At 50.9% G+C, this 57,671-nt stretch carries 48 protein-coding genes (1 of these 48 running past the window's edge); 6 read left to right on the top strand and 42 right to left on the bottom strand.

Annotated features, from left to right (window positions below; all coding sequences use genetic code 11):
- From QJ48_RS00605 to QJ48_RS00590, 4 genes are all read right to left on the bottom strand, one after another.
- Nucleotides 1–32 carry the 5' end (the start) of a DUF3238 domain-containing protein gene (locus QJ48_RS00605; protein ID WP_054971732.1) on the bottom strand. It extends 550 nt beyond the left edge of the window, so only the first 32 of its 582 coding nucleotides appear in the window; the start codon lies at nt 30–32; its stop codon lies off the left edge, out of view.
- Between the two features lie 165 nt (nt 33–197).
- Nucleotides 198–431 (bottom strand): hypothetical protein, encoded by a 234-nt coding sequence (locus QJ48_RS36535; protein ID WP_054971731.1) that lies wholly within the window; start codon nt 429–431, stop codon nt 198–200.
- 68 nt (nt 432–499) lie between these two features.
- Nucleotides 500–1,756 (bottom strand): acyl-CoA thioesterase/BAAT N-terminal domain-containing protein, encoded by a 1,257-nt coding sequence (locus QJ48_RS00595; protein ID WP_082420270.1) that lies wholly within the window; start codon nt 1,754–1,756, stop codon nt 500–502.
- Nucleotides 1,753–2,283 (bottom strand): PadR family transcriptional regulator, encoded by a 531-nt coding sequence (locus QJ48_RS00590; protein WP_237762765.1) that lies wholly within the window; start codon nt 2,281–2,283, stop codon nt 1,753–1,755. The genes QJ48_RS00595 and QJ48_RS00590 overlap by 4 nt, the downstream gene beginning before the upstream one ends.
- A 199-nt stretch (nt 2,284–2,482) precedes the next feature.
- Here QJ48_RS00590 and QJ48_RS00585 point away from each other — a divergent pair, with 199 nt between their 5' ends.
- The gene (locus QJ48_RS00585; RefSeq protein ID WP_054971728.1) at nt 2,483–3,067 is read left to right on the top strand and encodes a LysE family transporter; all 585 of its coding nucleotides are present in this window, start codon (nt 2,483–2,485) and stop codon (nt 3,065–3,067) included.
- A gap of 35 nt (nt 3,068–3,102) precedes the next feature.
- Here QJ48_RS00585 and cyoE (QJ48_RS00580) read toward each other — a convergent pair whose 3' ends face one another.
- The 4 genes from cyoE (QJ48_RS00580) to QJ48_RS00565 form a co-directional block, all read right to left on the bottom strand.
- Nucleotides 3,103–3,960: a heme o synthase gene (gene cyoE, locus QJ48_RS00580; protein ID WP_054971779.1), complete on the bottom strand. Its 858-nt coding sequence runs from the start codon at nt 3,958–3,960 to the stop codon at nt 3,103–3,105.
- A gap of 42 nt (nt 3,961–4,002) precedes the next feature.
- Complete coding sequence (locus tag QJ48_RS00575) at nt 4,003–4,686, bottom strand: MOSC domain-containing protein (protein WP_054971727.1); 684 nt, start codon at nt 4,684–4,686, stop codon at nt 4,003–4,005.
- 99 nt (nt 4,687–4,785) lie between these two features.
- Nucleotides 4,786–6,855, bottom strand: coding sequence for a UvrD-helicase domain-containing protein (locus QJ48_RS00570; RefSeq protein WP_054971726.1), 2,070 nt, complete (start codon nt 6,853–6,855; stop codon nt 4,786–4,788).
- A gap of 248 nt (nt 6,856–7,103) precedes the next feature.
- Nucleotides 7,104–7,997 (bottom strand): LysR family transcriptional regulator, encoded by an 894-nt coding sequence (locus QJ48_RS00565; protein ID WP_054971778.1) that lies wholly within the window; start codon nt 7,995–7,997, stop codon nt 7,104–7,106.
- Nucleotides 7,998–8,127: 130 nt separating this feature from the next.
- Between QJ48_RS00565 and QJ48_RS00560 the strand changes: the two genes are divergently transcribed.
- The gene (locus tag QJ48_RS00560; protein ID WP_054971725.1) at nt 8,128–8,460 is read left to right on the top strand and encodes an antibiotic biosynthesis monooxygenase; all 333 of its coding nucleotides are present in this window, start codon (nt 8,128–8,130) and stop codon (nt 8,458–8,460) included.
- Nucleotides 8,461–8,537: 77 nt separating this feature from the next.
- On the opposite strand, the gene QJ48_RS00555 is transcribed toward QJ48_RS00560, so the two are convergent.
- The 7 genes from QJ48_RS00555 to QJ48_RS00525 form a co-directional block, all read right to left on the bottom strand.
- On the bottom strand, nt 8,538–8,942 hold the full coding sequence (locus QJ48_RS00555) for a RidA family protein (RefSeq protein ID WP_054971724.1): 405 nt from the start codon (nt 8,940–8,942) through the stop codon (nt 8,538–8,540).
- A 4-nt stretch (nt 8,943–8,946) separates the two neighbouring features.
- The gene (locus QJ48_RS00550) at nt 8,947–9,435 is read right to left on the bottom strand and encodes a cysteine hydrolase family protein (RefSeq protein WP_054971723.1); all 489 of its coding nucleotides are present in this window, start codon (nt 9,433–9,435) and stop codon (nt 8,947–8,949) included.
- A gap of 41 nt (nt 9,436–9,476) precedes the next feature.
- Complete coding sequence (locus tag QJ48_RS00545) at nt 9,477–9,812, bottom strand: hypothetical protein (protein ID WP_054971722.1); 336 nt, start codon at nt 9,810–9,812, stop codon at nt 9,477–9,479.
- A 45-nt stretch (nt 9,813–9,857) separates the two neighbouring features.
- Nucleotides 9,858–10,403 carry a hypothetical protein gene (locus QJ48_RS00540; RefSeq protein ID WP_054971721.1) on the bottom strand — a complete coding sequence of 182 codons (546 nt, stop codon included), beginning with the start codon at nt 10,401–10,403 and terminating at the stop codon, nt 9,858–9,860.
- Between the two features lie 35 nt (nt 10,404–10,438).
- Complete coding sequence (locus QJ48_RS00535; RefSeq protein ID WP_157261454.1) at nt 10,439–11,962, bottom strand: hypothetical protein; 1,524 nt, start codon at nt 11,960–11,962, stop codon at nt 10,439–10,441.
- 194 nt (nt 11,963–12,156) lie between these two features.
- Complete coding sequence (locus QJ48_RS00530; protein ID WP_054971719.1) at nt 12,157–12,486, bottom strand: hypothetical protein; 330 nt, start codon at nt 12,484–12,486, stop codon at nt 12,157–12,159.
- A 64-nt stretch (nt 12,487–12,550) separates the two neighbouring features.
- Nucleotides 12,551–12,952 carry a hypothetical protein gene (locus QJ48_RS00525; RefSeq protein WP_193394373.1) on the bottom strand — a complete coding sequence of 134 codons (402 nt, stop codon included), beginning with the start codon at nt 12,950–12,952 and terminating at the stop codon, nt 12,551–12,553.
- Between the two features lie 209 nt (nt 12,953–13,161).
- On the opposite strand from QJ48_RS00525, the gene QJ48_RS00520 reads away from it, so the two are divergent.
- Nucleotides 13,162–13,758 (top strand): pentapeptide repeat-containing protein, encoded by a 597-nt coding sequence (locus QJ48_RS00520; protein WP_054971717.1) that lies wholly within the window; start codon nt 13,162–13,164, stop codon nt 13,756–13,758.
- Between the two features lie 27 nt (nt 13,759–13,785).
- Here the strand turns inward: QJ48_RS00520 and QJ48_RS35460 are convergent, their stop codons facing one another.
- The 12 genes from QJ48_RS35460 to QJ48_RS00470 all read right to left on the bottom strand — a co-directional run bounded on the left by QJ48_RS35460 (nt 13,786) and on the right by QJ48_RS00470 (nt 23,359).
- A complete protein-coding gene (locus tag QJ48_RS35460; RefSeq protein WP_157261453.1) occupies nt 13,786–14,322 on the bottom strand; it encodes a hypothetical protein in 537 nt (178 codons plus the stop codon).
- A gap of 36 nt (nt 14,323–14,358) precedes the next feature.
- On the bottom strand, nt 14,359–14,916 hold the full coding sequence (locus tag QJ48_RS00515; protein WP_054971716.1) for an O-acetyl-ADP-ribose deacetylase: 558 nt from the start codon (nt 14,914–14,916) through the stop codon (nt 14,359–14,361).
- Between the two features lie 118 nt (nt 14,917–15,034).
- A complete protein-coding gene (locus QJ48_RS00510; RefSeq protein ID WP_054971715.1) occupies nt 15,035–15,619 on the bottom strand; it encodes a hypothetical protein in 585 nt (194 codons plus the stop codon).
- A gap of 36 nt (nt 15,620–15,655) precedes the next feature.
- The gene (nudK, locus tag QJ48_RS00505) at nt 15,656–16,618 is read right to left on the bottom strand and encodes a GDP-mannose pyrophosphatase NudK (protein WP_054971714.1); all 963 of its coding nucleotides are present in this window, start codon (nt 16,616–16,618) and stop codon (nt 15,656–15,658) included.
- Nucleotides 16,615–17,817 (bottom strand): methyltransferase domain-containing protein, encoded by a 1,203-nt coding sequence (locus QJ48_RS00500; RefSeq protein WP_054971713.1) that lies wholly within the window; start codon nt 17,815–17,817, stop codon nt 16,615–16,617. Before QJ48_RS00500 ends, nudK begins: the two co-directional genes overlap by 4 nt.
- A gap of 65 nt (nt 17,818–17,882) precedes the next feature.
- Entirely contained in the window at nt 17,883–18,470 is a 588-nt protein-coding gene (locus QJ48_RS00495; RefSeq protein ID WP_054971712.1) for a DUF4375 domain-containing protein, read from the bottom strand.
- A gap of 42 nt (nt 18,471–18,512) precedes the next feature.
- Nucleotides 18,513–18,779 (bottom strand): hypothetical protein, encoded by a 267-nt coding sequence (locus tag QJ48_RS00490; RefSeq protein ID WP_054971711.1) that lies wholly within the window; start codon nt 18,777–18,779, stop codon nt 18,513–18,515.
- A 202-nt stretch (nt 18,780–18,981) separates the two neighbouring features.
- Nucleotides 18,982–20,193, bottom strand: coding sequence for an MFS transporter (locus tag QJ48_RS00485; protein ID WP_054971710.1), 1,212 nt, complete (start codon nt 20,191–20,193; stop codon nt 18,982–18,984).
- 446 nt (nt 20,194–20,639) lie between these two features.
- Nucleotides 20,640–20,918: a hypothetical protein gene (locus QJ48_RS00480; RefSeq protein ID WP_082420278.1), complete on the bottom strand. Its 279-nt coding sequence runs from the start codon at nt 20,916–20,918 to the stop codon at nt 20,640–20,642.
- A gap of 32 nt (nt 20,919–20,950) precedes the next feature.
- Nucleotides 20,951–21,811, bottom strand: a complete 861-nt coding sequence (locus tag QJ48_RS00475; protein ID WP_054971708.1) for a copper amine oxidase N-terminal domain-containing protein — start codon at nt 21,809–21,811, stop codon at nt 20,951–20,953.
- Between the two features lie 257 nt (nt 21,812–22,068).
- Nucleotides 22,069–22,440 (bottom strand): hypothetical protein, encoded by a 372-nt coding sequence (locus QJ48_RS36530; RefSeq protein WP_157261452.1) that lies wholly within the window; start codon nt 22,438–22,440, stop codon nt 22,069–22,071.
- Entirely contained in the window at nt 22,385–23,359 is a 975-nt protein-coding gene (locus QJ48_RS00470) for a hypothetical protein (RefSeq protein WP_054971707.1), read from the bottom strand. The genes QJ48_RS36530 and QJ48_RS00470 overlap by 56 nt, the downstream gene beginning before the upstream one ends.
- A gap of 470 nt (nt 23,360–23,829) precedes the next feature.
- On the opposite strand from QJ48_RS00470, the gene QJ48_RS00465 reads away from it, so the two are divergent.
- On the top strand, nt 23,830–25,275 hold the full coding sequence (locus QJ48_RS00465) for a PLP-dependent aminotransferase family protein (protein ID WP_054971706.1): 1,446 nt from the start codon (nt 23,830–23,832) through the stop codon (nt 25,273–25,275).
- Nucleotides 25,276–25,375: 100 nt separating this feature from the next.
- Here the strand turns inward: QJ48_RS00465 and QJ48_RS00460 are convergent, their stop codons facing one another.
- From QJ48_RS00460 to QJ48_RS00405, 12 genes are all read right to left on the bottom strand, one after another.
- Nucleotides 25,376–26,800, bottom strand: a complete 1,425-nt coding sequence (locus QJ48_RS00460) for an NAD-dependent malic enzyme (protein ID WP_054971705.1) — start codon at nt 26,798–26,800, stop codon at nt 25,376–25,378.
- A gap of 43 nt (nt 26,801–26,843) precedes the next feature.
- Nucleotides 26,844–27,380, bottom strand: a complete 537-nt coding sequence (resA, locus tag QJ48_RS00455) for a thiol-disulfide oxidoreductase ResA (RefSeq protein ID WP_054971704.1) — start codon at nt 27,378–27,380, stop codon at nt 26,844–26,846.
- A gap of 30 nt (nt 27,381–27,410) precedes the next feature.
- The gene (locus QJ48_RS00450) at nt 27,411–27,986 is read right to left on the bottom strand and encodes an SCO family protein (protein WP_054971703.1); all 576 of its coding nucleotides are present in this window, start codon (nt 27,984–27,986) and stop codon (nt 27,411–27,413) included.
- A gap of 16 nt (nt 27,987–28,002) precedes the next feature.
- A complete protein-coding gene (locus QJ48_RS00445) occupies nt 28,003–28,326 on the bottom strand; it encodes a cytochrome c (RefSeq protein WP_237762764.1) in 324 nt (107 codons plus the stop codon).
- Nucleotides 28,327–28,352: 26 nt separating this feature from the next.
- Entirely contained in the window at nt 28,353–29,267 is a 915-nt protein-coding gene (gene cyoE, locus QJ48_RS00440) for a heme o synthase (protein ID WP_054971702.1), read from the bottom strand.
- Nucleotides 29,264–29,593: a cytochrome o ubiquinol oxidase subunit IV gene (gene cyoD / locus QJ48_RS00435; RefSeq protein ID WP_054971701.1), complete on the bottom strand. Its 330-nt coding sequence runs from the start codon at nt 29,591–29,593 to the stop codon at nt 29,264–29,266. The genes cyoE (QJ48_RS00440) and cyoD overlap by 4 nt, the downstream gene beginning before the upstream one ends.
- Nucleotides 29,594–30,208 carry a cytochrome o ubiquinol oxidase subunit III gene (gene cyoC, locus QJ48_RS00430; protein WP_054971700.1) on the bottom strand — a complete coding sequence of 205 codons (615 nt, stop codon included), beginning with the start codon at nt 30,206–30,208 and terminating at the stop codon, nt 29,594–29,596.
- Between the two features lie 6 nt (nt 30,209–30,214).
- A complete protein-coding gene (locus QJ48_RS00425; RefSeq protein ID WP_054971699.1) occupies nt 30,215–32,179 on the bottom strand; it encodes a cbb3-type cytochrome c oxidase subunit I in 1,965 nt (654 codons plus the stop codon).
- 41 nt (nt 32,180–32,220) lie between these two features.
- Nucleotides 32,221–33,129 carry a ubiquinol oxidase subunit II gene (gene cyoA, locus QJ48_RS00420; RefSeq protein ID WP_054971698.1) on the bottom strand — a complete coding sequence of 303 codons (909 nt, stop codon included), beginning with the start codon at nt 33,127–33,129 and terminating at the stop codon, nt 32,221–32,223.
- A gap of 178 nt (nt 33,130–33,307) precedes the next feature.
- On the bottom strand, nt 33,308–34,228 hold the full coding sequence (locus tag QJ48_RS00415) for a heme A synthase (RefSeq protein ID WP_054971697.1): 921 nt from the start codon (nt 34,226–34,228) through the stop codon (nt 33,308–33,310).
- A gap of 299 nt (nt 34,229–34,527) precedes the next feature.
- Nucleotides 34,528–35,517, bottom strand: a complete 990-nt coding sequence (locus QJ48_RS00410; RefSeq protein ID WP_054971696.1) for a carbon-nitrogen hydrolase family protein — start codon at nt 35,515–35,517, stop codon at nt 34,528–34,530.
- A 52-nt stretch (nt 35,518–35,569) separates the two neighbouring features.
- A complete protein-coding gene (locus tag QJ48_RS00405) occupies nt 35,570–37,084 on the bottom strand; it encodes an aminotransferase class I/II-fold pyridoxal phosphate-dependent enzyme (protein WP_054971695.1) in 1,515 nt (504 codons plus the stop codon).
- A gap of 223 nt (nt 37,085–37,307) precedes the next feature.
- On the opposite strand from QJ48_RS00405, the gene QJ48_RS00400 reads away from it, so the two are divergent.
- On the top strand, nt 37,308–38,162 hold the full coding sequence (locus QJ48_RS00400) for a dihydrodipicolinate synthase family protein (RefSeq protein ID WP_054971694.1): 855 nt from the start codon (nt 37,308–37,310) through the stop codon (nt 38,160–38,162).
- 6 nt (nt 38,163–38,168) lie between these two features.
- Nucleotides 38,169–38,831: a histidine phosphatase family protein gene (locus QJ48_RS00395; protein ID WP_237762763.1), complete on the top strand. Its 663-nt coding sequence runs from the start codon at nt 38,169–38,171 to the stop codon at nt 38,829–38,831.
- A 98-nt stretch (nt 38,832–38,929) separates the two neighbouring features.
- Here QJ48_RS00395 and QJ48_RS00390 read toward each other — a convergent pair whose 3' ends face one another.
- The 3 genes from QJ48_RS00390 to QJ48_RS00380 all read right to left on the bottom strand — a co-directional run bounded on the left by QJ48_RS00390 (nt 38,930) and on the right by QJ48_RS00380 (nt 57,668).
- On the bottom strand, nt 38,930–39,412 hold the full coding sequence (locus QJ48_RS00390; RefSeq protein WP_054971692.1) for an NUDIX hydrolase: 483 nt from the start codon (nt 39,410–39,412) through the stop codon (nt 38,930–38,932).
- A gap of 44 nt (nt 39,413–39,456) precedes the next feature.
- Nucleotides 39,457–39,852, bottom strand: coding sequence for a hypothetical protein (locus QJ48_RS00385; protein ID WP_054971691.1), 396 nt, complete (start codon nt 39,850–39,852; stop codon nt 39,457–39,459).
- A 761-nt stretch (nt 39,853–40,613) separates the two neighbouring features.
- Complete coding sequence (locus tag QJ48_RS00380; RefSeq protein WP_237762767.1) at nt 40,614–57,668, bottom strand: non-ribosomal peptide synthase/polyketide synthase; 17,055 nt, start codon at nt 57,666–57,668, stop codon at nt 40,614–40,616.
- Nucleotides 57,669–57,671 lie beyond the last annotated feature (3 nt).

The raw sequence follows: 57,671 nt of genomic DNA, 5'->3' as shown, positions 1-57,671 counted from the left end.
ACACTGCCTCTAATTTTGATTAATTCTGCCATTGTAAAAACTCCTCGCCTATTTAATCATCCCGCACTTTCAACTATAAATATTCATATGGAAAGTTTCTCCTTATGATTCAGATTTCCTGCCTAATGGAATCAAAAAGAAAACCGCTCCTCGACGCATCATGCCATCGATTTACGGTTTTTCCCCGTTCAAAAAAATTACTTTTCCATGATCCGCTTTAACGTTCGCAAGTCGCTCTCGATCATCGCCGTGTCGTTCGCGAAGCTTTCATCCGATACCCCGGGCTGACGGAACGCCGTGAAGACTATCTCGCAGCCCGAGCCGTTGGGAACGACCCGCATCGGATTCAGGATCGTTTGGCCGGTGGCGACGGTTACCCAATGATCCGCGACGCCGTAATATACGACACCCTTTCCGAATCGAAGGAGCATATTGCGAGTCTGCTGGAACGCGCCAATCAACTGGGACGGGAGTACGAATAATAAATAACCTTGCCTGATCAGGCAAGGTTCCTTCGCAAAAAGGTCAGCGCATCCCGCCACGCTTCGCGGGCCGCAGCAGCCGCAGCTTCGGCCCGGACTCCATGCTCTGCGGTCACCGGCAGATTCGGAATGTCAATGAGATGGCCCGCCTCCGGAAAATGCTCGTGACGCGCTTCCCAGCGGTATCCGCACTTCTTCAGCGTTTGCAGCACTCCCTCCGCCATTTCGGCGGCCGGCCATGTCGCATCATACGCGCCCGTAATCAGCAGCGCCGGAGCGCGCATCGCTTCCGCAGGGATACGGGCCGCTTCCAGCTCCTCGTCCGTCGAAATCTCCAGCGCCTGCTCGTGGAGCTTCCGCAACTGCGCAAGCTCGGCAGGGGTCCAGCTCTTCGGCCCTCCGGGGTACGGAAGATACGGAAGCGGCCGGCCTTCGTGCGTCCAGGAGGATCGGCGGCTGACAGGCGCGATACTGATGCCTTCAAATACATGAGACGCAGGCGAATAGCCGACGACGGCCCGGACAGCCTGCGGGTATAGGGAAGCGTGGAGCAGCGCCAGCTCGCTTCCTTTGGAAAGACCCATGACTCCGGCTCTGGCTGCGTCGACTCCCGGCTGCGCCTGCAGCCAGCGCATCGCGCGGTCCACAGCCTCAAGCGGCACCTCCGCTAGCTGGTTCGGCAGGCCCGAGCGGCCCTGCCAGTCGAAATAGGCCAGCGCCAACGCCGCGAAGCCATGCGCGCTCAAGAGAGCGGCCATCTGCTCGGACCATAGCAAGCCGCCGGCCGATCCTCCCAGCACCAGCACGGCAGGAAGCGGTCCGCGTTCTGAAGCCTCGGGGCAAAAATATTTGCCCGCGAACGGCTCCGTAATTTCCGTTACCCGAACATCGGCGGATACAAGATGAAGGTCGACGGTGCGTTCACCAAGCAAGACGCCGTCGGAGGACAACCGGAAGGTAACCGCATGCGGCGCACTGCTGCTTTTCATAAAGTAAGCACCGTCCGAACGCAAAACCGGACGCATCGACCAAAGCAATCCGTTCGCATCGATTCCGTCGTAGGTACCCTCTTCAGGAGCCGTCCTCGCCATATCCACCGTCCCCTGATCTTCGGCCCGATATGTGCCGAAGGAACGCCACACCTGCCCCAGATCGTCTTGCGCGAATGCTTCCAACATGATCTTTTGCCCAGGGGTTAAATACCCGATCCCCAGCTCCAAAGTTCCGTCGATCCTGTTCGTCGCCTGCCCGATGCTCCATACCGGTTCCATCATGACTCCTCCAAGTCCTGTTTAATTTGCTTCAACAACTGCAAGTCCAGCTCCATATGGGCGATGCCATTGGCAAACACCTGCCGCACAAGCCGAGGGTTACCGGATAGCTCCGCTTTACCCGGCTCACCCTTGTTCCAAAGCGCAATTTTGTGCTCCAGCCCTGCCATCTGCTGATCGAGGCACCGGATCACTTCCTTCTTCGGCAGCCGGCCCATCATGAACAGAGCCGCGTAGAAAGCCGAAGGGAATTCGGTGGACGGGACGCTCATCGCTTCTGCGATTAAGCTCAGCAGCAGCTCGCTGCCTTGCGGCGTGATTTCGTACACCGCTCTCGTCTTATTGCCGCTTCTCTCCGTATCCCGGATTTGCACGCAGCCTTCCTTGGCCAGCTGCCGCAGCGCATGATAGATCGACCCGGGCAGCACGTTCGACCATAAGTCGACCCGGTCTTTCTCCAACTGCTGAATCAGGTCGTAGCCGTGCATCGATTGTCTCGCAAGCATGCCCAGCACGATTAAGCGGATCACCGCAGTCACCTCAATTTTATTCAAATTTGAATAAATAAATTTAACTAAAAAATAGCATGTGCCGCGAAAAAACGCAAGCAAACAAACTCCCTTGAAATGACGGTTGTGCAACATCGCATTCTCGTTGTATAATCATAACGCACGTAAATATGTCATAACGTACAATTCATTTACTATAACATACATAGAGGTGCGAACGATGCTTATCCTTCCTTTCCTGTCGTACATCATTGCGACGAGCTTCACGCCCGGCCCCAATAACATCATGGCGATGTCCAACGCGAATAAACACGGGCTAAGAAAGACATTTCGGTTTATTTTTGGCGTCACCGTCGGATTTTTTGCCATTATGCTGTTGTCCAGCTTTTTCAATCTGATTTTATACAATTATATCCCGAGGATTAAGTTCGTGATGAACCTGTTGGGGAGTCTGTATATGGCCTACCTCGCCTTCAAAATTATGAAAACGAGTAAAACGCAAAATAAAGAACAAGCTAACGACACGTTAAACTCGTTCTTTACGGGATTTATTTTGCAATTTATTAACCCCAAGGGGATTCTGTACGGGATTACGGCCATCTCCACCTTCGTCATTCCGTTCTACAAGTCCGGCCTGAGCTTGCTGCTCTTTTCCGTGCTGCTTGCGTTTGTAGGGTTCTTGTCCACGTTCATGTGGGCGGTGTTCGGCTCGTTGTTTCAAAAGTTTTTGTCCAACTACGAACGGCCATTTCATATCGCCATGGGATTGTTGCTGCTGTACAGCGCAATCTCGATCTTCTTATAGGCTGCGCGATCAAGCGTTCGGAGCTCCTCCGGGGGCTATCGCCAAGCTGTTTCGACGATAATGATCAAAAACGACAAAGTTAAATAGTACAGAGAAAACTTGAAGCTGGCTTTCGCCCAACCCCGGTCGTCCTTCGTAAATAAGCCGCTGAGGCATTGCAAAAACCAAATGCCGAGCAGAACGATAGAGATCAGCAAATAAGCGACACTGACCCAGTCGTGAGCATACAGCAAATAAGTCACCGGAAATAAAGCCGCGACATAGGGCAGCATTTGCCATTTGGTACGGCGGACGCCTTTTACGACAGGGAGCAGCGGGTAGCCCGCCGCCCGGTACTCGTCCTTCTTCAAGATCCCAAGCGCCCAAAAATGCGGCGGCTGCCATAAGAACATGACGAGAAATAAAAGCCATGCTCCCAGATTCAACTCATTGGAAAAACCGCAGTAGCCGATCATGGGCGGCATCGCCCCGGAAATCCCTCCGACGGATGTGCTCCATGTCGACGTCGGCTTCAGCCATACCGTATAGATCACTACGTAAACAAAGATGCCGACGAAGCCCAGCGCCATGCTTAACGGATTCACGAATACGTACAGAACGGCCAAGCCGGCCAAGCCCGCTGCCATTCCGGCCCCCGCTACGATCCGGGGGTTCAGCCGTCCGCCGGGCAGCGGCCGGTTTCTTGTCCGCTCCATGTGGACATCCCGGAACCGGTCCAAGTAATTATTCCCGATCGAGGCCGCCGCAATGGTTAATGCCGCCCCCATCAGCATGAAGGCCAAGCCGGGCCATTCGAACTCCCACCGCGATGCAAGACAATACCCGGCAAACGCGCCAAACAGGTTGGAGGTCATAATTCTCGGCTTTACTACAGAAATCCAGTCTTTCCACACGCTCGCCAATCCCGCTAGCGCCTCCTTTTCAAGAGTATTATATTATTTATTGCCGGTCAGTCTTTCCGTGGTATCCCCTTCGATCCCGTCCAGGCGCTTCTGAAATGTCCTTCTCCAGTTGACGGACAATTCATCGACTTCCAGTATTTTCTTGATGCCCTCGATATGGTCCTTCTCACAGTGCATGATCCGGTTGGCATAGGCCACGGAAACGGCTTTCGGATGGGGAAAAATGCGTGTCAGCCCGTCACGCCGGGATACGACCCCTTCTTTCAGCACGCGGAAATAAAAGCCGGTGTACCCCGTATCCTGAACCTTCAGCGGCATGTCGGGCAATCCGTACCGCACGGACAGCTTGTAGCATGGCTGCCTCGGTTGACTAACCTGAACGATCGCTTCGCCAAGCTTAAACCTATCGCCGATGCAAACATCCTCCTCCAGCATTCCCCGGACCGTCAGATTTTCCCCGAATGCGCCGTATTCCAACGTTCTTTGCAATTCCTTCTCCCAGAACGGATAGTGCTCGTAAGGATAGACGCATACCGCCTTCTCCCTGCCTCCGTGATGCACAAGATCCGCCTGTCCGTCTCCCTCGAAATTCACCCACGATAAAAACAACTCCCCGTCAACCGGTGTCTTGAAAATGCCGGTGGAGACGTCTTTATTGTTAAACTGCACTTCTACCGGTTTGCTCGTATTGATCGAAAGGATTTCCACAGGCTTCATTGTAACCACCCCGACTTTCACCTTGCTGCATGACTAGAGTATAATCCCGTCCCTTTCATCAATCAATTCAATTGTTATAATAAAAACCATAGGCCTCACCTATGGTTTTAGAAAAGGAGTGATCTCTCCGGCGCAAGTCACGATCAATTTGTGCATGGCCCGGGAGCAGGCGATATAGAGCAGGCTTTTATCCAGCTCCGTCCGATACGTCGATGCGTCAGCAAACGGTACGATGACTTGATCGAACTCCAAGCCTTTCGCCAAATGCGCATAGGTGATGACGATGCCTTCGTGGAATTGCTCGCTGTTGAAATCCAGCAAATGAATCATATGCCCCATATCCTTCAGCTTCGCGTACACGTCTTCGGCTTGGGCGTGCGTCTTGCAGATGATCCCGAGCGAATGATGTCCCGACGCCAAGAAATCGCCGGTCAGTCTCCCTACCGTATCCATTTCATCCCTTGGACTGTGACACGGTAGGATGAGCGGCTCCTCGCCATGCCGTTCGATCGGGATCAGTTTGCTGTTAGGCTTTAACCTCTGGGCAAACGTTGTAATTTCAACGGTCGAACGGTAGCTTTTTAACAGCTCGACCGTGTCCGCCTCGGGGAACACCTTCTTAATTTCGGCTAACGAAGACGAAGAATAAGGATTCACGGATTGGCTGCTGTCGCCCAGAATCGTTTTCTTGCATTTGAATAGCTTCGATAAAACCGCGTATTGGATCGGCGTATAATCCTGCATCTCATCCACCAGCAAATGCTTGACGAGATCGAACGGCGCCGCTCCCTCATAATAAATTTTCAAATAAATGAGCGGAAACACATCCGAATATTCCAGCTTCTTGCCCTGCTTTAGCTTGTACATGTCAGGCCTGCCCAAATATCGGTAAAATTCCTTATACAAGGAGAGGACGTCTTGGCATTTGAACATTTTTTTGACGGCCGTCTTGATCTTTTTGGAAGCCGATGCGGAGACCCGATTTCCGTCTTCGTCTTTGCAGTTGGCCATAACATGGGCTGCGGTCTTCTCCAACCTCGCTTTAACGGGCAACCTTCCGGAAGCCAGATAACTGCCGAGTAGAGCCTCCTTAGAAATCGTCACCTTATCGATGGTCATCTCCTCAGGCGAGAAGTACTGCTCATCCGCATATTGAATAAAAGCATCCATTTGACCGACAAACTCGGCGGCAGCTTTATACTTGATCCGTTCGATCACGGTGTTATCCGTTTCATCGTCAGTACCTCCCAGCAGCTCGGATACCTGCTCGTAAAACGTCTGAAACTTGCCGATTCCCGACAGCTCCTTGGCAGCCAGCTCCTCCAGGCTCACTTCCATGATCTTTTCTTCACCCAGCTCGGGCAGCACGTTCGAGATATAATCGGAGAACACTTTGTTGGGAGAAATGATCAAGACATTCCTGGAGCTCAATGTTTCCTTGTACCGATACAACAAAAAGGCAACCCTGTGCAAAGCGACCGATGTTTTTCCCGAACCCGCAACGCCTTGAATGATCAGTTCGTGAGCCGCTTCATTCCGGATGATGGCGTTCTGTTCTTTTTGGATCGTCGCCACGATATTTTTCATTCGCTCGTTCGAAGGGCCGCTGAGCTCTTTTTGGAGGACATCGTCATGGATGGTCATCGAGCTTTCGATCATATATTCCATCGCGCCTTGATTGATCTTGTACTGCCGCTTTAAGCCGATCTCGCCACGCACCTCTCCGACGGGCGCCGAATAGAACGCTTGGCCTACCTCAAAATCATAAAACATGCTGGCTACAGGAGAGCGCCAATCGTAGATTAAATTATCGTGGCCGTTGTCTTCGGTGAAGGAATGTACCCCGATATAGAACGAATCCGGTTTCGTTTGCTGTCCCTCCTTAAAGTCCACTCTCCCAAAGTAGGGGGATTGCAGCAATTTCTGAACCCGCCTGCGCTTGGCGATCGCTTTCTCCCCCAAGTCAATGGTTAGCGACACGTCCACCCGGTTCGCCGCCCGCTCCGCCGGGTCCAATACAGCCGCATTGTCCCAAAGGTATTTCTTGGCTTCAATGACGGCTTCGTAAGTGGACGATACTTTATCGTCCATCTCCTTCAGGGCTTGATGAAGCTTGCCAACGATGACCTCAAGATATCGTCTTTCTTCCGCTTCCGTACCGTTAAACATCCGTGCAGCCTCCTTCTGAATCGTTAGCCTAAGCAGAGCTTGCATTGCATCCCCTGCAAAAGCGGTATATAGAATATAAAAGATCGTGCAAAAAAAGAATAGACTTTTTCTTTCCGATGAGTTATTCTGATGATAGAGTGCGCCCCACGGATGTATTACTAAAAATTACCAATTTAAACGATCTAAAATAAAGCAAACCGCCCTTAAAGGCGGTTTTTTCGCATCAAATTCAGGATCATATTTTATCGTTATTTCTTGTGTTCCTCCGCTTCCGCTGGTTTTACCCAAGATTGGACACAATCTATAAACTTTTTAGCCGCAGGGGAGATGTTTTTTCTGGAAGCCATAGCGATACCTATCGAGCGATAATAGTCGCCTTCCAATTCAAGAACTTTCACATTGCCCGGGATATGCGACAAAATCATTTCAGGAAGCAGGCTTACCCCAATACCGCTGTTCACCATCGCAATAATCGCATGGTCATCCTCTAATTCATATTTCACCTTTGGTGTAATATTGTTTTCTGAAAATATCCTCTTCACATCCAAGTCACACCCTTTCTTGGGCATGATAAACGGCTCTTCTCTTAATTGCTCAATATTGATTTTATCCTCTTTCTGAAGAACATGGTCTTTAGGCACAATACAAAATATTTTATCTCTTTTTAAAGGCATCACTTCTAACGATCCCGAGACGGGTAATGCCATAAAACCAAAATCGACCGAACCCTTCAGAACCCATTGTTCAATATCGTTGTAATTTCCTTCTAGCAATTCGATTTCAATCAATGGATATTTTTGTTGAAACTCTTTGAGAATCGCGGGCAGCCATTGGATGGAAACACTTGAGAACGTCCCGATGCATACCGTGCCTGTTACAAGACCACGGATGGAAGCAAACTCTTGCTTCAATTTTTCATTCAAACGGACAATCTCGCGCATAGGTTCCAGTATTCGTTCGCCATTACTGGTTAAACTGATACCGGAACGGTTTCTAATCAGCAAAGGAAATCCTATTTCTTGCTCCAGACTGGAAACCGCGTGACTTACTGCCGGCTGTGTCAAGTTTAGTTTCTCCCCCGCTTTTGTCAAACTCTGAAATTCGACCACCGTACAAAATATTTCATATTTCGTCAAATTTATAGAAAGCGCCTCCCTCTTACATAAAAAACTCTTATGCAATACATAAATCAGATTCATTTTATTTATTTTAACGCCAAATGTATACTTTTCACGAATGAAACTTTTTATGTTAGAAAAGGAGAACGTGAAAATGACACCATTTGCAAAAACACCACAGCCGCCGTACTACGCCGTTATCTTTTCAAGTCAGCGTTCGGAAGGGGATCGCGGTTACGGGAACATGGCAGAAAAAATGGTAGCCTTGGCATCCAACCAACCAGGCTTTTTGGGAGTCGAAAGCGTTCGGGACGGTCATGGTTTCGGGATAACCGTTTCATACTGGGAGTCCTTGGATGCCATTCGAAATTGGAAAGCAAACGAAGAGCATTTGGCGGCACAGGATAAGGGGAAAACGATTTGGTACGAAAATTATATAACAAGAATCTGTCGAGTTGAAAAAGAATACGGCCTAAAGGAAGTATGATTGGAACGCTGCGCAAAGCGTCAAATAGCCCTCATCTTGTCCAAGATGAGGGCTATCACGCTCGGTTTGTTGAAAGACTATTCGCCTACGGCTATGGCTTCAATTTCAATCAAGAACTGATCATTCACCAGTTTGCTCACTTCAACGGCTGAACTGGCAGGCGGATTTTTCGTATTGACATAGCTATCCCGAATGTCGCGAACAATCTGCATTTGGGCGATGTCCGTCACAAAGAAGGTCAATTTTACAACATCATTGAAGCTTACGCCGGAAGACTCCAACGCAGCTTTGATGTTTTCGAACACCTGCCTGGTTTGTGCAGCCAGATCTCCCGGCCCTACCAATTCCCCGTTTTGGTTCATAGCAACCTGCCCGGAAACATAGATCGTTCTTCCGTTTCGCACTTCCACAACTTGTGTATAGCCATTGGCAGGCGGCATCAACTGCGGATTCCTGAAAATTGTTTGCTTTTCGTTTTGCATGGCTTTAGCTCCCTATGAAAGATTCGATGACTGGATAGGAGATGATATTTCGATCCTGGTACGCTGCTTCAACTGCGGCATCCCGCTCACCGACGATTCCGTTTTGCAGGATGACCGTCTTAAAGCCTCTCTCCCTCGCCCCATTGTACGTGAACAGCACGCAGTGCTCTGCTGCAAATCCCGACACGATCACTAGACCGACTTCGTTATCCAATAAGAGCTGTTCCAGATCTGTTTTCCAAAAGGCATTGGAGAATACCTTAGTGACTCTCGTCTCATGCTCTTCTATTTTGATTTCGGGTATGATTTCGAATAGCTCCTTATTCGATTCTTGCCGTCCCTCAATGTCTTGAATATGGACAATAAGATGCCCCTTTGACCGAAGCAGGTCTGCCGTGTAATTGATGTATTCGCATGCTTTTTCGATATTCGATTGTTCTTTATCCTTCAGAAAGACGGTTTGCATATCCACGATTAATAGGGCTATTTTCATAGTTTTTCGGCTCTCCTCCTCTGGAACGATAGATAAGTCCTCTAATTCTGGTTTTTTCCACTATCGGAAGCAAGTATGCTTTTACCTTCAAACGGTTTCAAATTTTGAAATGTTTCAAGCTCTTCTTCTTCATTCGTAACGTATAACCGCCCGCAATTAGTGCATTGATAAATCAATTTTGTCAAATGCACAGCCAGTCGGCGTATGCTCATTGCCGCTCTTTCCTTATCTTTATCCGTCGGTCCCGATTTCTCGATAGCTCGATCTATCGCATCTAAAAAATCAAACCAATCTTGATCCGATATCAAATGTCCCTTATAAGGCAAACTATCGGTTTGATCGACAATGATACCGCCGCACTCACATCGGATTTTCACTGGTATGCCTCCGTTACACTATTCTTGAATCTTCTTTGCGCTACACTACTCGTAAAAATGACGGCTACGATCTGTAAAATCTTGAATGATGCTCAGCAGTTCGCTCTTGCCGATCTCTAAGTGCCCTTCTCCCTTAAGTTCAATATTTACTTCTTGACCCCGGTAGTAAATCAATCTATGACCTTCATGCTCTAAATCCACATAGGTAAGGATAGAATGAAACTCCTTACTCAGATGAATAAACCATCGGCGGATCGAATATGAATCCCTAAACAGCAAACTCATGTTGGTCGTAGCCGCTGTAAAAGATACGGATACTTCTCCGCTCGCATTAGGCAATTTGTGTTCTTTGATATAAATACAGCCGATTCTGGCTTTTCCGTCATTCCCGATATATTTTTCGATTTCCGATCTATCTTGATGCGGAGTCCAATCGTAGCCTCCTTCCAAATATTTCATGACATAAGAATCTACCTCAAATCGAATACATGCGCAATCGCCGGATAGTTCGCCATGTTCTTTTAGATAATCTCTTAGCGGATCAACATCCTTCTCGTCAATAACAATGGTATAGCTATAATCTAGTCCCATATCAATGCCTCCATGAGCCCGGTTATAACTCCAACTTATTGAAGGATACATCGCTCCTTCTGTTTATTAAGCGTTGGCGTTTTGTATCGAACCCCTTGACCAACCAACTCCTCGTAGAAGCTCCAACAATCTTCCGCCCAAGATTCCCATGTTCCTGTCTTCGGACTGCCGTTAATACCACGCAGTTCAAAAACGGGTGCATATTTTTCTAGCTCTTCCGTATTATCGACGGACTCCTCTGCAAGTACATCTCCTTTACCGGAAAAAACACCCATCCCCTTAAGCTTAGGATTGTTTCGTTCCGTTAAAAGATCGTCCGTTGGCAGGTTTCGCAGCCACTCCGAACGTTTTAAATCAATCCTGTACGCTTCTTCTCCCGGTTCTCCAAATTTTTGCGGCAGCATCGGGCCGTTAAAGATATCTTCCCGTACTTTCTCTCGGTCTTCATCGTTCTTCGCTTTGGTAACATATTCCCCCAACGCTCCATCCAGAAACCACTCCATCCATGCAGGCTTCATCTGGCCGTTCATGTCCCGTATAGCTTGAAGCTCATGATCAGGAATCAGTTCGAACATTCGATGAAAAGGTGTCTTGGCCAACACAGGGAACAGCGCCTTAGGAAATTGGCGTTTCTGGTTTCTCGGAAGTCCCATCGGCACGAAACTGCTGCGCAGGTAGTAAGCAATCATGGCGGAAAGCCCCTCAAGCTGAGGACTCATCTTCTCTTCAACGCTAAATCCAAGCTCCGTACGTCTTTCCTGAAACGTGCTTTTCATGAGTTCGAATCTTGCCAATAGCTTCCTGACAGGATCTTCATAGGAGGAAATATCCAGCTTCTTAACAGGGGCTTTATTGTTAGATGTCTCCAACTCCAGCTTCTCGACAGCGTCTTCGCCGCTGGGTTCCTCTAGCTTCTCTTGTTTGTTCGCCAACTTATAGAACAAGGATGTGATTTTTCCAAGCGGAACGCCCATTGTAACTTGGACCGAAGGTAAGAGGGTTTCCCGAGGAGTGATATGCGCCTGATTCTTCAGCTTATACGGCGATGTCGTTTCCGATTCGCCTGCCTTCTTCAACAAGTCGCTTAGCACGATAGGGTTCTCTTGGTGCTGTTGTTCCAAGTGCCCAGCTAACTTGTCCATACTCCCTACGGATCTGAGAAAATCATCTTTGTCAGCGTGCGCATCGGACACAAATTCCAGGTTCGAGCTTTTTCCAGTAGGCATCAAGTATTCATCCGAAGATAGCGTGAAACCGTTTTCGTCATCGCGAACCAGCGGAGCATATTTCTTAAATGGCTTTCCTTTTGGAGTTGTCACTTCCCAATCAGGAGCCTCCAGTTCAACCCCAATGGCCCGCTGAATGACGCTGCTTTGCCCCTGAGAAGGTTGTTTTCTCGAAAAGCCGGAAATCAGATACCGTTGAAGAGCCTGATTCCCTACGGTCTTCGACATGTTGAAAAACCAATCCGGGCCAGCCGCTCGGGGGCTCATCGTGGTACGTTTCGATGACGCAGCTATGGAAGCAGGAACCCGCTGCAATATTTTGCTCTCTCTCATGAACGGCCTCCCTATATATATTCTTTCCTTGAATTGAGCAGCCCTGGGCGGCCGCGCTGTAGCAAAAATCAAGACAATTCCCGCAGCCCGGACCCCTTCCAAGGCATCTAAATTTCGAAGCCTCTTGCCTTCTTTCACTCTTCTGATTGTCCAAAGCTCTTCCATGTTTACCGTGTTTTGTTCCGACACCGGCATCACCCTTCTACTGGCATTGTTAATTCAGGCTCCAATAAAAAATCTTTGGCAATCACTTCTAAGAAGGCGTCATCATTGTCTTTCCAATTGGCAAAAATAAACTTCCTGTACGGTGCCGGATACTTGTATTCACTTATCGCGTATAGCATCATGCCTTCCGCTTTATGCATATTTATTGTTAAAACATCCCTTAAATAAAGGGTCAAACTTTCGCCTTCCATGCCATGTAATGTTATGACAAGCTCCTGCCCATTATCCAGAATTTTGCCAATCGTGCTGTCATGAACTCTATAATCGCCTGCATATGAGATAAAATCGGATTCTTCCATAATTCCTCCATTAAGTTAGTTGCAAATGTGAGTACGGTGGTAGCTGTACATTTCATCTTTGAATCTACCGTTTTACAATGCCAAATGTAATTTTCATATTTGGAGCATAGGTTAGGTAAGAGTCTATTTCGAATTGCTTTGAAAAAAACAGTTCAGCTTCAACCTGACTTCGAGCTTCGTCGAGAGTTAATCCACGATTGACTAACTTAGTCATCAATCCCTGTAATTCGTCAGGGTTTGCTCCTAGGCCCTCTTCATTTAAAGCGTTATAGAGTCTTTCTTTGCTTTGTAAATCCATGTTTGGATCTAGAAAATTAACCTTATCGCTTACCCTGCATTCAACCTCTTTCAGACCAAGTCGACTTAACATTATTGGCAGCTTAATTCCGATATTGCCATCCTTCCCCGTCCGGTACAAATCTTTCTCATACAGCTTCAGCTTCTGTAAACTCCCTAGCGTGATCATTTGGGACTGCTGGAGGCATATAACCAACGAGTATTTCTCAGATATTCAATCTTACGATCTCAATAATATTCCGACATCATTTTCTCCTCTTAGGGCAATTCAGTTAAAGGTATACTCATTCGAAAAGCCCGTCTGCTCCAGATGGACTAAAGTGTGATATACTGGGGAAGAATTATGCCCCAATCCTCTCTAAAGGAACGTGATGCGTTTTGTTTATAGAAGAAGAATATTATGACGAGCACTTTTTGGAGGCCCAGTACTCGCAGCAGGAAGTAACCTCGGTCCGGTTCTACGATTGCAAATTCACGAAATGCGATTTCAGCGAGACGGTCTTTAAGGATTGCAAATTTTCGGGATGCACCTTTGAAAACTGTAATTTAAGTTTAATTCAAGTGCTCGACTGCGACTTCTCCCAGGTTTCCTTCAACCATTCCAAATTGATCGGCATCAACTGGTCCGAGATGGCTCCCCCCCGAAAAGTCGGGTCCGGTTTGCTGCGGTTTGAAGAATGTACCCTAAGTCATTCCACTTTCATCGGACTGACACTGCCGAGGAGCGTAATCACAAAATGCACGGCAAAGAACGTAGATTTCAGGGAAGCCGACCTTACGGAAGCGGACATGAGCTCTACGGATTTCTCCGAAAGTTTGTTTGAGCGCACGAACTTGACGGCCGCGGACTTCTCCTCTGCAACCAACTACATGATTGACCCGGGGCTCAATCCAATCCGGAAAGCCAAATTTACGCTGCCCGAAGCCATATCCTTACTCTATTGCATGGATATCCAATTAATTGACGGCGACTAACTTACATATAGCCCATTACAAACATTACTAAAATAATACTTCTAATTGTCTGTACTCTTTAAGCGGAGATCGGGTTACGAATAATTTCGAATTTGTTTCTGTGGTGTGAAAAGCATTTAAAATATGCAACTCGTAGTACCATTCTCCCGTATCCGTAGCGATATGCCGTCCATTATAAAGTATTCTGCCATATTCATTAGGCGATAGCTCGAATGCTTTTTCCATTAATAAATGATATTTTTTATCATATCTAGCAGGCTTTCCGCAATAATGAGAGTACTTAAAGGTAAATTCATACTTGGCTTCCTTCAGGACGATTTCAATACAACCAATCTTAAAGTCGGCTTCACTCGCTTCGAGAAACCAACTTTGATTACTTAGATTTCGGAAACCGGATTTATCCTGGACAATCAAAAGACTATGGTATGGAATTCCGCGCGATGACTCGTGATTTACTATGGATTCCGGAAGACGGAACGCTTTGCTGTATCGATTTCTTAATGAGGAATAAGGGGCGCCTCTCACGTCTTTGCCCCATCTTATGGTTATCGCTTGTATAATCAAGTTTCCACCCTTTTCAAGAAAAGCTCTAGATCCTTTTTATATCCCAAAGCCCTCGAGCAAACGCTCCCGATAAATCCGGTAATTTTCCTCATCGAAGCAGACAAACAAAATCTGCTCCAGATTCGACTCGTGATGACCGCGGATGAAATCGGACACTGCCTCTAAGGCAATTTTAGCCGCCAAAGCCTTCGGAAATCGATAAATGCCCGTACTAATATTAGGAAAAGCGATACTGCGGGCATGATTTTTGCAGGCTAACTTCAATGTGTTTACATAGCAGTTCGTCAACTTCTGTTCCTCGCCGCTCTTTCCGCCGTTCCAGACCGGACCTACGGTGTGAATTACAAAGGACGCCGGTAAATTTCCCGCTGTCGTCACAACGGCTTCGCCGACTTGGCAGCCGCCTTGCTGATCTCTGATTTTCCTGCATTCCTCCAAAATCTGCATGCCGCCCGCTCTGTGGATCGCCCCGTCAACCCCGCCCCCGCCGAGCAAACTTGTATTGGCGGCATTCACGATGATATCCGCGGCTATTTTGGTAATATCTCCTTGAAGTGCCTTTACGGTAATCGTTTGCAGCTTTATCTCTTCCATGATTGAACCTCCATGCAATAAAAAACATCATGGAAGCACTCGTGTTCGAGATCCTGATGTTTTTTGAATGAACTTTCTATGCTTATGGCTATGTGCTAGTTTCTGTCATTATTATAGCTTACGGTGTTAAATATTTCTTCCTTTTTACCTCTCTGGCATACATGTACCACCCGATCAATAGAAATGGAATCGCCATGGACACAACGATCCCTGCTTGCTTAAAGATGCCATACAGACTGTTTGCCAAATCCCCCACGATACTAAACGTAATCGCCTTCGGCAATTCGATCGTAGGACTGATTTCAACCCTGTAATCTCCTTCTTCGACGACCTCGAAGCTGTAAAGCGATTCGCCTCTAGTATCGTTAAATGTAAAATTCATGGAAGAATCCTTTGCCAGCACAATTTCCCTATGGTCCGACATCTTAACTATCTTTACCGCGAGCAGATTCGATACATTATTGAATTTCTCTTCTTTTTTTAGCTGAAGCACTCCCAAATTAAGCTGTTTCGAATCAAATTCGTAAAACAAATGATGTTTCCCTGCTTTTAAAAATACTTCCTTTGTACCGGGAGCGCTAATCATGACTCTATCGTTCACGGGATTATGGTTCAAAAAGTTAATCCCGGCAAACACCATTCCTAAAACAATGATGGCGCCGCCCAATATTAAAAACAGGAACTGAGAAAGCAATCGTTTCATCGGCAACTCCTTTAAATTTTCTCGGTCTCTCCAGCTTCACCTGACGCTTGGCAATTCGTCCAGATGCCAATAAACCAGCTTGCCTTTCTCTTCGGCCACTTTGACCATCTCGTCCGCCCCCTGAGACGGTCCTCCAACCCGGAGCACCGCATCGCAGCAATCCAGCAGCCGAATGGAAGACGGATGAAACATGCGATTGAACACGTCGTCTCCGATGGTCTTGGACCCTGCGGTCGCGATCAACGGAAGCGCATACCACTCGCCTAGAACGGGCAAATGTCCCGCATCATATACCTGCAAAGCGATTTCGTTCATAAAGCGGACGTTTTGCTCCAGGAGCTCGGGATCGTCCCCGGTTCCCGAACGATACGGTCCGGCGATAAGAATATGCAGCGGCTTAACCTCCGGCTCAAGAAGTCCGTGAATTTGCGCATACTGCAGCAGCATGATCGTTTTGGCATCGCAGATTTCGCCGGTTCGGACCATTTCGAGCGCCTCGATGAACGGGAGCTCAAGAACCTCGATATGCTCCTGCTCTTCTTCCATCCCTCCGCCTTCTCCAGCCAGCATGCCCGGACTGTATTCGGCCGTATAAAAATGCAAAATCTCCGTCACGGAACCGGGGGACATATAGGCCTCGCCGACTTTGAAAATCTCGCTTACGCGGTATCCCGTCTCCTCCTCCGTCTCGCGTACAATGCTTGCTTCCGGGGTTTCCCGGTCCAGCAAGCCCGCACACGTTTCGATAAGCATTCCCGTGTCGTTTCCGTTCACATAAGTCGGCATCCGAAACTGCCTGGTCAGCACCACCGTCTGCTTCACCCGATTATACAGCAGGATCGTCGCTCCATTGCCGCGGTCGTATACTTCACGCGCTTGAGTCTCCCAAGTATCGTCCTGTTTTTGATACTCGAAGGTCATTTTCTTTAAGACGTACCAGTTGTCCGATAACATCTCTTCTTTCAGGATACGCACCCTTGGGTTGCCTTGTCTGGTCATATGGATCGCTTCCTCCCTAAGAAAAATCCGGAATCCTTCGAAATGCGGATTTTCCCTTCACGTTCGATCATGGAATTTAAAAAGCTTTCAAAATGATGCAGCGCAGCTCCCGTCAACCGCTGGCGGGCATTCATCGGAGTCGAGGTGATGTAATCCAGGAGCGGCCCGACTTCGCTCACAAGCAGGTGGTCGTCATAAGAATACAGCCGAACCTCGGAAAACCAAGGGGACAACATCTGCTCACCGTTGTCCAAATTAAACCGCTCGATGACGGGGTCCAGCACACGGATCTCGGGATCAAACGCCGCAGTGAGCTGCTCGACCTCCTGCAAATGCCGCTTGCTCATCGTCGCAGCAAACAATCGTCCTCCGGGCTTTAAGACGCGATGAATTTCGGAAAAAGCTTTGGGGATGTCCGGCACATGGTAAAGCATGTTGTTGGCAATCACGATATCGAACTGTTCGTCATGGAAAGGAATGTCCTGCACATCAGCCATCACAAACTTGAATTGCGCTTCATGTTCCTCTAAGCTGCTTCGCGCTTCCTCAAGCATCCCGTGCGAAAAGTCCGAGAGCGTTACCCTCCAAGCTTCAGGAATCCGGTCCATGTTCCGGGCCCATAAAGCGCCGTCGCCGCAGCCGACCTCAAGTACCGTGCATCCGGACTGCTCGATCAAATGCCCGAACAGCCAGCGATGCCAGCCGATCGGATTGACGCTGCATTTGTCGTAGAGCTGGATTCTCGTTTGCAGACGCGTCGCGGTATGGTACTGCTCTACCCAATTTTTTTCCGAATGGACCGCATGGATGAGCTCGATCAGACTGCTCCACTCCACGTCCTCAGGCTTGTTCTTCATCATTTCCAACGCTTGATTTATTGCTTTGACCACAACTTCCATGTGCGCGAGCTTCTGCCGGAGCGTCTCTTTCTGCGCCGTCAACGAGCTTCGGAGGTCATGTCCGGACAGCGATTCTTCGCGAATCACCTCCTTGATCTCTTGAAGGGTCAAGCCGATATACTTCAACGTCTGAATCTTCTGCAGCCGAATCAGATCTTCCTTGCTGTACAGCCTCGCCGACGCCTGACTGTGCTGAGAAGGAGACAGCAGACCGATCTGGTCGTAGTACCGCAGCGTTCGCAGCGTGATCCCTGTCTTTTTGGCAATTTGTCCAGTCGTTGCATAGTCGCCGCTTTTCACAATAGCCCCCCTCCATCACCCCAATAAACACTAAAGCGATTATATCCGGTTACGTCACGTCACCTTCAAGCTTTATTTTCGGAGAGCACAGCCTGCACGTCTTCGACGAAGCTCCTTTTATTAGCCTCGATGTAGGCAAGTAAATGATCGAATATATTTTCTTCTTGGCTGCTGATAGTTAATTTCTCGGCGGCGTACTGGATTTCTTCGAAAAACTCATCATCCGCAATCGAATGGACTTGCCTGAAATGATTAATTTCATACGGCTCCAAGTCTTGCAAATCGCGATGCAGCTGTCCGGTGCTCAAATTGTAGTTTTCCAGAATCCCTTTGATGTCTTTCAAAGCATTCGCATCATGAACCGCTCCGATGCGTTCCAGCGCTTCGATTGTCTCGTTAAGATATTTTCCGGTCGAGTTTTCCAAAAATCCCAGAATGCCGTTCATAATCAGTTCCGTATCGAAATCGATGAGCAGCACGATGTCCTGAAGTAGAGCCGGAAGCTTAATGAAGACCTCTTCATCCTTCAGCTGAATGTTTTCCTGGCGGTACCTATTTATACCGACGTGATCCATAATTTCATCAGCGGATGCATTTATTAGCTCTTTATTATCGGGCAGCAATCTCCGTAAGATCGTTTGGTGGATTTCCATTTACCTTCTCCTTGTTCCGCCGCGTGAATACAGCGCAGTCTTTTATTTTTTACACAGTCTTTTTCCTACCAAAGCTTTTGCCGCTTCGTCTGAAATATCGGTCAAAAAACCAATATGATTCAACTTTCTTGATGCCGATCCGTAATTTAACATTTCGATGGAGTTTACTTCAATTTTTTGTTCCCTGTCTTCTTTATTTACTAAAGTATCTCCATTTCTTAAAATCGCGCCGCTTTCGGTAATTTCTCCTGCAATCACGTACCCTCGGCCGGTGATCTTGAATACATCTTTAACTTCAAGCTCGAACATAGCGCATCATCCTTTTATTGTGTTGTCAGCCATGATATTTCCTCCTTTTATTTACATCGTCTGACAGACGCTTAAACTAAATACTCCAGAACCTCCAATTTGACATACGATGCCTGAGCTACCGAGCTCGCCAACGCAAAAAAAGCGAAGTCGAGACTTCGCCAAAAATGCCTTTGTATGGTTGAGCAAGCGGTTTTTCCCGTTATTTTGTTGAATCCATAGGTTCCGAAGCCGTTTGGCTTCCGACAGGTTTATTTTTCGCGGAAAGCAGCGTAATCGCCATCAGCAGCACAACCCCGGCAACAACCACAAAGGGAAGATGCTTATCCACCTGGTAAAGACTCGTGCTGAGAATCGGGGCGATCACGGCGGATATGCCTTGCACCGATCCTATAAGACCGGCCACGCCTCCTTGCTGCTCGCGGGCCACCGCAAGGGAAGCGCCGGCCATAAAGCCCGGCATCATCAGCCCGGCTCCGATGCCAAATAAGAAGAAGGCCGCGTAAAAACCGACGAAGCCGACGACGAACAGAAAGAGCGCCATACTGACCATCAGAAGCATCGATCCGACAAGGATCAACGGGGTGGGCTGCCATTTGGGCTTTTTCATTTGCAGCCCCTGCGTAACGATCATCGCCACACCGCTAAGCATCAAGCCGAAAGACAGCATCCGTGCGGTTTCCTTGGTAGTCAAGAACAATTGGTCCTGAAAATAAAAGCCGCCGACTACTTGCAAGGTGACAATACTAAGCATCGTTGCCAGCCCGGCGAACAAATAAAGGCGGACGCCTTTTTGAAACGGGCTGACTTTTGGAGGCTTTGCCTGAACAACCGGTTTATGAGCCGGGATCAGCAGCAGGACGACGACCAATGCGACGATCGGCAGCAGTGCGCCAATATAAAGCGGCCAGATCAGACCAATGAGCGCAAACGCTCCTGCAATCGCAGGTCCGAGCACGAGGCCCATTCCGTTCGCTGCGCCGATCAAGGCCATCCCCGCCGACCGGCCCTTTTCGTCCGTAACATCCGCCATATACGCCTGCGCCGACGACGGAACGGCGGGGATGAACAAACCGACTAAACCGCGTGCCACAATGAGCAATACGACCAACAGTCCGCCGCTGATAAGCCGCGTCAGTCCTGCGTACATTGTAACGGTGAACAACACGTAGCTCACAAACATGCCTAAGAAGCCGATCAAGATAACAGGCTTTCTTCCTTTGGCATCGCTCAGACTCCCCCATACGGGCGCCATCGCCGCCATCGCAACGGATCCCAGAGAAATAATCAACCCCGAATGAGTTTCACTTAACCCCAATTCGCGTATAAGCGGAGGCATTACGGGAGCAATGATCATCAAACCGACCATCGCGACAAAAACGCTAAAAAAAATGCTGAATCGTACTCGTGCCATCTACACATCTTTCTCCCTTCCCAACATCCTTTTTGCAATACTTGCTTTTTAATGGTAGGAGAAAAAAGGGACGGCGGCCACCAAGTAACGGATCAACTATGATGTAAAACGGATTTTTTATTCGCGGCTGTGCTCCGGGTAGGTCGGCCTGTCACGATCGTATTTATTTGTCGTTCGTTAACCTTCCATCGGCGGTTATGGGTATTACGTTTTCCGAGATAGGTTGGACGTGGTAATTTATTGCAAAAATTGATCCTACTCCAATGAGTATAAGGCTAGCGATGATGATTCCCAGTCTTTTTATACGCTTCACGTAAACTACCCCAGACTTGTTTTTGTGATGTACGCCGCGTGGTCTCAAGACGCTCTTGTATTGTAAATCACTTACCTTAACTGCTCACTTATTTTGGGTGGAACTTGATAGCCTTGTTCCGACTTCATTCGGTCTACATTTCATGGTTTGAAAATTCTTGTGAGGGGCCTTTGATATCTTCTCTTATCGTCTCTGTGTAATTTTGGTTAGAATAAGCTTGAATAACGCTTCTCCAAAAATGTTGGGCAGGGGCATTCCAGTCATACTGATTGACTCTCCAACGCCCCAAGTCTACTACAAATAACCCATTCTCATTGATGTCTCTACCGTTGTATTTGGAAAGATCATACGATGCGAGCTCTACAAGATGGTTTAATGTCACTATCCCATCTTCCTTAACCTTTTCCAACATTACCAGCAAAAGATCACATCCTGCAAAAAAAATTATTTGTCCTCCAAAATATCAATTATTTCTTTATATGCATCCCTCGCCCATTCTAGTAAGTACGGATCATCATATTGCGATCTTGCGATTTGCAATGGAGTGTTCCCTTCTCCGTCTTTAAAGTCTTTCTTTGCTCCATATTCGAGCAATAGTTTAACTAATTCGGGAGTTGTTCCCCTCGCGGCAATATGAAGCAAAGATTCTCCGCTAGAAAAACCTCCTGTTTGATTAGGGTTTCCCCCTGCTTCCAGCAGCAATTTTACAATTTCTACATCTTTATAAAAAATAACTGCCGTTTCTAACATGCTTTTCCCGGTGTGAGCCTTGGCATTAGGGTCAGCCCCTTCAAGTAAGAGTTTACTGACCGCTTGCTTATCTCTGGTAATGATCGCTCTATAAAGCTTAGAGTTCTTGTCTATTAGAATCTCTATGGAATGTTCGGAGGTGTTATTGTTTTTAGGAGTCCAATATACAACGGCTCCACTAATTTCGGAGATGAATCTTAATGGAACATAGGTAACATTATTGAGTACTTGAGGCGGGACTTCCAAGCTTAAGCTTTTCTCGTTTACTTGCGCCTTCGGTTCATTAATTTTCATTTGAATGGATGCTCCGGTTTTAGTCGCCCGAACGGTCAAATCCTCGCGATGCCATTCGAGGCTGTAGCCAAGCTTCTCTAACAAAGGCCGGACTGGAACAAGGGTGACTCCCGAAATTATTTTCGGAGGCGACTCCTCGAAATTTAAGAGATCGTAGTCCATCGTAACTGTAATGGGAATCTCAAGCGATTCCGAATAAGATAAATTAGGGTTAAGGAAAAGCAAAAGGATAACACCGAATAAAATACTCTTCTTTATCATTTACATGCCCCTCTTCATAAACTTAACCAGACCATATCCGATAAAGTAAATATACACTTAGCAAAATTGAAACAACTCCTGACAGTCTACTATTTATAAGTAATAATTTAGTATTTTTTGCATTTTTAAAAATATTTCCTAAATTATATTTCAAGTTAAATTCAGGTCTGAAAACAGTAAAAAGTCCCCATGCCATCAAAAAAAATAAAAATACTGAAAAAACTATTTTACCACCCATTCTTTTTATACACTCCTTTTTATTTAAGATGGGTTACCCAATCTTGATACGTTAGAGGATAACTTGAATCCCCCAATCGTCTTACATACAATTTAATTTCATGTTCATAAGCTGTACCTAATGTCGGTACAAGCGCATATCCGCCACGGATACCAATACCCGCGCCCAAAACTGCTTCATAATCTGCATCTTCCAGATCGATAGCTACTTCTCCTTCAACAAAATAAAACCTTCCCATTCCCTTCCCCTGTCCTTGCTTCACATAATGCTCTAAGTTACCACCATTGTTTATTGATATTCCTGCCGAAGCTGTTAATTGAGCACCCACTTCACCATTAATACCTTTGATTAAACTTACAGATAACTCTCCGCTTTGTATTTTCGCTTGCAATCCAACACTTCCAACCAGTGATATGGCAAACTGGCCCTTTACATATGGTTCTACAACTATACCGGATTTTGTATCCCCTATTCTTACCATTCTTTGTCTTATAAACTGTTGACTCTCCACCATTAATAAAGTCTTTTCGGATAACAGAATCCACGTATTTTAGCCTTAACCCGTTTGCTGCGTCATGTGCTGCTTGTCTCTCGGTTGCATTTTTAGCTCTAGCATATGCATTGTAATAAAACGCCAGCTCTTCTTTATCTTTTTTTGTATAGAGTCGATAAGCATTATGATCTATTGGCTCCAATGGTCCGTCCAGATCACGATCTTTAAACGGGTTTGCATAACTCTCGCCCCAAGAATTCGTATAACTCTCAACCTCAGAGACAGAAGCAATGTGCAACCTTTTTTCGTTCTTTGACTTTTGTACTTCATTGTACATGAACAATGTCGTTGAACTTAAGACTGTTTCACTCTTCTGATTATCATTCGGACCAAACTGAATGCTATCGAATTGATCCCGCTTCTGTCTTACGACAAGCTCAAAATCCAAAACACCTTTCATGCCATTAACTTGCTCTTGATACACGTGAACATATGCATGTGTAAATTTGACCTCTCGAATCATCTTCTCGTGTCTCAAGATTTGGACGGTAACGGTTCGATAGTAATCATTGTCCGGCCTATACTCGGTAAGAGCCCAGGCATACAGCGTATTGGAGGTATCCCCTTCTTGTTCCACAGGGGGAAGCAGTCGAAGTGGAATCTCTCCCCGGATCTGAATCGAATGCTCCGCATTATAAGCTTTGGCAAAAAAATCTGCCGGGCTTGTGTTGATATAGCTATAGCCAGTAATTTTTCCATCGCCAAGCTCAATCGGCTGACTGCCGGCTTCTCGTTCAACCCTCAATAAAATACTCATACAGCATACCTCCCTTTCGGCTAACTACTCCTGGCCTTTACAACCGATTCCTTATCTTAATATATATCGGACATCTCCATATTCTATTTAATGTAAATTCTCACACACTTTTGGATATATGGGAATAGAAAATTATCGCAAACATCAGAAGCCTGTTATTCACGCTTTAACCCAAAAACTGTTTTCCATCATGAATGCAGTAGGATATTTGTACAGAATAGAATCGGCATCCGAGATACCAGCTCTTCTGAGATCTCGACACCTGCTGACCAAGACTTCATTATCCAAATCCGCATTGTCCGCCCAACAGCCGAACCATCCAATTCATCGACAAAGTCCCCATCCATGTTCAATAGATTGCTATAGATTCGCCATGTTTTTGATAAAAAGAGCGGCGTTTTATTTACAAGTCCGATGTTATGATGAAAATGATTCTGTGATAATAATCACCAGGAGAGGGGATGAACCTCATGCGGCAGCCCGATCGTCACAGTACCCAGCCTCTATATCAGCAGATTGCCGATGACATCGAACGGCGAATTTCATACGGCGAGTTTCCGCCGGGCAGTCTGCTGCCCTCCGAACGAAAATTAGCCGAGCAGTTGGGAGTCAATCGAAGCACCGTGATTCTCGCCTATGCCGAGCTGCGCGCGCTTGGGATCGTGGAAAGCCGTACGGGAAGCGGAACCCGGGTAAGCAAGTATAAATGGGGAGTGACTCCGAAGCATACCCCGAACTGGCACCGGTATGTCGAAGGCGGAAGCTTCCTGCCTAATCTGCCTTTTTTGCGGCGGGTCCGGGAAGCTCTTCAACAAGACAACACGTTGATTGATTTTGCCAGCGGCGAGCTTGGCGCGGACATCTCTCCGGTGGAAGAAATTAATACGCTTATGGACGAAAACCACTATACGGCCTATCTCGGATATGCCAATCCGCAAGGATTTGGGCCGCTCCGCGAAGCGCTTGTCACGTATTTAAGTCAATACCGGGGAATTCAAACGACGGAATCGTCGATTCTTATTACATCCGGCTCCCAGCAATCCTTGTATTTAATTACCCAATGCTTGCTGGCCCCGGGAGATGCGGTTGCTATCGAAGATCCTTCTTACTGTTATTCGCTTCCCATGTTTCAATCGGCCGGTCTCCGCTTGTTCCGTCTTCCGGTCGACGCGAAAGGAATCCGGCCCGAGGACGTTCGCTCCCTTTACAAAAAGCACCGGATCAAGATGGTGTTCATCAATCCGAATTACCAGAACCCGACAGGCCTTGCCCTCGATGCCGAACGCCGTATCGAGCTGCTTGACGTTGCGAGCGAGCTGGGACTCCCTATCGTCGAAGACGATCCCTTTAGCTTGACGGCTTATGACGGGATGCCGCCGCGACCGCTCAAATCGATGGATCCGATCGGATCCGTCCTCTATATCGGCTCGTTCTCCAAGATCGCGGCGTCCGGGCTGCGCGTCGGATGGATGGTCGCTCCTCATTCCGTTGTCGAGCGGCTGGCCGATGCCAGACAGCAGATGGACTTCGGGCTTAGCGTCGTTCCGCAGCAGGTGGCCGCGCAGTTCTTGAAGTCTCCGTATGTCCAGCCTCATCTGGACCGTTTGCGGATGCATCTGCTCTACAAGCGGGATTTGTTGATAAGCGCGCTTCGGCAAGAGCTGCCGGACCTGGTCAGCTTCTCGATTCCGCAAGGAGGCCTGCATCTGTGGTGTAAAATCATACCCGAGGTGAGCGACAACAAGCTGTTTGAAGAAGCGATCCGCCATGGCGTCATCTTTGTTCCCGGCAGCGTGTACGGTTCGGATTCCGGTTATGTGCGGTTCACTTTTGCACGGCCGAAGGCAGACGAAATCGTTCCGGGCATTGCCAAATTTGCCGCAGCTCTTCGGACCGTTCTTGCCCAATCCAACTAAAAAGGTGAATGAAAGCTTTGTATTCATGAATACAAGCCTTTTCATTCACCTTTTTTTACTGCCCTTATTTGCAAGTGTGCCGAAGTTGGACCAACACGCTTCAGATATCGCGGGAATCCCGGCTGCGGCGAGCTACCCCGGCATCGCAGGCTGCCGCGATAACCGCCTTGCTGACTCGATCCGCCACCTGATGATTAAATACGCTTGGAATAATATATTGCTCATTTAATTCTTCGTCGCTAACCACGGAGGCAATCGCATAGGCGGCGGCAAGCTTCATCGTTTCCGTAATTTGCGTAGCCCGGCAATCTAACACACCGCGAAAAATACCCGGAAAGCATAAGACGTTATTGATCTGATTCGGATAATCCGAGCGCCCTGTAGCCATGACACGCACATAGGGCTCAGCTTCCTCCGGCATAATTTCCGGGTTCGGATTGGCCATGGCAAATACGATCGGATCTGCCGCCATCCGTTTCACGTCTTCGACCTTCAGTACTCCCGGACCGGACAATCCGATAAATACGTCCGCTCCCTCGATCACATCGGGGAGACTGCCTCGAACCATGAACGGATTCGTATGCTCGGCAAACCAATTCCATACCTCATGTGGATAAGCGTCTCCGCGAACGATCGCTCCGTGACGGTCAACGCCAATCAGGTCCGTCACCCCGGAGGCCAGCAATATTTTGGAGCAGGCCATTCCTGCCGCCCCGATCCCGCACACGACAACCCGGCACTGCTCCAGCTTTTTGCCGACGACCTTCAAGGCATTTAACAAGGCCGCCAGGATGACGACGGCGGTTCCATGTTGATCGTCGTGAAATACCGGGATATCCAGCTCCTTCTGGAGCCGTTCTTCGATCTCGAAGCAGCGCGGAGCCGAAATATCTTCGAGATTGATACCGCCGAATGACGGAGCGATCGCTTTGACAATGGCAACAATTTCGTCCGTATCCTGCGTGTTCAGACAGATCGGGAAGGCATCGACGCCGGCCATCTGCTTAAACAGCACGGCTTTGCCTTCCATGACGGGCATGGCGGCTTCCGGGCCGATATTTCCGAGCCCGAGAACGGCAGAGCCGTCGGAGACGACGGCTACCGTATTTCGCTTAATCGTCAGCGTATGGGCCCGGGAAGGGTCATCATGGATCGCCATACAAATCCGGGCTACACCCGGCGTGTAGACACGGGACAGGTCATCCCGATTTTTGATCGGCACCTTGGGATGCATTTCGAGCTTGCCGCCCAAATGCATGAGGAAGGTCTGGTCCGATACATGGATCAGCTTAACCCCGGGAAGCTGTTCAACCGAGGAAACCACGCGGTCAACATCGTGCGAGTCGTTCAGATTGACCGTAATGTCTCTTACGGTTTTCGCAGAGCTCACCCGATTGGTGTCTATCGCTACGATGTCGCCGCCGGAATCGCTTAATGCCGATGCAATAGCTCCAAAGTTTACGACTCCTTGATCGTACTCCAACCTCAAAATAATGCTTGTTCCTGTTCCGAGCGGCATATGCATGAGCAGCATCTCCTCTTTTAAGTAAGACATTTCGATTCGTAAGCTAGTTGCGTTCAGGCTTCGGCCGAATGCGTTCCATGAAATTTATGACATCGGAACGGTTTAGCTCCCCTGAGAACTTCTGCACGATTCGCCCCTTGTCGTCAACCAGAAACGTTGCCGGTAAGCCGCTGATTTTATACCGTTTTTTCGCTTCTCCTTGGGTATCAAGCAGGATAGGGAGCTTCAAGTGATGACGGTCGGCAAATTCGCTTGCCCTTTCCTTCGTTTCTCCCATATTGACCGCAACGATTTCAACGCCCGGCAACCGTCCGTAGGCTTCGTTCAGCAGCGGCATTTCATTGACGCACGGGTCGCACCAGGAAGCCCAGAAGTTGAGAAGAACCCCTGTCCCGCCGTAGTCGGATAATCGCACCGTTTGTCCCTGCAAATTGGTTAACGCAAAATCCGGCGCCTTCTTGCCCGCCTCCACCTCCTCGCGTCTATCCGCCTGCGATTGGAATACCGCATAGCCGATGGCAAAGAGAATAAGGACAAGCATTAGCGCCCGCGTCCAAGAAGAGCGCAGGACTCTCTCCAATCCGATCAGCTCCTCTTTCTACCAGAGTCCCTACTGCTGCAGCGCTTGAATATCTTTCAATATTTTATCGTATGGCGTATCCGTCATTCCGTCGTACTTGGCCACAACCGTGCCCGCCGGGTTGACCAAAAAAAACGAAGTGCCGTGAATGACTTGATCGGAGGACGTATCCTTCGCCACAACCGTATTAAACGAACTCAGGACGAAGGTTTTAATCTCGTCGAATTTATATCCGGTTAATGCATGCCAATTCGAGAAATCGGCGTCAAATTTTTGGAGGTAAGCTTTTAACGCCTCCGGATTGTCGCGCTCCGGATCAACGGAGAAGGAGACCAGCTCCGCCTTCACGCCCGCCGATTTCAACCGCTTTTGCAATTCCGACATATTGGCTGTCATCGTCGGACACACCGTTGCGCAGTACGTGAACACAAAGTCCGCAATCCAGACCTTGCCTTTCAGATCGGACAAGGACACCATTTTCCCGTCTTGATTGACGGCCTCGAAAGACTTAACCTCGTAATTAAGCTGTTTGGACTTGCCGCTGCCGCATGCGGAGACAACGACGAGGATGATTCCCAATATGACGTAGAAGAACGCTTTTTTCACCGAATCCCCCCTTGCCCTATTTCTTTGTCGAGAGCCATTGCGATAAAGCCTGAATTTCTTCGGCGCTTAACACTTTCTTGAAGCCCGGCATGCCTCTCGCGCCATCCTGTATGATCGCGAACAGCTGCTGCTCCGTCATTTTGGAGCCAATCTCCTGCAAGCCCGGGCCTACTTTTCCCCTGAGATCGGCAGCATGGCAGGACAGACACTGCTTCTTATAAATCGCCTCTGCATTTGCATCTGTCGAAGCGGTCATCCCTTGATCGGTTGCCTGACTGCCGCACGCGGATAGGGCAACTGCTGACATGACAACGATTAGAAACGGAACCGACGCCCGCAAAACGATCCTCTCCCCATTCATCCTCATTAGATTGGGCGGCCCGTGGTGTCTAGAATCATTATGATAAAGACCGCCGTTAAGTAATTGACCGAAATCAGGAAGTTGGTTTTGGCCCACTTCCCGTTATCCGATGCTGCAGGACCTGTCAACGTGTGCCACGTCCAGACGAGGCCGGCCAGCAAGGAGACCGTGAGGAACATAACGCCTGCATAACCGTATGCGTAGATCAGCACAGTGGTCGGAAGAAGCAGAACGACATAAGGGATCATTTGCAGCTTCGTCCGAGGCACCCCTTTACGAACCGGCAAAAGCGGGAAGCCCGCCGCCCGGTACTCGTCGACGCGCCGGATGGCAAGCGACCAGAAGTGGGCGGGCTGCCACAGGAATAACAAGGCGAACAATAGCAAAGCGCCCGCGTCGGCCTCATGGGTAAACGCACAATAACCGATGACCGGCGGCATAGCACCGGACATGCCTCCAACGGACGTGCTCCAGGTCGAGGTTCGCTTTAGCCACATTGTATAAATGACGATATAGACAAACATGCCGAGCAGTCCGAGCCAGCCGCACAGCGCGTTGACTTTCCAGAACAGGACGGCTTCTCCCGCTATTCCAAGCGCCAGAGCGTACACCAGCACGCCCCTGATGCTCAAACGGCCGGTCGCGAGGGGCCGATCCTTCGTCCGGCTCATCTTCTGATCCAGCTCCCGGTCCCAAATGTTGTTTATGACGCACGAGGAGGCCATCGTTAACGTGGTGCCCAGCAGCATCCAAAACAAGAGGCCCCAGTCCGTCACCCATCGGGAAGCCAGCCAATACCCGCCAAACGCAGCGACGAGATTGAGCTGCAGAATTCGAGGCTTGGTCAGTTGAATCCAGTCGCTTATGCTCCTCCTGTCTCTCCTCACCCATGCCCCAGCATTTGCGGACGACCTGCTCATGTGGCCACCATATTGTACAGCATGATCCACATAGAACCGGCGACGACAAGCAGCAATATGATCAAGCCCAAAATCAAGCTCACCAAGTTGTAGCGAGGCTTTTTCTCCTCCCGAAGATGCATGAAATAAATCAATTGAACGGCGAACTGTAGCACGGCTGCCGCCATCAGAACGAGGGTGTTCGCCACCCCCTGAAACCAGCCGGACATGACGACGGCAATGGGAATGATCGTCAATACGATGGAGAACAGAAAGCCGGTCGTATACGATTTGAACGTGCCATGGCTCTCGGCGTCATGCGGAGTGGTTACGTCATGCTGCGCCATCTATCTCACCCCCATCAAATAAACAATCGTAAATACGAAGATCCACACGACATCCAGGAAATGCCAAAACAAGCTGATCACGTTCACTTTACGCTTGGTTACCGGCGTAATGCCATGCTTCGCAAGCTGAATAATCAAGGCAATCATCCAGACCAATCCCAGGGAGACGTGAAGCCCGTGAGTCCCGACCAAGGTAAAGAAAGCCGATAGAAATGCGCTCGTACTAATGGTCGCTCCCTCGTGCACCAGATGAATAAATTCATTGATCTCCAGCACAATGAAGGCCGCACCGAGCAATACCGTCACTCCGAGCCATCCCATGAGGGCTCGAAGCTTGCCTTTGTGCATCGCAAGCACGGCAAGACCGCTTGTATAGCTGCTCGTTAGCAGAATGAACGTGCTTGCAATAATCCCGCCCAACTGGAACAGCTCGGCAGGCCCGGGCCCGCCGTTTCGATTGCCCTGCAGGACGATATAGGTGGCAAACAAGGTGCCGAAAATAATTACGTCCGTCATCAGGTAGATCCAGAAGCCGAATGTGCGCATTTCCTCCAGATCCGGATGGTCGTGATGCTCCGCACTTGATACGTGGGCATGTCCGTTTATTTGTGCCATTCTTGGTTACCCCCTCATCGCAGCTTCCGTGCGTTTAATTTCCTCAACAGGGATATAGTAATCGGTTTTGTAGTTGAAGGAATGAACAAGCATGCACACGGCTACCCCCGCCAGACCGGATACCGTCAGCCAGAGCCAGTCGAATACAAAACCGAATCCGGCCGCGAACCAGAACATCGACATCACAAAAGGAATCCCCGAGTTTTTAGGCAAATGGATCGGCTCCAGCTTCGGCCGAGCCGGGGCAAGCTGCCCGTGCGCTCTACGCTGCTTCTCCTCCCACCATTCATCCTGGGAAGTTACCTGCGGCAGCGTTGCAAAATTATAGTGCGGCGCAGGGGAAGGAATCGACCACTCCAAGGTGCGTCCGTTCCACGGGTCGCCTGTTTCGTCTTTTTGAAAATGCTTGATGCTGTATACGATTTGCCATACTTGGAGCAAAAAGGCCATGCCCATCAAAGCCGCCCCTACGGTGGAGACCAGGTTCAACTCCCACCATCCTTTATCCCATCCGTACGTCACAAGGCGCCGTGTCATCCCCATCAACCCGAGCACATATTGCGGCATGAAGCAGACGTAAAATCCGATATTCCAGAACCAGAACGCCCATTTGCCGATACGTTCGTTCAGCTTGAAGCCGAACAGCTTCGGCCACCAATAATACAAGCCGGCGAAATAACCGAACACGACGCCGCCGATGATCGTATTGTGAAAATGCGAGACCAGGAAGTAACTGTTATGGAATTGAAAATCCGCAGGCGCGACCGACAGAAGCACTCCTGTCAGTCCTCCGATGATAAAACACACGATAAAACCGATCGTCCACAGCATGGGCGTCTCGAAGGTGATTTTTCCCCGGAACATCGTAAACAGCCAATTGAACACTTTGGCGCCCGTCGGGATAGCGATCAGCATCGTCGTGAGCGCAAAGAAGGCGTTGACATCTGCGCCGGAGCCCATCGTGAAGAAGTGATGCGCCCATACAAGAAACGATAAAATACTGATGATCATCATCGCATACACCATCGATTTGTAGCCGAACAGCTTTTTCTTCGCAAAGGTGCTCACGATCTCCGAGAAAATGCCGAAAGCCGGCAGAATGAGGATATATACCTCGGGGTGCCCCCACATCCAGATCAGATTGATATACATCATCGGATTGCCGCCGCCGTCCAGCGTGAAAAAATGCGCGCCCAAATAACGGTCCAGAAAGAGCAGCGCCAAGGTGGCCGTCAAGATGGGAAACGAAAAGATAATCGCGATACAGCTCGATAATACCGACCACGGGAACATAGGCATTTTCATCAGTTTCATGCCGGGTGCCCGCATTTTCAGAATGGTCACGATAAAGTTGATGCCGGTCATCAAGCTGCCGATCCCCGAAATCTGGATTCCCCAGATATAGAAATCTTGACCGACCCCCGGATTGAACATGCGTTCCGAATAAGGCGGATAAGCGAGCCACCCCGAATCCGGCGATCCTCCGATGACAAAGGACAAGTTAAACAGCATCGCGCCCGCGAAAAATAACCAGAAGCTTAGCGCATTCAGAAAAGGATATGCGACATCGCGCGCCCCGATCTGCAGCGGCACCATCACGTTAAATAAACCGAACATGAACGGCATCGCCATGAACAAAATCATAATCACGCCATGCGTGGTGAAGATCTGATTATAATGATCCGGCGCCAGGAAATTCAGCTCCGGCATAGCCAGCTGCGCCCGCATCAGGAGCGCATCCACACCGCCGCGGAACAGCATCAGGAAAGCGGCGAATATATACATGATGCCGATTTTTTTATGATCGACGGTCGTCAACCATTCACGCCACAGCCAGCGCCATTTTTTTAAGTAGGTAAGTCCGAATACAATGCCGATGATGGTGATTACGATGGCAACATCCGCGCCATAAATCATCGGGTCGCCCGTCACAAAAAATTCCGACGCAAAGCTTTTTACTTTCTCCCACATGGACCACTCTCTCCTTACATTTCAAATCGAAGCGAAGCCCGCTACTCTTGGATCTTGATCTTCTGAATGTCCTTCCAGGACAAGCCGTGATTGTGCGAGGAAGCGTACTTGGTCACCGTCATATTGAACAAGCCTTCCGGAAACGCGGAGAACGTCTTCACGTCCGAAGCGGAAGGCATCGCCAGCTGCTTATAGCCTTCCAGCGTCAGCGCCGGCGACGATGCTTTGACCTCGCGTACCCATTGGTCAAACTCTTCCTGCGAAGTGGATTTCACGTCGAAGAACATCTTGGCAAAATCTTTTCCGGTGAAATTCGCACCCGATCCCCAGTATTGTCCTTGCTCGTCCGCTTGCAAATAAAGCGTCATCGCCATTCCAGACATCGCGTACATCTGCCCGCCGAGCTGCGGAATCCAGAACGAGTTCATCGGCGCATCGGCCGTAATCTCGAAGCGGACCGGTACGCCCTTCGGGATCTGGACGTGGTTCACGGTCGCGATTCCCTGCTCGGGATATTGGAATAACCATTTCCAGTCCAGCGAGGTCACTTGAACGGTCAGTGGTTTTTTATCCGATTCGAGCGGCTTGGACGGCTCCAGGGCATACGTGCTCTTTATGGTAATGATACCCAGAATGGTAATGATCACGATCGGAATCCCCCACCAGATCGTTTCCAGCGTCGTGCTGTGCTCCCAGTCCGGCATATATTTCGCTTTTCTGCCTTTCTTGTCCCGGTAACGCCAAACGATGATTGCCGTGAGCACGAGGACAGGCACGATAATAATGCAAGTCAGCACCGTGGAAATCAACATTAAATCCCGCTGCTGTTCGGCAATCGGCCCTTTGGGATCGAGCACGATCATTTTTTCCGCACACCCGGTCGTTGTCAAGAGCAGCATCGCCAGCATGGATATGGATGCGAACCAGCGGAGCGCTTTGGGTGTCTTCATGTTTCTCATCTCCTATCGCATTGCGTGATTATGATCACGCCTTACTTTAAAGGGGAACGGTAGAGGTGTCACCATCCACTGGCCAAGTCAAAAAACCGACCATGTTCAACAAAATGAAACAAATACGACATCGTTTCTCCATAAAAAAGCTCTCCCTAGCTTAGGAAGAGCTAAAGCTTTATACCTTTCGATGCTTCCATGAGCGGATCGCGATATCCGTCAGCACGGCAAACAAGGCCGTTGCCAGAACATTATGGAGAAGACTTGTAAATAGATAAACATTTTCGTTGTTCATCGTTACCGTGAGCAGGCCGCCGCTGCCGATTTGTCCGGTAACGAGAACGAGAGCATAGACGGCACCCGTCCGCAATGCGGAAGGCTGCCGCTTGGGTGTGACGCGGCGAACAAGCACATAGAAGGCGGCAATAAGCATAAACAGGACAGCGGCGGCAACCCGATGCGCGAAGACAATCCCCGAAGCCCCGGACAAGTAGGGGATCAGTTGCCCATTGCATAACGGCCAGCCCATACAACCGCCATCCGCTTCCATATGACGGATATAGGCTCCCAAATAAACGACGCCGTAACAATAGATCCATATCCCCCAGGCTACAGGGTAAACATAGCGCGGGATGGAAGCAGAAGGCGGCTTTTCCGTCCCTTTGTTCATGCGGTAACTCCATACGACCAGCAGCATGCTGCTGGCAACCGCAAGCAACGATATGCCGAAGTGAAGCGCCATCACAGCCGGCTGTTGCGGCCATTTCACCGCCGCAGCTCCCATCAAGGCCTGAACGATCGTAAACAGCAGCGTTCCGCCGGCATACCCCAGAGCTTCCTGATGATGCTTGAGCCGCCGCCATGTATACAGAAACGTCACAAGAACAACGATCCCCACGACCCCGGTAACCATACGGTGCGAATACTCGATCATGGACTCCAGCGTATAGGCCGGAATAAACTTCCCGCTGCACAACGGCCAGTCGTCTCCGCAGCCGCGCCCGGAATCAGTCTTTGTAACCAAAGCCCCGGCCAGCAGCACAAGAAACATGCCGATGAACGAAGTCCATGCCAACAAGCGGTAACGGAAAGATATCAAATGAAATCACCTCTTCTGTTCGTCTCGCTCGATATCGTAACGGAAGCAGGCAGGAGCGTAACCATCCATTTCGTTTCTTTTTATTCCAGCCAATGGACACCCAGACATAAAAATGAACATAAAAAAGCACGACCCCAAGGTCGAGCTGGAGCTTGTTGAGAAAGCGGTCAATAGAGGTAATCGAGGTGTACGAGGGGGTGGGGTATCCACCTCCGTATGTTTCTCTATTTCAGTCAAATACCTCTTTCTCACCATTCTGAAGCACGCCAATGTCGTACTGGCCGGAAGCACTATAGTTATCACCAATGCGGCTGTGTATCACTGCATTCGGTCAGTTTGCATGCAACGGTTCGAACGATTTCTTGTTTTTTATTGTTAACGATCAGTTGAAACACATCCGGGCGGCTGTAATGGCCTGTAACATCGAAATCATAGCGGCTCTGTACGACCTGGGAAAGATCCAATGTTGCCATGAGAATGCCTTCCTGGTTGTAGAGCGGTTCAACGACATATTCGCCTAGCGGTCCGACAATGGCGCTTCCCCCTCTGCTCAACATGTCGGTGTCGTCCTTGATATCTTCGTAGCAAGCCAAATCCGCAGGATAAGATGCTTTGGTCGCAAACTGATTGCACGAAATAACAAAGCATCGGCCTTCGCAGGCGATATGCCTAATCGTCGCTTGCCACGTATCGCGGGCGTCTGCCGTGGGAGCCAGATAGATGTCGATGCCTTGCGCATACATGGCCATGCGGGCAAGCGGCATATAATTTTCCCAACAGATCAAGCCGCCGATTCGTCCAAAAGGAGTATCGATGACGGTGAGCGTACTACCGTCCCCTTGTCCCCATAAGAGACGCTCGGAACCCGTCGGAACAAGCTTGCGGTGTTTCCCCAGAAGAGCACCGTCCGGCCCGATGTACACCATGGAATTGTATAACGTTCCTGTGCTAAATTCCCGGTCACGCTCGACTACGCCGATGACCAGGTAAACTCCCGCCTCCTTCGCCAATTCGCCAAAAATTCCGGTTTCGGTCCCCGGGATGTCGATGGCATTTGCCCAATAGCGCTCCCAGTCCTTTCTCCCGTCGGCGTTACGGCTTCCCACCCGCGTACCGAAGCTTAGGCCTCGCGGATACCCCGGCAAGAAGACTTCGGGAAAAACAATCAAATTCGCCCCTTGTCCGGCAGCCTCTCTCGTCATATTTTCAATCTTGTCCATGGCCGATTGCATATCGAATAAGATGGCTGCTGTCTGAATGACAGCTACTTTCACGTGATGATTGTTCATTCCATCCTCCCCCTCAAAGATGATTTATTCGTTTCCGGCACCAATCCCCGCCTCAATCCGGAATGATGTACCCGGTACGCCTGCCCGGCGCCTTCTCTTGTTGCCGGGGAGCAGCGACAACTTTGACCTTTTGGATATCCGGATCTTCCGGTCCCTTTACCGGCAGGCTGGCTTCCACATGCCGTTTGATATAATCTACGATTTCCCGGGTGATGACCTGTCCAGGCATCAAGATCGGAATACCCGGGGGATATACGTATACGAATTCAGAGATAACACGCCCGCAGGCTTGTTCCAGCGCCGCCTCCTCCGTAGGAGCATAGAAAGCTTCTCTGGGCGTTAACCCAAAACGCGAAGCAGCAGGAATGACGGCGGCAGAAACCCGCTTGCTCCATTTTCCCTCACCAAGAAATGCATCTGACAAATGCCGCAAAGCCTGAACCAGCCGGTTGACTTCCTGCTCCGTATCGCCCAGTGTGATCAGGCACAAAATATTCGTTAGATCGCTCAGTTCAACCTCAAGCTTGTACGTTTCCCTTAACCACTGCTCCGCTGCGTACCCGGTCAGGTTCAGTTGTTCCAGATGAATGCAAAGTTTCGTCGGGTCATAACGAAACACGCCCCGCTTTTCGCATATTTCCTCCCCGTAGCAGTACAGTCCGGGAATCTCATTGATTTGACGCCGGGCTTCCTGGGCCAATCGGATGGTTTGCCCCGTTAAGGCTTGTCCATGCAGAGCCAGCTGTCTTCTGGCGGTATCAAGCGAAGCCAGCAGCAGATAAGAGGTCGAAGTTGTCGTAAGCATGCTCATGACCGTACGAATTCGCTTGATGCTTACCCGATCGCCTTTTACATTCAGAATCGAACTCTGCGTCATCGAGCCTCCCAGCTTATGGACACTGGTTGCAGCCATATCCGCACCTGCCTGCATCGCAGACATAGGCAGCTGTTCGTGAAAATGAAGCAGCGTCCCATGCGCCTCGTCAACCAGCACCGGAATGTTGCAGCTGTGAACAAGCTCGACCATCTGACGCAAATCAATGCTGGTCCCGTAATACGTCGGGTTGATGAGGAGCACGGCTTTCACATCCGGGTTTCTTGTTATGGCTTGCCGAATCGACTCCGTGGTTACGCCATGCTCGATGCCGAGCCGCTCATCCTTCTCCGGCTCCACCCACACGGGAATCGCTCCCGCAAAGATGACGGCAGACAAAATGGATTTATGCGCGTTGCGTGGAAGGATGATGGTATCGCCAGGGGAGCAGACGGACATAATCATCGTCATGATGGCCCCTGTAGTCCCTTGAACGGAAAATAACGTATGGTCCGCTCCGAAGGCGTCCGCCGCCAATTGCTCGGCCTCTCGAATCGGCCCCGTCGGCTGGTGGAGATCGTCGAGCGGAACGATATTGATCAGGTCTATGGACAAAGTATTATCACCCACAAAAGCCCGAAATTCCGGGTCTGCTCCTCTCCCTTTTTTGTGGCCCGGAATGTGGAATTGCAGCGGATCGTTGGCGACGTGCTGCATCAATGCCGTGAACAACGGCGTTTTGTGATGATCCATGTCCATCCTTCCTTTCAGTCGCGTTCTCCTAGTGGATCAAACCCGAATATAACGGCTATGCTTCGGCAAGTAACCATCCATTCCGCTTTTTTCTGCACCAACCGCTTCACCGGTCGAACCGGATTGGTACATGACTTCTCCAATTGGGTGGTTACTTTTGGGGAGAAATGCTTTACATTCATTAGCATGCATCGCATCGCGGGGAGAACGGAGGTGGAACGGTGTGCTTACAGAAGATACGTTACGCGGTGTGATGGTTCCTGTCGTTACGCCTTTTGACCACAGCGGGGAGCTGGATATCCGATCGTTTGAAGAACTGATTCGGCGTTTGGTGAGCAAGGGAATTCACGGATTGATCATCAATGGAACGATTGGGGAATCCCCAGTGCTTGAATCCCGCGAGTTCGAAATCCTTATCTCCGCTGCGCGCAATGCAATCGCAGCATCGCGAACCATCCCGCTGATTGTTGGAACAGGTGAAAGCAACACTTCTGCGGCCGTTAGAAGAACGGCGCAAGCCAAATCTCTTGGGGCAGATGCCGCTCTCGTTGCCGCGCCCGATTCCCATTTTCTATCGCAGCAAGCCGTCATCCGGCATTTTCAAGCTCTAGCCGAAGCGGACCTGCCCATTATTTTGTGCGATCCCCCTCATCGTGACGGGTTCGCGCTGGATTTGGAAACGGTAAAAGTCATTATGGGAATGGAGCATGTGATTGGACTGAAAGAGGGAACAGGCAAAATAAGGCGTATGTTTCGGCTGGCCCGGAGCATGTCCAAGCCGGTCTTATGCGGGGAGGATGAGCTTTTTTTCGCTTCTCTGTGCTGCGGCGCCAAAGGAGGAATTCTGGCAAGCGCCAACCTGGATAGCGAGCAGTTTGTACAGGTGTACGAGCTTTTCCGGGCAGGAAAAATAGACGATTCCTCTCAGTTGTTTCATCAGCTGCTGCCGCTTGTTCAATTTCTGTTCTCGGAGCCGACTCCCGCTCCATTGAAATGGCTCCTCACTCAGCGCGGATATATCCGCTCGGACCGACTTCGCAAGCATGCTCGCCTATTCCAAGGAAGCATGTGGAAATGATCCGGCATGCAGGCTCAAGACAACCAACACCATGAGGAGGCACTTTCCATCATGCAAACGACGTTGTATTTAACCCGGCACGGTCAAACGGAATGGAATTCGAAGAAGCAAATGCAAGGCCATCTGGATTCTCCTCTGACCGACTACGGGATGCGGCAAGCCGAATGGTTGAAGGAGCGCTTGGAGAATGTCCATTTCGATGCCATTTATTCCAGCTCCAGCCCAAGGGCATTCAACACTGCCCGAATTATCTCGGGAAATCGTCCGGTACCAGTCTCAACGATCGATTCGCTCAAAGAAATAAATATGGGACTGTGGGAAGGTCAGCAAATCGACCATATTCAACAGCAATATCCCATTCCGTACGATCATTTCTTTAATGAGCCGCATTTGTACCGTCCTACAGGTCATGGAGAAAGCTATTCGCAATTGCTCGAAAGAACGATCCCTGCACTTAACCATATTCTTGCAGAGCATAAAGGCCAGCAAGTGCTTATTGTAACTCACCGGATCACTTTAAAAGCCATCATGAGTTATTTTTTAGGTAAGCAGCTGCATGAGATTGGGGGCATGCCCGATATCCATCCGACTGCCCTATGCAAAATTATTATGAATGACGATGTTCCAAAAGTCGAATTGTATGGCGACACCTCTCACTACCGGGAATAATCCGGCCGGCCAAGCGCGCAAGAACATTTAAAATCAAGCGGCAGCGACCGGAACGTTTTTACTGCGTGTAAAAGCGGTATTCCCGGAAGCTGCTGACTTCATGATTCCTCGGTATTTATAATATGTTTAATTTCATTATCTTCGGATATGTTTTGTAAAAGTTGCTTTAATGCTCTTGGGTATATCTTCATGTTGTGTAATTCTTGCAGTTCAATCCATTTATAGACGATCCCTACTTCTTTTTCCAATCCAAAAAATTCTTCCGTACGAATCGTTATTTCCGCTTCCACGGATTTTACCAAATAATAGATCCCATGTTCGTGAAGATTTTTCTCGCCATAAGCATTGAAACTTTCAATGATCCATAGCAACCGGGCAGCTTTAACATTCAATCCTAACTCTTCGGCAAATTCCCGAATAACCGTCTTGCCCGTCTCCTCGTTAATTTCTCCTCTGCCACCAGGCAATACCCATGCATTGCCTTTCTTGGTCTTATGCAGCAATACTTTATTTTCCTTAATCAATACTCCGGCAACGCGAAGCAAAAACTCCTCATTCTGATTCTTTATGGTAATCGGCATTTTAACGTCCTTTCTTGTTTCCGGGTGGTCTGCCATTGATTTTACTAGAAACCGTATTCTTCGTTCGTTTCTGCGTCGCCTTCTTCGTGCAATGTCTTTAAAAATAATCCAAATGCTCCTAGATGATCTATATCTATTGTAATCACTAGATATCCATTAATTGTATTCGTCGCAAGCATAATTCCATCTATTCGCAAAAATTTCTCGAGTCTCTGTGTGTACTCCAATTGAAATGAATTCGATTCACGAATACTTAAATACTCCAAGAAATCTTCGAAGTTTAAAATCTGATGCAATTCCAAAATAACTTTATTTTTTGTTTCCTTGTAAAAAAGGGTACTAAGATTTATATGAAAACAAACTGTGCGATCGTCTAGAAGTTGTAATGCGGTAATCACAGCGTCATGGTAAATATACTTTAGGTGACGTTTACTTTTCATAAAGTACTCCCCCATTCATTTCGGTTATGTATTTAAATACGTTTGGACTTGGCGTAATGTTTAACCGCTCTTGTAACCGTTCCGAAATGAAAACAATCTCATGCTGTCTTGCGATGATACTTTCTTTATAATGTTTCTCGATATCTTCTAACATATCGGACTCTTTGTGATACCTGTCGAATCTTTCCAAAATATAAAATTCTTTAAGTGTAAGAAAGACAGAAAAAAGATCTCGAATATGATTTGCAACCAGCTTTACAGGATTGTCTCATCTACCTTCTCCGAGCAGATCGTGATGTCATTTTAATCCCACCTCATGATTTCAAGTATACGAGACTTGAACTTTCTTCAAAAGAAACTTGAATATTATTCAACTATAATTTCCTATATTGAAACAACTTCAAACAATGTTTGAAGTCAGAGTGTTGAGAAAGAGGTTTTTGACTGAAATAGAGTAACAAACGGAGGGTGGGGTATCTACTGGAGGAGCGATAGCGTTCGCCTTTGTCTGCGGGAAACATCCGCTACTAAGCGGCTTCAATCCAAGTTTCCCGCTGACAACAGCGATCGGAAGTAGATACCCCCCCCCCCTCGTACTCCTCTATTACTTCAATCGCCCACTTTCTCAACAAGCTCACTTCAAAAGAGTTCATAAGGGAAAAAAGCCGCTATCTGGCGATAGCGGCGCATTGAATTTTCAATCGGGTATAGGAGCTTCCGGTTGCCTTTCTATTTCATGGTTCTTTACGAACGAGTCGAACTCAGCTAAATTGAAGCTTCTCTTCGACGATGCTTTTTACTATGCGTTGAAGCACCTTCACGTTCTCCTCGACAAATCCGACATCGAGCAGCACATCGTGAGTTCCGATCACTTCGTATTCCGCATAGCCGTTCGGCGCAGCCTGCTGCCACAACAGCGCATCCTTGGGCCCTACAGCTCTAACTGTCGAGCCTTCCGCGACTAAGGCGTGGATGTTGGCTTGAACGGTTCCTTCGTTGATCAACTCGTTACGATACATCGTGTAAACGTGCATTTTATGTCGGACTCTCTCCCTGTCGGACGCATCCGATAAATAAGCTTTATACGTGTCGGATATGCTTTCCAGCACCGCCTCAACGAGAGCTTCCGTCTCTTCCGGCGAGGACTCGTCTCTGCTCGTCTTTCTCATCGAATCGACCATGATGATGTCCGATACTTGGTACCCGCGGCTTTCCATCGCCTTGGCCACTTCGAACGCAAGGTTGCCTCCGAGCGAGTATCCCAGGAACACGTATGGCCCGTTCTCTTGAATGCTTACAATGGAGTTGACATACTGCTCAAGCATCTCTTCGCCCTGAAAACGATCTCCTATAAATTCCATTCCATAGACGACGCAATGATGTTCGAGCTGTCTGGCCATTTCGTAATAAGCCAAGCCATAGCCGACCCTTGGCGGGAAGCAGAACACATTGATCGGGCCATGCTCATTCAACCGAATCGTGTCGCCCTCCGCATTGCCGTACCCTTCTCCAACCTTGTATTTAAACAGCTCTTGAGCCAAATCTTCAAGCGTCGGCAGCTTAAATACCACATGCAGAGGAACGTCGATGCCAATGTCGGTACGGACCTTTTGAATCAATTGAAGCACTTTTAAGGAATGGCCCCCCAGATCAAAGAAGTTCTCCTTCACTCCTACTTTATGAAGTCCCAGTACTTCTTGCCAAATCTGAGCCAGCTGCGATTCCATCGAAGTTCGCGGCGCGATGTACTCCGCTCCGGCCTGCACGCTTCCTTCCGGGGCCGGCAGCGCTTTGCGGTTCAGCTTCCCGTTAGGCGTCAACGGCATTTGCTCCAATTGGACAAAATAGGACGGAATCATGTAAACCGGCAGTTCCTCGGACAATGTGCTTCTCAGCTCGCTTGCCGTCATTTCCCGGTCCGCCACGACATATGCGCACAGCTGCTTCTGCCCGGACTCGTCCTCCCGTGCGATGACGACCGCTTCCTGAACGGCAGGCACCTTCAGAAGCTGTGCCTCCAGTTCGCCAAGCTCGATCCGGTAGCCGCGGATCTTGACTTGGTGGTCGATCCGGCCCAGGTACTCGATATTCCCGTCCGGGAGCCATCTGGCAAGGTCTCCGGTCCGATAAATCCGTTGTCCCGGGACGAACGGGTTCGGCACAAATTTCTCGGCCGTCAGCTCCGGTTGATTAAAGTACCCTCGGGCAACGCCTTCTCCCGAAATGCAAAGCTCTCCGGCTACGCCGATCGGCGACAAATGAGATGCGTTATCCATCATCCACACTTGCACATTTCCGTATGGTTTACCGATAGGCACGCTGGCCAGCTTGCCCGTCTCCGGACTTGTCGTATACCGGGTAGCATAGACCGTTGCTTCCGTAGGACCATAAATATTTTCCAATACGGCGCCCGGAGACAAGTTGTAGTAGTCTTGCACCAATTTTGCCGGCAGCGTCTCTCCGCAAGCGAACACATATTTCAGGTTTCGGATGCAATCGGCGCCGGTGTCCTTCATGTAATGAACCAACACGCTGAGCATGGAAGGCACAAGGTTCAAGTGGGTGATCCGATTATCCTCTACGGCCTTCAATAAGGCGGCCGGGTCTTTTTCCGCGCCTTGCGGCAAAATTACCAGCTTCCCTTGACCGAAAAACCAGCTGAACAGCTCGGGCACCGAGAAGTCGAACGTGAAAGTGGTCTTCAGCAGGAACGCATCGCCCGCGAGCAGCGGATATTCGCATTCCAATTGGCTCAAGGTATGAACAGCCGATTGATGCTCGACCATAACACCTTTCGGCTTACCGGTCGATCCAGACGTATAGATGACATACGCCAAATGATTCGGCCCCGCCGCGGGGTCCGGATTCGACCCGTTCCTGTCGTAAGCTTGCGGATCGTCCAGGTTCACCACTTTCCCGCCAAAGGCCGGATGTCCCGGCAGATGACCCTGGGTGAGCAAGATTTTCGCGCCCGAATCCTCCAGCATGTAGCGGATGCGGTCCTCCGGGAATTCCGGATCGATCGGCACGTACGCGCCGCCGGCTTTCCAGATGCCAAGGATGCCTACGATCATGTCCAGGGAACGCTCGACCATGATCCCCACGAGTTGATCCGGCTGCACTCCTTCGGCCCGCAAAGTCCGCGCCAGCCGGTTGGCCCGCTCGTTCAGCTCGGCATATGTCAGCTGCCGATCCTCGAATACGAGAGCCGTTCGGTCCGGCGTTCGCGCCGCCTGCTCCTCGAACACTTGATAGATCGTTTTCTCCCGCGGGTAATCAACTGCCGTATCGTTCCAGATGTTCAGGATCTGCGCTTTTTCCTGCGGAGTGATCAGCTCCAGCTCATCCACGCGGATGTTCGGATTGGCGGCAACCTGTTCCATGAGATGAACCAAATGCCCGTGAATCCGCTCTATGCTTGCCTGCTCGTAGACCGAAGCGTTATACCGATAGAATAGCTTCATGTCTTCGCCCGGCAAGACAAGCAGGTTGAAATCGTAGTTCGTCTGCTCGAACATCTCGAGGTCCACAATTTCCAACGGCGCCCGCTCGCCGCTTCCGACCTGTTCCACCTGACGCTCGAGCGGATAGTTTTCAAAGACCATGATATGCGAAATCAAATGATGCTTTTGTTCGCTCTGCGCTTGAATCTCATAGAGCGGATACGTATCGTAGGCGTGAGATGCCAAGTATTGCTCCTGGCGCTCTTTCATGACTTTGGCAAAGGTGTCGCCAGCCTCTGTACGCACCCGTACCGGGACCGCGTTAATAAACAAGCCGACCATGCTTTCGATTCCCGGGATTTCCGCCGGTCTTCCCGATACGACGCTGCCGAACACCACATCCCGGCTGCCGTTGTATCTTTGCAGCACGATTCCCCAGGCCGCTTGCATTAACGTATTGACCGTCACCTGATATTGTTTCGCCACAAGCTCCAGACGCTGAGTCAACCCCGGGTCCAGATCGTAGAGCAGCTTCTCGGAGACATAACCCTCCGTTTTTTCAGGGGACTCCGCTTTTCGCTGCGGCAGCACCGTCTGCTCTTCGTAGCCCTCCAAGTACCCGGTCCAATAGTTGGCCGCTTCTTCATGATTTTGTTGCTCCAGCCATTCCATATATCGGCTGTACGGCAAGACTGCGGCAAGATCTGGCTGCCTATGCTGCCGGATCGCAAAATAATGCTCGAACAGTTCCTGGATCACGAGAGGTAAGCTCCAACCGTCCATAATAATATGGTGGAAGCTCCATAGGAGCAGGAAGTCTTCTTCGCCTGTACGCAAAACCGTCATACGCAGCAGCGCATCTTGTGTCAGATCGAATCCTCTGACCTTGTCCGCACCAAGATAAGTCTCGATATGCTTCTCGCGCTGCGCCTCATTCGTCGCACGCAGATCTTCATAAGCTATGTCGATCTTCCGGCTTCGCAGGACGACTTGAACCGGCAGCTCGCTCCACCCGGTGTAAAAGCTTGTTCGCAAAATTGCATGGCGCTGCACCAACGCATCCCAACTGCGCGTAAAGTCCTCCAAATGGAAGGTTCCCCGCAGGTAGAACTTGGCTTGCTCAAAATACGCTACCGACTCCGGCTCCAGCAGGCTGTGGAACAGCATCCCCTTCTGCATCGGCGTCAGCTTGTACACATTCTCAATGTCGCCCAAGCGGCGGGTTTCTTCTACCAACTGCTCCAGTTTTTCGACGGTGAGTTCCTTTAGCAAGACGTCGCTAGGCGTTAGCTCCGCATGCTCTTTCGTCACGCAATGCTGAACGACCTCTAGAAGACTCGCGCGGACGAGATCGCCGAACCGCTCCATCGTTTCGCTGCGGTATTCTTTGCCGCTATAGCTGATCGTCAGCGATAGCTTGCCTTCGGATATCATACCGTTGATCCCCAGCGTATACGACTGAGGCGTCCGTTCGCCCACCTCCGCGCCGGTCGAATAAGGTGAGACTTGCAGTCCGCTGCTGTGCAGGTCCTGATCGAACTGCCCCAGATAGTTGAAGCTGATTTCCGGCTTCGTTTCAATCGGGACGCCCTCCGTCGAAGCGGACAAATAGTTCAAGATGCCGTAGCCGATTCCTTTGTGCGGAATTTGCCGCAGACCTTCCTTCACCCGCTTGATTCGGCGCGACACGTTCAGTTCGGCTCCCATCTCCAATACGACCGGATACTGGCTTGTAAACCATCCCACGGTGCGGGTAATATCGATGTCCGGAAGGATCGCTTCCCGTCCATGCCCTTCCAGATTGACCAGAACCTGCTCGATGCCGGTCCACTTGTGAACCGCCATGCCCAGCGCGGTTAGCAGCAAGTCGTTCATTTCCGTGTTGTACGCGCGGTGCGCTTGCTTCAGCAGCTGCTCCGTTTCCCGCTCGGTCCATTGGACCGTAACGGCTTGGCTGTCCCGGATCAAAGCGTTCGCCTGAACGTAGTCCTTCGGCAGCGGACTCGGACCAACCTCTTCAATCTGCTGCCAATAACTCCGTTCGCGTTCAGCCGCAGAACTATTCGCGTAAAGCGACAGCTGCTGTGCCCAGAGCTGGAAGGAATCCGTTTTTTGCGGAAGCCGGATCGTTTGCCCGCTCGCCGCTTGTTCGTAGCCGGCAGCGAGATCCTCGAATAAGATCCGCCACGATACCCCGTCAACCGCCAAGTGATGAATGGCAATCAGCAGATGGTCGCCATCCGCGCAGCGGAACAATCCCAGTTTCATCAGCGGCCCGTCGCTCAAGCTGATGCCGCTTTGGATTTCCGACGCTTTCGCTTCCACCGCGGCAGCGCAATCCGCGTCCCCTTTGAAATCGAAGATATCCAAGCTGTAGAGCTCGCCTTCGTCTACCCGGCGGTTCCATGCTTCGATGCCATGTTCCGTCTGGCGAAAAACAAGGCGCAGCGCGTCATGATGCTCGGCGATGGCGCGGATCGCCTGACGAAGTGCCGTTTCGTCGAAGCCCTCCTCACGGTACAGCATGACCGCCTGATTGAAATGATGCGGATCGGCAAGCCGCTGCTCGAAGAACCAGTGTTGAATCGGCGTCAGTTTTGTCGGCCCGGCCACTTCTCCTTGTTCCGCGATCCGGCTGGCCGTTTCGATATGCGGGCTTAGCTCGGCGATGGTCGGATACTTGAACAAATCCTTCATTTTCAGCTTATGTCCCGTTTGAAGCAGTCTCGACGAAACCTGAATCGCTTTGATCGAGTCGCCTCCAAGGTCGAAGAAATTGTTCCGCACGCCGATCCGCGGATGACCCAATACGCTTTCCCACACGGAAGCCAGCGTCCGTTCTATCGCGGTCTGCGGCGCCGCGTATTCCGCCCCCGTCATGCTTTCTTCCGGGGCAGGCAGCGCTTTGCGATCAAGCTTCCCGTTCGGCGTCAGCGGCATTTGTTCCAATTGGACAAAATACGACGGGACCATATAGCCGGGCAGCTCTTCAGCCAGCGCCGTGCGAAGCTCGCCAGGCGTCAGCAGCCGGTCGGCCGTCAAGTACGCGCACAAAACCTTGTGCCCGCTGCTGTCCTCACGCGCGATGACGATGGCTTCCTTCACGGATGCCACGTTCAGAAGCTGAGCTTCCACCTCGCCAAGCTCAATCCGGTACCCGCGGATTTTGACCTGATGGTCGATCCGGCCCAAGTATTCGATATTGCCGTCCGGCAGCCAGCGGGCCAAATCCCCGGTCCGGTACATCCGCTCTCCGGGTTCGAACGGATTGTCCACGAATTTTTCGGCCGTCAGCTCAGGACGGTTCAAGTAGCCTCGGGCCACGCCGTCCCCGGCAATGTACATTTCGCCCGGCACGCCCGGCGGCACAGGGTTCCGCTGCTCGTCAAGCAAATAAATGCTCACATTGGCCGCAGGCACACCAATCGGCACCGATTCGCGCGTGTCCCGCACGGGATCGTACAAGTAAATCATGCAGCCGACGACCGTTTCGGTCGGACCGTATTCGTTGAAAATTTGCACTTGCCCGTTAAACTGCTCCATGATGCTTTTCGCCAGATTCGTGCTGAGATTTTCGCCGCCAACAATGAATTTCCGGATTCTTGATCCGCTTGGCAGCTTCATCTCTTTGATCAGGCTGAGATGCGTCGGCGTCAGCTTAACGATGTCCACTTGATTTTCTTCGACGATACGCTGAATGAGCATCGCCTTGTCCTCTCCGTCGTAGATGCGGATCGTGTTCCCCGTAATTAACGGAGTGAACACCGACGTTACCGTCAAATCGAAGGAAATCGACGAGTACAACGGGAAGTCGAGCTTTTCGCCGGCGACATATACGTCCTTGGCCCACCAAATATAGTTGACCAGGCCTTGCTGCGTGATCATGGTTCCTTTCGGCAGCCCCGTCGTGCCCGAGGTGTAGATGAGATAAACCAGTTCCTCCGGCTGCACGGGCCATCCCGGATTCGAACCGTCTTGGGCATACGCTTGCGGATCGTTCAGATCGACAAGCTTGCCGGCGAAGGAAACGCGTTCCCGTAAATGGCTTTGCGTGAGCAGCAGCTTCGCGCCCGAATCCTCCAAAATGTACCCGATGCGCTCCTCCGGATATTCCGGATCGATCGGCACATACGCACCACCCGCTTTTATAATCCCGAGAATCCCGACGATCATTTCCAAGGAACGTTCGACCATAAGGCCGACCAGTTGTTCCGACTGAACACCTTCGGCGCGCAGCGTGCGCGCAAGCCGGTTCGCCTGTTCGTTCAATTCCTTGTACGTGAGTCGGCTTTCTTCGTAAATCGCCGCGATACGTTCCGGCGTCCGTTTCACCTGTTCCTCGAACAACTGATGAATCGCCTTCTCCCGCGGGTACTCGACCTTGTGGCCGGCCCAATCGAGCAATTGCGCTTTCTCTTGTGGCGTTACCAGCTCCAGCTCATCCACACGAATGTTCGGATTGTCCGCAACCTGTTCAATGATTCGCATGAGATGTCCGCGGATTCGTTCGACGCTGGTCCGCTCGTAGACGCAAGCATTGTAACGGAAGCTTACGCGGAGCGCATCGCCCGGAATAACAATCAGGTTGAAATCATAGTTGGTTTGCTCGAACATGGCGAAATCCGTAAGCTCAATCGCTTCGCCCTCGCCGCTTCCCGTCTGCTCCACCTGCTGCTCGACAGGATAGTTTTCAAATACCATGATATGGCTGATCAAATCCTGCTTCTGTTCGGTTTTCCCCTGAATCTCATAGAGCGGATACGTATCGTACGCATGCGAGGCCAAGGAATCCTTCTGGGTTCGTACCATCACTTCCATGAAGGTCTCGCCTTCCTCCGCTTGGACCCGTACCGGGATCGTGTTAATAAACAAACCGATCATGCTTTCAATGCCCGGTATTTCGGCCGGTCTTCCGGATACGACGCCTCCGAAAACGACATCCCGATGGCCGTTATAGCATTGCAGGGCAATTCCCCATGCCGTCTGCAGCAGCGTGTTGACCGTAACCTGATGACGTTTCGCCACGAGGTCGATTCGCCGGGTCAAGTCCTGGCCCCAATCGCAAACGAGCTCTTCCAATACATAGGCTTCCGCCTTGCCTTGAGGTTTCCCTTCCGGCACGATCGTTTGGTGTTCATAGCCTTCCAAATAGCGGCTCCAGTAATCGGAAGCTTCAGCATCGTCTTGCCGCTCCAACCATTCGATGTACCGGCTGTACGGCTGAGCCTCGACAAGCTCCGGCTGACGTTTCCGGCGGATGGCGGAATAGTGCTCGAACAGTTCCCCGGTAATGAGCGGAATGCACCAGCCGTCCATAATGATATGGTGGAAGCTCCACAGCACCCGGTAGCTCTCTTCTCCCGTATGCAGAACCGTTACGCGCATCAGCGCATCCCGGGCAAGATCGAAGCCTCTCGCCTTGTCTTCGGCAGCGTACGTTTCGAGGTAAGCCTGCCGCTCGGCGTCATTCATTTGGCGCAGATCTTTATACGCAAATTCGATGCTCTTCGAGCGGAAGACCACTTGTACCGGCAAATCTCCCCAACCGCTGTAAAAGTTCGTCCGCAGGATGGCATGTCTTTGCGCCAAGGCATCGAAGCTGTGCGCGAACGCTTCCGTATCCAGGCTGCCCCGCAGTCCAAACTCCGCTTGCTCGAAATACGATACCGAGCCCGGCTCCATCAAGCTGTGGAACAGCATTCCCTTCTGCATCGGCGTGAGCTTGTACACATCCTCAATCTCGCCCACGTGCCGGGTTTGCTCTACCAGCTGCTCCAACTGCTCCATCGTGAGTCCCTTCAGCAAGACGTCGCTAGGCGTCAATTCCGACCGTTCCTTCGTGATGCAGTGCATGATGACTTTCTGCAGGCTAGCCTGGATGATACCGGCCAAGCGCTCGATCGTTTCTTGGCGGTATTCCTTGCAGTTGTAGCTAATCGTCAGCGCCAGCGCGCCTTCGGAAATCATGCCGTTGATATCCAGCGCATAGTTCTGCACCGTCTGTCCGCTTAGCGCTTCGCCGATCGAATACGGTGAGAGCTGCAGCGCATTGCTTTGCAGGTCCTGATCGAACTGGCCGAGGTAATTAAAGCTGATTTCCGGCTCGATGTTCCATTGGACGCCCTCGGAAGAAGCCGACAAATAGTTCAGGATGCCGTAGCCGATCCCCTTATGCGGAATTTGGCGCAGCCCTTCCTTCACCCGCTTGATCCGGCGCGCGATCTCCCGATCCGCTCCCATCTCCAGCACGATCGGATATTGGCTTGTAAACCATCCCACGGTGCGGGTGATGTCGATGTCCGGAACGATCGGCTCCCGGCCGTGTCCTTCCAGGTTCACCAGAACTTTCTCGATACCGGACCACTCGTGAATCGCCATCCCTAAAGCAGTTAACAACAGGTCGTTCATTTCCGTGTTATACGCACGGTGCGCTTGCTTGAGCAGTTGCTCCGTTTCCTGTTCGCTCCATTGGACCGTGACGGATTCGACATCCCTGAGCAGCGAGCTGTCCTGCGCTTGGTCCTTCGGCAGCGTAACCGCATCAACCGCTGCAATCTCCTGCCAGTAGGCGCGTTCGCGTTCCATGGCCGCACTTTCCGCATAAAGCGACAGCCGCTCCGCCCAGAGCTGGAACGAGTCCGTTTTTTGCGGAAGCTGAATGGCTTGTCCTCTTGCGGCTTGCTCGTACCCGGCTGCAAAATCCTCGAACAAAATGCGCCACGATACCCCGTCAACTGCCAAATGGTGAATGACGATCAGCAGATGATCCCCGTCGGCGCAGCGGAACAATCCCAGCTTCATCAGCGGCCCTTCGCTCAGGTCGATGCCGCTTTGGATTTCGTTCGCCTTGGTTTCAAGCGCCGCGGCACAGTCCTCTTCGTTCTTGAAATCGAAAATATCCATGGTGAAAAGCTCGCCTTCGTCCACTCCGCGGTTCCATGCTTCGATGCCATGGTCCGTCCGGCGGAAGACCAGACGCAACGCGTCGTGATGTTCGGCCAACCTGGTCATCAACGCGCGAAGCGCCTCTTCCTCAAAGCCATCCTCCCGGTACAGCATGACGGCATGGTTATAATGATGCGGAGCCGCTGTCTGGCGCTCGAAGAACCAATGTTGGATCGGCGTCAGCTTGGTCGCTCCGGTCACTTCCCCTTGCTCGGCGATTCGGCTGACCGCTTGGATATGCGGGCTTAGCTCGGCGATCGTCGGATACTTGAACAAATCTTTCATTTCCAGCTTGTAGCCCGCCTGGAACAGCCTCGAAGAGACCTGGATCGATTTGATCGAGTCGCCGCCAAGATCGAAGAAGTTGTCGCGAATCCCGACCCGCGTGGCGCCCAGAACGCCTTCCCAAACCGAAGCCAGAGTTTGTTCCACGGCCGTCCGCGGCGCGGCATACTCCGCTCCCGTCTGCACGCTTCCTTCCGGGGCCGGCAGCGCTTTGCGGTCCAGCTTCCCGTTCGGCGTACGCGGCATCCGCTCCAGCTGCACGAAGTAGGACGGGATCATGTAGCCTGGCAGCTCTTGCGCCAGCGCTCCCCGCAGCCCGCTTACCGTCAGCTCCGTATCCGCTACGAAGTAGGCGCACAAATATTTTTGCCCGCTAACGTCTTCGCGCGCAAGCACGATCACCTCTTGTACGGACGCCACATTTAAGAGCTTGGCTTCCACCTCTCCCAGCTCAATCCGGTACCCGCGAATTTTGACCTGATGGTCGATGCGGCCCAAATATTCCATCGTGCCGTCCGGCAGCCAGCGGGCCAAGTCTCCGCTCTTATACATCCGATCCCCGGTCACGAACGGGTTATCCACGAATCGCTCCGCGGTTAAATCCGGGCGATTCAAGTAGCCGCGCGCCAGCCCGTCTCCGGCCACGTACAGCTCCCCGGCAATCCCAATCGGCTGCGGATGACGCTGCTCGTCCAAAATATAGAGGCTCAACGTCGGAATCGCTGTCCCGATGTTGCTTGTACCCTCTTCGATTTCCGTTTCCGTAATTTCTTTATACGTGGCATGCACGGTCGTTTCGGTGATTCCATACATGTTGATCAGTTGGACATGCGGGTACTTCGTTCTCCATTCTTTCAATAAAGCCGGGCTTAGCGCCTCCCCGCCGAAGATGATCTGTCTCAGCTTCAGTTCCTTGCCGTCATGGCTCAGCTCTTCCTGCAGCAGCTGATAGAAATACGTCGGCGTCTGGTTCAAAATGGTAACCTGCTGCGCTTTCAGCAATTGCAGGAATTGCTGCGGATTTTTCGCGGTCAAGGAAGGCACAACGACCAATTTGCCTCCGTAGAGCAATGCTCCGTACATTTCCCATACCGAGAAATCGAAGCAGAACGAATGAAATAACGTCCACGTGTCCGCAGGCCCGAAATCAAACAGGTTCCGGTCGTTAAACAAGAGGCGGACTACGTTTTTATGCTCGATCAACGTGCCTTTCGGCTTGCCTGTCGTTCCCGACGTATAGATCACATAAGCCAGATGGTTCGGTCCGACCGCTGTGCCCAGGTTTGATGCGTCCTCATGGTACGCGGCGGAGTTATGCAAGTCCACGACCTTTCCGTCAAAGAACGCCCGTTCCATCAAATGGGTCTGAGTCAGCAGCATCCCGGCACCCGAGTCTTCCAGTACATAGCGAATCCGTTCTTCCGGATATTCCGGGTCCACCGGCACATACGCGCCGCCGGCTTTCAGAATGGCGAGCATCCCCACGATCATTTCGAGGGAACGGTCGGCCATAATGCCTACCAGTTGATCGGATTTCACCCCTTCGGCGCTTAACGTTCTCGCCAGCTGGTTCGCCCGTTCGTTCAGCTCCCGGTACGTGAGCTCGCTTCGCTCGGATACGACGGCCACCAGATCCGGCGTTCGCTCCGCCTGTTCCTCGAACAACCGATGAATCGTTTTATCCCGGGGGTAATCCGCCTTGCACTCGCCCCATAGCTCCAAAATTTGCGTTTTCTCCTGCGGCGTGATGATCTCGATGGACGACAGCAGGGTCTGCGGCTCCTCCGTGACGATATCGATCACCTGCATGAAATGCTTCGCCATCCGGTCTACGGATTCTTGCTTATACAGCACACTCGCATATTCGAGGCTGCATACGAGTTCGCCCGCTTCCTCCGACACTGTCAGCATCAAGTCGAACTTCGCCACCGGATGCCGATGTTCGTACGGTTTAAACTGCAAACCTTCGATTTCTTGCGCCCCTTGCTCCATATTCTGCAGCACAAGCATCGTGTCGAACAACGGGTTGCGGCTCAAGTCGCGCTTCAGATTCAGCTTATCGATCAGCATTTCGAACGGATAGTCTTGATGTTCATACGCTTTTAACGCCGTTTCCTTCACTTCCTGCACGTAGTCTTGGAACGTCTTCTCTCCTGCCGGGTAATTGCGTATCGCCAGTGTATTGACGAACATCCCGATCAGGCTTCCCAAGTCGGCATGCCGCCTGCCCGCAATCGGAGAGCCGACCGTAACGTCTTCTTGACCTGTATATTTATGCAGCAAGGTTGTATAAGCTGCCAATAATACCATGTACAAGGTAGATCCCGTTTGCGCCGCAAGCTGCTTCAGCGCGTCGCTTCGATGTTGGCCGAGGGAAAACTCCATCCGGTCCCCTTCAAAGCTGCGCACCGCCGGTCTTAACTCATCGGTCGGCAGACCGAGCACCGGAAGCTCCCCGCGAAAGACATCGAGCCAATACTCTTCCTGCTTGCTCATCCGTTCGCTTTGAGCTTCCGCTTGCTGCCATGCCGCGTAATCCTTGTACTGAATTCGCAGCGGCGGCAGCTCCGCTCCCTCGTATAGCCGGATAAACTCCTCGACAAGAATGCTCATGGACACGCCGTCGGAAATAATATGATGCATGTCAAACAGCAGCAGATGGCGGTCTTTCTCCAGCCCGATCAATCCCACGCGCAGCAGCGGCGGCTTCGCCAGATCAAACGCCCGCACGAAGCTGCGGATGCGCTCTTCGGCTTCCTCTTCTCCCGTCTGGGCATAATCTACCGCAAACGCTACCTCCGGGTGCACCCGCTGCACCGGCTCGCCGTTCACCGTCTCGAAACCAGTACGCAGCGTTTCGTGACGCCGGATCAACTGCCGGAACGCTTCCTCCAGCCGCTCCCGGTCCAGCGCCCCTTCGACCGTCATGACGCCCGGCATGTTGTAGCCGACTTCCCCGCCCTCCAGTTGGCTCAAAATGTACAGCCGCTTCTGGGCTGAAGAAACCGGATAATACGGCCGCTCCTCGATGACCGGGATGGAGGCGTAAGCCATGTTCTCCCGCTCTTCTAGCAATTGCGCCATTTCCTCAATCGTCGGATATTGGAACGCTTCCCGCAGGGAGATCTCCCCGCTCATCTCTTTTTGAATCCGGGATACCAGCAATGTCGCCCGTAAAGAATGGCCTCCGATGTCGAAGAAGTTGTCTTTCACCCCAACTTGCGGTAGCCCCAACACCTCCTGCCAGATTTGCGCGAGCTGCGCTTCCGCCGGCGTTCTTGGAGCCGCGAGTTCCGTACCTGCGTGCAAGTCCGCCTCCGGCGCAGGCAGCGCCTTACGGTCGACTTTGCCATTCTTCGTCAGCGGCATCCGCTCGAGCTGTACAAAGTAGGACGGGATCATATACTCCGGCAGCTCTTGAGAGAGCGCGGCTCTGAGCTCACCCGCCGTCAGGGTTCGGTCCGCCACGAAGTACGCGCCCAATCGCTTATGCCCGGTCTCGTCTTCATGTGCGATCGCAACGGCTTCCTGCACCGCCTCCGTTTTCAGGAGATGCGCCTCCACCTCGCCAAGCTCGATCCGATAGCCGCGAATCTTCACTTGGGCGTCGATCCGGCTGATATATTCGATGCTTCCATCCTCCAGCCATTTTACCAGATCCCCGGTCCGGTACATCCTGCCGCCCGGCGCCAACGGGGAATAAATGAATCTCTCGTCCGTCAGCTCCGGATAGTTCAAATAGCCTCGGGCCAAGCCATCCCCGGCAATATACAATTCTCCGGGAATACCTGCCGGCAGCAGACGTTGATCGCGATCCAAGACATAAACGGACGTATTGCTGATCGGCTTGCCGATGGGCACGGTATCCGCCTTCTCGTCCATATCGTCGACTCGGTGGTAGGTAGCAAATACGGTGCTTTCCGTCGGTCCGTAGACATGGATCAACCGGCCGGGGCCAAGACGCGCAAACGCTTTTCGCACATGGCCTGCCGATACCTTCTCCCCGCCGAACAGCAAGGCTTCCAGCGTTTCGAAGCAATCGACGTCGATGTCCACCAGCGTATTGAAAAGGGCGGTCGTCATGAAACATTTCGTGATCCGCTGCGTGCGCAGCACACGCGACAGCTCCCGAGCGTCCATCACCTCATCGCGAGTGATCAGCACAAGGGAAGCTCCGTTCAGCAGCGCTCCGTAAATGTCGAACGTTGAACCGTCGAACGAGAAGCTGGATAACTGCAGAATCCGGTCTTTTGCCGCGAACCCGATGTAGTTCGTTTCCTTGACCACGCGGCTGATGTTGTAATGCATCGTCAAGTTGCCTTTCGGCTTGCCTGTAGAACCGGAAGTGTAGATGATGCATGCCAGCGCCTCGGAGCCATGAACCGGCGTAAGGTTGTCTTTGCCTCCCTGATACATCTGCCGGTCCGTTAAATCCAGTACAAGCCCGGTAAATTGTACCTTCTTCTGCACTTGCGGCTGGGTCAGCAGCAGCTTCGCGCCCGAATCCTCCAGCATATAACGGATGCGCTCCTCCGGATATTCCGGATCGATCGGCACATAAGCTCCTCCAGCTTTCAAGATGCCGAAGATCCCGACAATCATCTCCAAGGAACGCTCCACCATAAGGCCGACAGGCTGATCCGGCTCTACGCCTTCGGTCCGCAGCGTGCGTGCCAACCCGTTGGCCCGTTCGTTCAGCTCGCCATACGTCAGCTGTTCGTCCCCGAATATCACCGCCACGGCATCCGGCGTACGCTCCACCTGCTCCTCGAACAGTTGCTGAAGCGTCTTGTCCTTCGGATAACGGGTCGTTGTATCGTCCCATACTTGCCGCATCTGCGCTTTTTCTTGCGGCGTGATCAGCTCCAGCTCGCTTAATCGCACTTGCGGGTTGTTCGCGATTTGTTCCAGCATATGAACCAAATGTCCCTGAATCCGTTCGATGCTTGCCCGATCATAAACGAGCGCATTGTAACGGAAAACAATCTTGAACGATTCGCCCGGCATGACAATCAGGTTAAAATCATAGTTCGTCTGCTCAAACAATTCGGCGTCCGTAATCTCAAACGCAGCTTGCTCGCCGCTTCCCAACTGCTGTATCTGCTGTTCGACAGGATAGTTTTCGAACACCATAATATGCGTGATCAAATTTTGCTTTTGCCCCGTTTGCGCTTGAATCTCGTAGAGCGGATACGTATCGTACGCATGCGAAGCCAAATACCGCTCCTGATGCTTTTTGACCGCTTCCGCGAAAGTTGCATGCTCTTCCGTCCGGACACGTACCGGGATCGTATTAATGAAGAGCCCGATCATGCTTTCGATGCCCGGTATTTCCGTCGGCCTTCCCGATACGACGCTTCCGAAGACGACGTCCCGCTGACCGTTGTATTTCTGAAGCACAATCCCCCATACCGCTTGCATCAACGTGCTGACCGTCACTTGATGCTGCTTCGCCATGCGTTCTATACGCTGGGTCAGGCCTTTGTCGAGATCATAAACGAACTGCTCCGAAACATGGCCTTTCGCCTTGCCGGAAGTGTTGGCTAACGGCAGCGTCGTATGCTGTTCATAGTCTTCCAGATACTCGCGCCAATACCGGGAGGCTTCATCGTCATTTTGCCGATCGAGCCATTCGATGTACTGGCTGTACGGCAAAGCCAAGGCAAGCTCTGGTTGTTTTTGCTGCATGACGGCCGCATAGTGCTCGAATACTTCCCGGGTAATGAGAGGGATGCACCAGCCGTCCATAATAATATGGTGGAAACTCCACAGCAGCCGGTAAGCTTCTTCCCCCGTGCGCAGGATCGACACGCGCAGCAGCGCATCCCGGGCCAGATCGAATCCTCTGGCTTTATCCTCGGCGGCGTACGCCTCAATATACGCCTCCCGCTGCGCCTCGTCCATTCCGCGCAAATCCTCATAGACAAATCCGCTCTTTTTGTCGCGATAGACGATCTGCACCGGCAGGTCCTTCCAACCGCTGTAAAAGTTTGTCCGCAAGGCGGCGTGTCTTTGCACCAAGGCGTCTAAACTTTTAGCGAAAGCTTCCACATCAAAGGTTCCCCGCAGATCGAACGTCGCTTGTTCGAAGTACGATCCCGAATCGGGCTCCAGGAGGCTGTGGAACAGCATGCCTTTCTGCATCGGCGTCAGCTTGTATACATTCTCGATTTCGCCAAGGTGTCCCGTCTGTTCCACTAGCTCATCCAGTTCTTCAACGGTCAGCCCCTTCAGCAGAACGTCGCTCGGGGTCAGTTCCGCCCGTTCCTTCGTTACGCAATGCTGAATGATCTTTTGAAGGCTTGCCCGGAATAGTCCGGAGAATCGCTCGATCGTTTCTTGGCGATACTCCTTGCCGTTATAGCCGATGGTCAGCGTCAGCGCTCCTCCGGAGATCATCCCGTTGATATCCAGCGCATAATGCCGCTCCGCGCTTTCGCTTGCCGCCGTACCGGTCGAATAAGGCGAGATTTGCAGCGCATTCGCTTGCAGGTCTTGGTCGAATTGGCCCAGATAGTTGAAGCTGATGTCCGGCCTTACTTCCAAGGAGCCTTCCTCTTCCGGTGCAGACAAATAGTTCAGAATGCCATAGCCGATTCCTTTATGCGGAATTTGGCGCAGACCTTCCTTCACCCGCTTGATTCGGCGCGATACGTCCCGGTCCGCCCCCATGTCCAAGACGATCGGATATTGGCTCGTAAACCAACCTACGGTACGGGTGATGTCGATGTCGGGAATAATCGGCTCCCGGCCGTGTCCTTCCAGATTGACCAGCACGTGCCCGATTCCGGTCCACGTGTGAATCGCCATCCCCAAGGCGGTCAGCAGCAGATCGTTCATCTCCGTGTTATACGCCCGATGCGCCTGTTTCAACAGCTGTTCCGTTTCCTCCGGGGTCCACTGGATCGTTATAGTTTTACTATCCCGAACCAAAGCTTGCTCCAGTGCGTCATCCTTCGGCAGCGGCGCTGCGTCCGCCTGCCGGAGCTGCTGCCAGTACGCCCGCTCGCTTTCCATCGCCGGACTGTTCGCATAAATCGAGAGTTGCTGCGCCCAGAGCTGGAAGGAATCCGTTTTTTGCGGAAGCCGGATGGCTTGCCCGCTTACCGCTTGTTCATAACCGGAGGCACGATCCTCGAACAAAAT

The organism is Paenibacillus sp. A3, from assembly GCF_001399685.1.
Lineage (GTDB): Bacteria > Bacillota > Bacilli > Paenibacillales > NBRC-103111 > Paenibacillus_G.
This window is presented reverse-complemented; position numbering and strand designations above follow the sequence as displayed.

Coding starts and splice junctions, on each gene's coding strand:
- QJ48_RS00490 (WP_054971711.1), bottom strand. CDS start 18,779: ATGTTCGAGCTTGAAGTTAAAGATGTATTCAAGATCACCGGCCGAGGG.
- QJ48_RS00395 (WP_237762763.1), top strand. CDS start 38,169: ATGCAGGCTCAAGACAACCAACACCATGAGGAGGCACTTTCCATCATG.
- QJ48_RS00525 (WP_193394373.1), bottom strand. CDS start 12,952: ATGATCACGCTAGGGAGTTTACAGAAGCTGAAGCTGTATGAGAAAGAT.
- QJ48_RS00385 (WP_054971691.1), bottom strand. CDS start 39,852: ATGAAAAGTAAACGTCACCTAAAGTATATTTACCATGACGCTGTGATT.
- QJ48_RS00540 (WP_054971721.1), bottom strand. CDS start 10,403: ATGGGACTAGATTATAGCTATACCATTGTTATTGACGAGAAGGATGTT.
- QJ48_RS00510 (WP_054971715.1), bottom strand. CDS start 15,619: ATGAAACGATTGCTTTCTCAGTTCCTGTTTTTAATATTGGGCGGCGCC.
- cyoC (WP_054971700.1), bottom strand. CDS start 30,208: ATGGCACAAATAAACGGACATGCCCACGTATCAAGTGCGGAGCATCAC.
- QJ48_RS00480 (WP_082420278.1), bottom strand. CDS start 20,918: ATGTTGGAAAAGGTTAAGGAAGATGGGATAGTGACATTAAACCATCTT.
- QJ48_RS00495 (WP_054971712.1), bottom strand. CDS start 18,470: ATGGAAATCCACCAAACGATCTTACGGAGATTGCTGCCCGATAATAAA.
- QJ48_RS00535 (WP_157261454.1), bottom strand. CDS start 11,962: ATGAGAGAGAGCAAAATATTGCAGCGGGTTCCTGCTTCCATAGCTGCG.
- QJ48_RS00410 (WP_054971696.1), bottom strand. CDS start 35,517: ATGAACAATCATCACGTGAAAGTAGCTGTCATTCAGACAGCAGCCATC.
- QJ48_RS00485 (WP_054971710.1), bottom strand. CDS start 20,193: ATGGCACGAGTACGATTCAGCATTTTTTTTAGCGTTTTTGTCGCGATG.
- QJ48_RS00575 (WP_054971727.1), bottom strand. CDS start 4,686: ATGAAGCCTGTGGAAATCCTTTCGATCAATACGAGCAAACCGGTAGAA.
- QJ48_RS00425 (WP_054971699.1), bottom strand. CDS start 32,179: ATGTGGGAGAAAGTAAAAAGCTTTGCGTCGGAATTTTTTGTGACGGGC.
- nudK (WP_054971714.1), bottom strand. CDS start 16,618: ATGACCAGACAAGGCAACCCAAGGGTGCGTATCCTGAAAGAAGAGATG.
- QJ48_RS00550 (WP_054971723.1), bottom strand. CDS start 9,435: ATGAAAATAGCCCTATTAATCGTGGATATGCAAACCGTCTTTCTGAAG.
- cyoA (WP_054971698.1), bottom strand. CDS start 33,129: ATGAAGACACCCAAAGCGCTCCGCTGGTTCGCATCCATATCCATGCTG.
- QJ48_RS36535 (WP_054971731.1), bottom strand. CDS start 431: ATGCTCCTTCGATTCGGAAAGGGTGTCGTATATTACGGCGTCGCGGAT.
- QJ48_RS00465 (WP_054971706.1), top strand. CDS start 23,830: ATGCGGCAGCCCGATCGTCACAGTACCCAGCCTCTATATCAGCAGATT.
- QJ48_RS00530 (WP_054971719.1), bottom strand. CDS start 12,486: ATGGAAGAATCCGATTTTATCTCATATGCAGGCGATTATAGAGTTCAT.
- QJ48_RS00595 (WP_082420270.1), bottom strand. CDS start 1,756: ATGATGGAACCGGTATGGAGCATCGGGCAGGCGACGAACAGGATCGAC.
- QJ48_RS00390 (WP_054971692.1), bottom strand. CDS start 39,412: ATGCCGATTACCATAAAGAATCAGAATGAGGAGTTTTTGCTTCGCGTT.
- QJ48_RS00460 (WP_054971705.1), bottom strand. CDS start 26,800: ATGCATATGCCGCTCGGAACAGGAACAAGCATTATTTTGAGGTTGGAG.
- QJ48_RS00470 (WP_054971707.1), bottom strand. CDS start 23,359: ATGAGTATTTTATTGAGGGTTGAACGAGAAGCCGGCAGTCAGCCGATT.
- cyoD (WP_054971701.1), bottom strand. CDS start 29,593: ATGGCGCAGCATGACGTAACCACTCCGCATGACGCCGAGAGCCATGGC.
- QJ48_RS00570 (WP_054971726.1), bottom strand. CDS start 6,855: ATGTTTAACGGTACGGAAGCGGAAGAAAGACGATATCTTGAGGTCATC.
- QJ48_RS00555 (WP_054971724.1), bottom strand. CDS start 8,942: ATGCAAAACGAAAAGCAAACAATTTTCAGGAATCCGCAGTTGATGCCG.
- cyoE (WP_054971702.1), bottom strand. CDS start 29,267: ATGAGCAGGTCGTCCGCAAATGCTGGGGCATGGGTGAGGAGAGACAGG.
- QJ48_RS00475 (WP_054971708.1), bottom strand. CDS start 21,811: ATGATAAAGAAGAGTATTTTATTCGGTGTTATCCTTTTGCTTTTCCTT.
- QJ48_RS00560 (WP_054971725.1), top strand. CDS start 8,128: ATGACACCATTTGCAAAAACACCACAGCCGCCGTACTACGCCGTTATC.
- QJ48_RS00405 (WP_054971695.1), bottom strand. CDS start 37,084: ATGGATCATCACAAAACGCCGTTGTTCACGGCATTGATGCAGCACGTC.
- QJ48_RS00515 (WP_054971716.1), bottom strand. CDS start 14,916: ATGGAAGAGATAAAGCTGCAAACGATTACCGTAAAGGCACTTCAAGGA.
- QJ48_RS00585 (WP_054971728.1), top strand. CDS start 2,483: ATGCTTATCCTTCCTTTCCTGTCGTACATCATTGCGACGAGCTTCACG.